The following is a 54,787-nucleotide window of genomic DNA, read 5'->3' as shown; positions in this document are numbered from 1 at the left end:
ATTGTTCAGTATCTGTTTGATTTGCAATACCAATTCTGCCGATGGCCATTCGTCTGCATCCAGGCACAACACCCAGTCATGGCTAGCAGCAGCAACGGCAAATTGCTTCTGCGGACCAAATCCCAGCCAGTCCTGGTGGATAACTTTTGCCTTATAGGCAGAAGCTATCGCCACGGTTTCATCCGTACTTCCCGAATCCACCACCACGATTTCATCTGCCCACTGCACGCTGGCCAGTGTTTTTTCCAGCTGGAGAGCAGCATTTTTGGTGATGAGCACAACGCTGAGCGGTTCTCGCATCTTTTCTTGTTATTCCCATATGTATATGGAAGAAACTGGTAGAAGAAGCCCACTTGCTGTGGATAAGTCCTTATTTACCAGTTTATTCAATGATTTATTGCTGACTGGAAGTTGTTGGTCAGCAGATGACTGAAGACATGATCCTTTGTGGATAACTTTGGCAGTGTGCAACAGACCGGGTTTATCCACATGCTGTCAGAGACTTGAGCAGACCGGTCTGTGCATACACATTTTTGTCGTGTCCAGATTAGTTATCTTAAGCCTAATTTTATTATGAAGAGACTAATGAGAGCAGTGCTTTTCTGTTGATAACCCTTAAAAAGCGTTATCTGTTCAGTCACTTGCCCTGTTGATGGCACTGGGATTAATCGGGTGGCGGGAGCGCTGGCAGATTGTGGATAAATATGGGCGGAATTATTCACAGCTGCTTATCCACAAATGCTGCCTGTGGATTTTACGTGGTTAACCACAGTGACGCTCGGTTACAATGCGCGCCATGATGAACGTACTGATCGTGCGTACCTCGTCGATGGGCGACCTTATCCACACCTGGCCTGCCATTACCGAGCTGAAAACGCACTACCCCAACCTTCGCATCAGCTGGCTGGCCGAAGAAAATTTCGCTGACATCGCCCGTTTGCACCCGGCGGTGGATGAAGTCATTACCCTGGCCTGGCGGCGCTGGCGCAAAAACCTGCTGTCCGCGGCCACCTGGGCAGAAATCAGGGCCATGCGCCGTGCCTTGCGTGCCACCCGCTGGGAGCTGGTGGTGGATTGCCAGGGCCTGTTGAAAAGTGCGCTGCCGGCCAAGCTCAGCTGCGCCCCGCTGACCGGTTACGACAGACAGAGCATTCGCGAACCGCTGGCCTGCCTGCTGTATGACAAGACCCACCGTGTCGACTGGTCGCTGTCTGCGGTCGAGCGCTGCCGCTTGCTGTTGTCCAAGGTATTTGGTTACCAGCCGGAGGGCAGCCCGCGTTTTGGCGTGCCGGCGGCAGCCCGGCCAGACTGGTTGCCGCCAGGCCAATACGCCGTGCTGCTGCATGCCACCAGCCGTGCATCCAAGGAATGGCCGGAATCGCACTGGATTGCACTGGGTGAACAGCTGTCTGCACGGCACGGCCTGCAACTGATCATTCCCTGGGGTAATGCCGCCGAACAGCAGCGGGCCAACCGTCTGGCGGCGGCCATGCCGCAGGCCATGGTGGCACCGCGCATCAACCTGATCGAAGCCTGCGGTTTGCTGGGCCATGCCCGCGCCGTCATTGGCGTGGATACCGGCCTGTGTCACCTGGCCAATGCGCTGAATGTGCCGCTGGTGGCCATTTATACCGATACCGACCCCAGCAAGACCGGCGTGGTGGAAACCGCCTGGGCCACCAATCTGGGAAATATCGGCCAGTGCCCAAGCGTCGATGTGGTGTATCAGGCCTTGCTGGCGCGCAAGGACATGCAATGAACTGGCGGCGCGGGCTGTACTCGCTATTGTGGTGGGTGGCCACGCCGCTGATCCGCCGCTATCTGAAAAAACGGGCGCGCAAGGCCCCGGCTTATCTGCAGCACTGGGACGAACGTTTCGGCCAGGCGACTCAGCCGCGGACGACCGGCGCCATCTGGATTCATGCGGTATCTGTCGGTGAAACCCGCGCCGCCCTGCCGCTGATCCAGGCGCTGCACCAGCAATGGCCGGATGCACCGCTGCTGCTGACGCAGATGACTCCCACCGGCCGCGATACCGCCTGCCAGCTTTACCCCGATGCCGAAGTACGTTATCTGCCCTATGACTATCCCGCTGCGGTGCGCGATTTTCTGGCGATCTGGCAACCACGCTTTGGCGTGCTGATGGAAACCGAGCTATGGCCCAATCTGCTGCATGCTGCCCAGCAGCAAGGCGTGCCGCTGTTTCTGGCCAATGCGCGGCTGTCGGAAAAATCGCTGCGCGGCTATCGCCGCATTCAGGGCCTGATTGGTCCGGCCCTGCGCAGTTTGACCGCCATTGCCGCACAAAGCCCGCAAGATGCCGAGCGTTTGCAGCAGTTGGGTGCAGTTTCTGCCGTGGTGTGTGGCAATACCAAATACGATTTCACCCCGCCCGCCGCCATGGCGGAACTGGCGGCACAGTTTCGCCAGCGCATCGGCAACCGGCCGGTATTCATTTGCGCCAGTACGCGTGAGGGCGAGGAACAACTGATCCTGCAAGCCTGGCAGCAGGCCGCGGTGGGCAATACCTTGCTATTGCTGGTGCCGCGTCATCCGGAACGTTTCGACAGCGTGGCCGCGCTGGCGCAGGACATGGGCCTTGCCGTACAGCGGCGCAGCGATAACACCCCCCTTGCCGCCGACACCAGCCTCTGGCTGGGCGACAGCATGGGCGAATTGTTTGCCTACTATGGTTGTGCCGATGTGGCATTTGTCGGGGGCAGCCTGCTGCCGCTGGGTGGGCAGAACCTGATCGAGCCGGCCAGCCTGGGCCTGCCGGTACTGTTTGGCCCGTCCATGTTCAATTTTGCCCAGGCCAGTGAATTGGCGCTGGAGGCAGGCGCCGCCATGCAGGTGGCCGATGCCGGACAACTGGTGGCACAGGCGCTCAGCCTGTTGCAGGATGCTGCGCGCAGGCAGCAGATGAGCAAGGCGGCGCAGGCCTTTACCGCCGCCCATCGCGGGGCCAGCCAGCGTATTGTGGCCCTGCTGCAGGCCCACCTTCCGCAGTGATATGCCCAGGCGGCAAGCGGGCAGCTGTTGCCCTCCCGCCACGCGGCGCTGGTTTTTTCCTGTTTTGCATCAATAAGCGCTGAATATTGTTTTGCCATTTTTATACACATGTATAAATTGGCAGCATGAACAGCGAACCAGCCTCTCATCCCACCCGTAGCCTGCTGCTGCAACACGGCTTGCAGCTGATGCGCCAGCATGGTCTGCGCCAGCTGACCGTGCGCGGTCTGTGCCAGCAGGCCGGGGTGAATCCCGGCAGCTTTGTCTATCACTTTGGCAGCCGCCAGCAATTTGCCGCCGAACTGCTGGAGTGCTGGTATGTGCCGCTCTACCAGCAATTGCAGGCGGTACAGCAGCAAGAAGGCGCAGCGCTCAGCCGCTTGTCCGCCATGCTGCTGCAACTGATGGATTTCCTGCGCGAGCAGCGCGGCCTGATCAGCCAGCTGCTGCTGGATGCCGGTTCCGGCGAGGCTGCCGTGCTGGCATTCATCCGTAATCTGGCGCCGCGTCATCCCCAGCTATTGCTGCAATGCCTGCAAGAGGCACAGCAAGCCGGACAGATCGGCCAGGCTCCACCCATGCACCAGCTGATGTTCCTGATGTCGGCACTGGGGTTTCCGGTCTTGCTGCAGCAAATGAGCAGCGGCAAGACCCTGTTGCCGGACATGCTGCAACAAGCGCTGGCCAGCTATGCGCTGGAACCGGCTCATCTGCAACAGCGATTGCACTGGGCGCTCAAGGGCCTCAGTAGCCAGGAGTGATTCACATGAACAAGCGTGTACTGTTCGGCTTTGTCCTTTTGCTGCTGGCAGGTGCTGCCTATCTGTGGTGGCAGCAGCAGCAGGCGGCGGATGAGCTGGTGCTGTCCGGCAATGTGGATATCCGCGAGGTAAACCTGTCATTCCGCGTGGGCGGGCGCTTGCAGCAACTGCAGGTGGACGAAGGAGCGCAGATCAAGGCCGGGCAGGTGCTGGGCCGGCTGGACGACGCACCGCAACGCAATGCCGTGGCCGATGCCGAAGCGGCACTGGCCGCACTCCAGGCCCGGCAATCGCTGATGCATCAGGGCTACCGGGCCGAAGACGTGGCCCAGGCCCGTGCCGCACTGGATGCCCGTCAGGCGGCGTTGACCGATGCCCGTGCCGCCTGGCAGCGCCAGCAGGAGCTGGCCGGTACCGGCGCCGCCGCAGTCAAGGCACTGGATGCCGCCCGCTCTGCCCATGATCAGGCGCAGGCGCAATACCAGGCAGCACAGCAGCAGTACCAGGCGCTGAGCAAGGGTTACCGGCCGCAGGAAGTGGCCGAGGTGGACGCCAATGTGAAACGGGCCCAGGCGCAGCTGGCCAGTGCGCGCCTGCAACTGGCCGATACCGTGCTCACCGCGCCGGCCGACGGCATCATCCTCACCCGGGCGGTGGAACCGGGCAGCATGCTGGCTGCCGGCAGCAGCGTGCTGACCCTGTCGCTGCGCCAGCCGGTATGGGTGCGTGCCTATGTGGCCGAGCCGCAGCTGGGCCAGGCCCAGCCGGGACGCAAGGTATGGATTTACCGCGATGGGCGCAGCCAGCCTTATGCCGCGGTGGTGGGCTTTGTCTCACCCACGGCGGAATTCACCCCCAAGAATGTGGAAACCGCCGACCTGCGCACCGCCCAGGTCTATCGTTTGCGGCTGATTGTCAGCCAGCCGGACGCCGCCCTGCGTCAGGGCATGCCGGTAACGGTGAAGCTGGCCCGGCCATGAATCCGTCCATGACGGCCAGCACGGACGCCATCGCCATCCGCCTGCAGGCGGTCAGCCACACCTTTGCCGGGCGGCCGGCGCTGTGCGAGCTGAGTGCCGACATCCGCCGCGGGGTGATCACCGGGCTGGTGGGGCCGGATGGTGCCGGCAAAACCACCCTGCTGCGGCTGATGGCCGGCCTGCTCAAGGCCAGCGCCGGCAGCATACGCGTAGAGGGGCTGGACCCGGTGATGGCCGGCGATGCACTACGCCTGCAACTGGGTTACATGCCGCAAAAATTCGGCCTGTACGAAGACCTGTCCGTGCTGGAAAACCTCACCCTGTATGCCGATCTGCGCGGTGTCACCGGCGCGGCGCGGGAGGAAAGTTTTCAGCGCCTGCTGGCCTTTACCGATCTGGCGCGCTTTACCGAACGGCTGGCCGGCAAGCTGTCCGGCGGCATGAAACAGAAACTGGGGCTGGCCTGCACCCTGCTGGGCTCGCCGCGCATCCTGTTGCTGGACGAACCCTGTGTCGGGGTGGACCCCATTTCGCGGCGTGAGCTGTGGCGCATGGTCAGCAGTCTGGCCGATGGCGGCATGGCGGTGCTGTGGAGTACCTCCTATCTGGACGAGGCCGAGCTGTGCGGCGAAGTGCTGCTGATGCACGAAGGCCGTCTGCAATACAGCGGCAGCCCGCAAGCGCTGATGGACAGCATGCAGGGGCGCAGCCTGCTGTTGCAGGATATTGCCGGCAACCGGCGGCAGGTGCTGCAGCGGGCGCTACGCAGCCCTGCGGTGATCGACGGCGCGCTGCAAGGCCATGCGGTGCGACTGGTGTTGCGTGAGGCCGGGGTATTGCCTGATCTGGCCAGCCTGCAGGCCGGGCCGGATGCCCGCCTGCAACAGGTAAAGCCGCGGCTGGAAGATGCCTTTATCGATTTGCTGGGCGGCGGGCCGGGTGGCGATTCGCCGCTGACCGAACACATGCCGCCCGCGCGACTGCCGGAAGGAGTGGATGCCGACGCCGTCATCGTGGCCGAGCAGCTTACCCGCCGCTTTGGTGATTTTGTCGCCACCGATCATGTGGATTTCCGCATCCGCCGTGGCGAAATCTTCGGCCTGCTCGGCCCCAATGGCGCGGGCAAATCCACCACCTTCAAGATGATGTGCGGCCTGCTGCCGGTCAGCAGCGGCGCGGCGCGGGTGATGGGGCTGGACCTGCAACAGTCCGCCAGCCAGGCACGCCAGCAAATCGGCTATATGGCGCAGAAATTTGCCCTGTACGGCAACCTCAGCGTGGCGCAGAACCTGGAATTCTTCTCCGGCATCTATGGCCTGTCTGGTGCGCGCCAGCGCGCGGCAGTGGCCGACATGGTGCGGGTGTTTGCGCTGCACCCTTTCCTGAGCATGAATGCCGGTGAACTGCCGCTGGGCTTCAAGCAGCGGCTGGCCTTGGCCTGCGCGCTGATGCACCAGCCACCGCTATTGTTTCTGGACGAGCCCACCTCCGGGGTGGACCCGGTCAGCCGCCGCGAATTCTGGAGCCATATCAATGGCCTGGTCGACAAGGGGGTGACGGTGATGGTGACCACCCATTTCATGGACGAAGCCGAATATTGCGACCGTATCGGCCTGGTGTATCGCGGGCGCATGATCGCCGCCGGCACGCCGGACGCACTCAAGGCCATGGTGGTCAGTGCTGAACTGCCCGACCCCAGCATGGAAGACGCCTTTATCGCGCTGGTGGAGCGCGATGACCGGCAGCGGGAGGCCACATGAGCCTCAGCCTGCGCCGCCTTGTCGCGCTGTGCCGCAAGGAAAGCTACCAGATCGTGCGTGATCCCAGCAGCATCCTGATTGCCTTTGTGCTGCCGGTGTTGCTGCTGTTCATCTACGGCTATGGCATCAATCTGGATGCCAACCGTGTGCGTCTGGGCATTGTGCAGCAGGATGGCGGGGTGGAAGCCAGCCGTCTGGTGCAGACCCTGCAAGCCTCGCCCTATATCGCCGCCAGCCTGTCGAGCTCCGAAGCCGCCATGCGCCAGCAATTGCAGCTGGGCAGCGTGCGCGGCGTGGTGATCCTGCGCAGCGATTTCTCGGCCAAGGTCAGGCAAGGTCAGGGCGCGGCCGCCATCCAGCTGCTGACCGATGGTGCCGAACCCAATACCGCCAATTTTGTCGCCAGCTATGTGCAGGGCGTATTCCAGCTGTGGCAGGCCCAGCGCCAGTCAGGCCAGGCAGAGCCCGCCGGGCTGACGCTAGAGGCGCGTTACTGGTTCAACCCGACTACGGTCAGCCGCAATTACCTGGTGCCCGGCTCCATCTCGGTGATCATGACCATCATCGGTGCGCTGCTTACCTCGCTGGTGGTGGCGCGCGAATGGGAGCGCGGCACCATGGAAGCCTTGCTGTCCACCCCGGTGACCCGGGCCGAGCTGCTGTTGTCCAAGATCATTCCCTACTACCTGCTGGGCATGGCCGCCATGAGCATGTGCGTGCTGGTGGCCACGCTGGTGATGGGGGTGCCGCTACGCGGTTCGTTGTGGGTATTGTTCCTGGTGACCAGCCTGTTTCTGGGCAGTGCGCTGGGGCTGGGCCTGCTGCTGTCCACCACCACGCGCAACCAGTTCATTGCCGCCCAGTTTGCGCTGACCGCGGCCTTTCTGCCGGCCATCATGCTGTCCGGTTTCGTGTTTGAAATCCGCAGCATGCCGCTGGCGGTACAGGCGGTGACTTACCTGATTCCGGCGCGCTATTTTGTCAGCGCCCTGCAGACGCTATTCCAGGCTGGTGAAATCTGGCCGGTGCTGCTGATCAACCTGCTGTTTCTGCTGCTGTCCGCCGCCTTCTGGCTGGGGCTGACCGCCTGGCGGACACCGCGCCGACTGGATGGCAATTAAATGTGGCAACGTCTGTTCACCCTGATCCGCAAGGAAATGCAGGCGCTGCTGCGCAGCCCGCAAAGCCGCCGCCTGCTGATCGCCCCGGTACTGTTGCAACTGCTGCTGTTTCCGTTTGCCGCCACGCTGGAAGTGAAAAACAGCACGCTGGCGGTGTTCAACCAGGATGGCGGCGCCGCTTCCATCGAACTGGTGCAGCGGCTGGCCGCCACCCAGGCCTTTCCCCATGTGCTGATGCTGCACAGCCAGCAAGCGATGCAGCAGGTGATCGACCGCCAGCAGGCGCTGCTGGCCATCAGCCTGCCGCAAGACCTGTCGCGCAAGCTGGCGGCTGGCCAGAGCGTGGCTGCCCAGGCCATCATCGATGGCCGGCGCAGCAATAGCGCGCAAATCGCCTATGGCTATGCCCTGCAGGTGATCCAGCAGTTTGCCGCCGAGCACAGCCATCAGGCTCCGGCGGCCAGGCTGGTGGTGCAGAACCTGTACAACCCCAATCTGGAATACCGCTGGTTCGTGCTGCCCAGCCTGGTGGCCATCATCACCACCATCGGCTGCCTGATGGTGACCGCGCTGTCGCTGGCCCGCGAACGCGAGGAAGGCACCTTCGAGCAACTGCTGGTGTCGCCGCTGACGCCGGGCTACATCATGGCCGGCAAGGCCCTGCCCGGCATGCTGGTGGCGCTGGTGCAGGGCTGCATCATCGCGGCGGCGGCAGTGTGGGTTTACCAGGTGCCATTCAGCGGTACGCTGGGGCTGCTGATCCTGTCCATGCTGTGCTACGGGCTGTCGCTGGTGGGTTTCGGCCTGCTGATTTCCGCCCTCAGCAGCAATCAGCAGCAGGCTTTCCTGGGCTCGTTTGCCTTTATGTCGCCAGCGGTGATTCTGTCCGGCTACATGGCCCCGGTGGAAAACATGCCCCTGCCACTGCGCATGGTCAGCGCGGTGGACCCGCTCAGCCACTTCATCATCATCGTCAAGGGCATCTTCCTGAAGGGTTATGGCCTGGCTGAAGCCTGGCCACAGCTGTGGCCGCTGCTGGCCATTGCCGCCAGCACGCTGGCACTGGCCTATCTGATGTTCTTGCGCAGGAGTCACTGATGTCATCTCGCCAGCGGATTTTCCTTTTCCTGAGCAGTGCTGCGCTAGGCGCCTGCGCGGTGGGGCCGGATTACCAGCCACCGGCCAGCAGCCTGCCCGCGCACTACCATTTCCAGCCAGCCAGTACGGCCAGCCAGACGGTACAGCCGCAGTGGTGGACGGTGTTTGACGATGCCGCCCTCAGCCAGCTGGTGGAGCAGGCATTGCAGGCCAATCTGGATCTGGCGCAGGCCGAGGCAAGGGTGCGTCAGGCCCGCGCCAGCCTGGGCCAGGTGGACAGCGCCTTGTGGCCGCAACTGAGTGCCGGCGCGCGTAGCGGCCGTGACCAGTTCAGCCGCAACAGCGAAAACTTTGCCAATATCCCGCTGGCCAATCCCAAAACCGCTTTCAATGACTACCGGCTGGGGCTGGATGCCAGCTGGGAAATCGACCTGTTCGGCCATACCGCGCGCAGCCGTGAGGCGGCCAGCGCCAGGCTGGACAGCCTGCAGCAGCAACAGGCGGATATCGCGCTGCGGGTGGCGGCCGAGGTGGCACGCAATGTGATCGACTATCGCGGCTGGGTGGCACGCCAGCACAATGCCCAAACCCAGCTGGCCGACGCAGCGGAAACCCTGCGCCTGACGCGCTTGTTGCGGCAGAGTGGCGAAGTGTCCGACAGCGAACTGAACCAGGCAGCCGCCAGCGTGGCCAGCCTGCAAGCCACGCTGCCCCCCTTGCAGACGGCACAGGGCGCGGCGCTGACCGCCTTGAGCGTATTGCTGGATCAGCCACTGGCGGAGGTGGCAGCGCGGCTGGCCGGCGAGCGGCCGATACCGGCCACCCTGGCACAGCCGCCTATCGGGCTGCCGGCAGATTTGCTGCGCCGCCGTGCCGACATCCGCCAGGCCGAGCGCGAGCTGGCGGCCGCCACCGCCGATATCGGTGTGGCGGTGGCCGAGCAATACCCGCGGCTGGTGCTGGTGGGCAGTGGCGGCTGGGATTCCATCCACGAAGGCAAGCTGACCGCGGCGGCCAGCCGTTTCTGGAATGTCGGCCCGCAACTGAGCCTGCCCCTGCTGAATGGAGGCCGGCTGAAAAACCAGGTCAGCGGCCGTGAAGCAGCCCGCGATGCCGCGCTGGCGGCCTATCGGCAAAAAGTGCTGGCTGCGCTGGCCGATACCGAAACCGCCTTGCTGCGCTATCAGCAAGAGGAGCAGCGCCAGCAAGCCTTGCACAGCAGCCTGCAACTGGCCGGCCGCCAGCTGGACATCGCGCGGCAGCGCCTGCGGGTGGGGGAAGCGGCACAGACTGAAGTGCTGGCACAAAGCCAGCAACTGGCGCTGGTAAAGGAACAATGGCTGGCATCGCAGCAGGCACAGGCAGAAAACCTGGTGGCGCTGTTCAAGGCGCTGGGCGGGGATGTGAAATGATTCTCCCGGCGTCGCGCCGGGAAAGCTGGCTGGTGCGGCCAGGCAGCCACACCAGCCAGACCGTTCAGGCCGCTACACAGGCAGCACGGCGATAGTAATTGTCATAAGGACCATCGGACTGCAGCACAAAGCCCTGCCGCTGGTAAAAGCCATTGGCGCGGCTGCCCTTGAGCACTTCCACCTGTACCGGCAGGCCCCGCTCGTCGGCCTCGGCCAGCAAGGCCTGCAATACCTGGCTGCCCAGCCCCCGGCCATGCCAGGCCGGTTGCAGGTAGAACTGGTCGATCAGCAGGCCGTCCTCGGCCGGCTTGAGCGAAACACAGCCCACGCGGCGTCCTTCCACCACGATGTGGCGACAGTATGCCGGCTGGAATTGCTCGGTAAAGCGCTGGCGTGCCCGCACCGGGTCGTAGCGCCCCAGTGCCTCCAGACTGACCCGCAAGGCGCGCAGGCGCAGCGCCAGCAATTCGTCAAAATCAGCGGCACAGGCCGGCGCAAAGTGAAAGGCTGTCATGCTCACTCCTGGCTGCCGGACGCGCCGGCGTAGTCTGCAAGGTTGGGGAAATCGCGGGGTGCTAGTCGAACAGCGCCGCCATCTGCCGGGCAGCGGCGGCGGGATCGGGAGCATCGAACAGGCCACCGATGACGGCGATGGCGCTGGCGCCGGCCGCCACCACCTCGGCCGCATTGTCCGGGGTGATGCCGCCAATGGCGACCGAAGGCAGGCCCAGCCTTTTCGCCTCGGCAAACAGCGACAGCGGCGCTGCCACCGCATTGGGCTTGGTGCGCGAGGGGTAGACGGCCCCAAAGGCGATATAGCTGGCACCATCACGCGCAGCCTGCTCGGCCAGCGCGATGTCGTTATAGCAGGACACACCGATGATGGCGTTTTTTCCCAGGATGGCGCGGGCATCGGCCACCGAGCCGTCGGTCTTGCCCAGATGCACGCCATCGGCTTCCACGGCGCGGGCCAGGGTGACATCGTCGTTGATCAGGAACAGCACCCGGCGGCTTTTGCACAGGCTGGCCAGCAGGCTGGCCTGGCGCAGGCGGCGCACGGTATTGGCGCTCTTGTTGCGGTATTGCAGGATGGCCACGCCGTTGTCCAGCACGCGGCTGACCTTGGCCAGCAGTTGCTCACTGTCCTCCGCCTCTGGCGATACCGCATACAAGCCCTTAATCACTGTCACCCTCTGCTCCTTCGTCTTCGCGGGCCCAGAACATCCGGTCCGGAATGCTTTGTCCCATGCCGGGGCGGAAACCCGCCACCAGGCTCTGATAGGTATATTCCTGCGCTTCACGTACTGCCTCGGGCAGCATCAGGCCGGTGGCCAGCATGCCGGCAATGGCCGAGGCCAGGGTGCAGCCGGAGCCATGATAGCTGCCGGGCAGCCGCTCCCAGCGGTCGGCGCGTACTATGCCGTTGGGACTGTACAGACTATTTATGACTTCTTTGGTATTTTCGTGGGTGCCGGTAATCAACACATGCGGGCAGCCCAGCGCCAGCAGCCGCTTGGCTGCTTCGTCCAGGCTCAGTTCCTCGTCTTCGTCCGGGTCGTTCATCGCCAGCCGGCGGGCTTCCATGCTGTTGGGGGTGATGATGGACACCTGCGGAATCAGCAAATCGCGCATGGCGGCAATCAGGTCGTCATCGGCCAGTTCGTGGCCGCCGCCGCTGCGCAGCACCGGGTCCAGCACCACCGGCACGTCCGGGTAGTCGGCAATCAGCTGCGCCACCACCGCCACGTTTTCCACGCTGCCCAGCATGCCGATCTTGAACACCAGCACCGGAATGTCTTCCAGCAGAAAGCGCGCCTGGTCGTTGACCAGGTCGGAATCCAGCACCATGAAGTCATCCACCCCCACGGTATCCTGCACGGTGATGGCGGTAATGACCGACAAGGGATGGCAACCCAGGCTGGCCAGGGTGAGGATGTCGGCCTGGATGCCGGCGCCGCCGGAGGGATCGGAGCCGGCCAGGGTCAGTACGGCGGGCGGAGGGGGCAATGTGGACAAGGCGGTAACCTCTTTGGTCAGATCGTGCAGCAGCAATTAGAATGACTATTTTAACCGAGCTTGGGATAAACGTATGCGCACCTGGATGTGTCTGATCTGCGGTTTCATCTACGACGAGGAAGCCGGGCGACCGGAAGATGGCATCGCGCCGGGAACTCCGTGGGAAGATGTGCCGCCCAACTGGACCTGTCCCGATTGCGATGCCCGCAAGGACGATTTCGAAATGGTGGAAATCTGATCGCTTGCCGGCACGCATGCACTCACGGCACGCATGCCGTGGCAAGGAATGTGGCATGAATTGTCACGGCCGAAAAGGTGCCTGACAGACATTTATGCGCAAATACCGGGTCAGCTGCCTGCCGGCAGGCTGTTTCACGTGAAACATGGCAGTGCAGCAGCACTGCCCCCATGGAGTCTGAATTGGCTTACCTGTATCTCAAGGCTTTTCACATCATTTTTGTCACCTCGTGGTTTGCCGGTCTGTTTTACCTGCCGCGCATCTTCGTCAACCTGGCCATGGCCGCGCCGGGTGCCGAGTACGACCGCCTGCTGTTGATGGCGCGCAAGCTGTATCGCTTCATGACGCCGCTGGCGGTGCTGGCTCTGGCTCTGGGTATGTGGCTGTGGCAGGGCTTTGGCATTGGTGGTGGCTGGCTGCATGCCAAGCTCACCCTGGTGGCGCTGCTGATTGCCTATCACCTGTACTGCGGCAAGCTGTACCGCGACTTTGTTGCCGGGGCCAATCGCCACAGCCATGTGTGGTACCGCTATTTCAATGAAATCCCGGTGCTGGCGCTGTGCGCGGTGGTGATTCTGGTGGTGGTCAAACCCTTCTGAATGTAGTGGGCTCACAATGAGCTGGGCCATGGGCCCGCAACAGGAAAACAAGCATGGGACTGGAAATCGAACGCCGTTTTGTCATTGCCAACGATGGCTGGCGCGGCCTGGCCGCAGGCGTGCAATACCGCCAGGGTTATCTGTCGGTAGAAAAGGAACGCACCGTGCGCGTGCGTATCGTGGGTGATCAGGCCTGGCTCACCCTCAAGGGCAATATCAGCGACATCAGCCGCCACGAATTCGAATACGCCATCCCGCTGGCCGATGCCCAGACCATCATGGATGCCATGTGCCCGATGGTGGTGGACAAGCTGCGCCACCGCATCGAGTTTGGCGGCTACGTCTGGGAGGTGGACGAATTCTTCGGAGAAAACGCCGGGCTGGTGCTGGCAGAAATCGAACTGCCGGCCGAGGACACCCCGTTTGCCAAGCCGGACTGGGTGGGCGCAGAAGTCACCACAGACGGGCGTTATACCAATGCCTATCTGTCCAAGAAGCCCTATACCAGCTGGACGCAGCGCTGAAATGCCAACACTGCCCCGCCCGGCTGTGGAAAAATAACGCTTTCGCCAGCATGGATACCGTATGGCGCACGGCACATGCTCTGCGCCACTGGCAAACCAGATTCAGCGGCAGCAAACCACACGGTTTGCGCCCTACCCGTCATAAGGAAACCGCATGTCCCGCAATCTCGAACTGTTTGAACGTGGCAAGAAAACCATTCCCGGTGGCGTCAATTCGCCGGTACGCGCCTTTGGCTCGGTAGGCGGCACGCCGCGTTTTGTGAAAAAGGCGCTGGGCGCACATTTCTGGGATGCCGACGACAAGCAGTACATCGACTACATCGGCTCCTGGGGCCCGGCCATCGTCGGCCACGCCCACCCCACCGTGATCAAGGCAGTGCAGGATGTGGCGGTGGATGGCCTGTCCTTTGGCGCGCCCACCGAAGCGGAAATCGAGATTGCCGAGGAAATCTGCAAGCTGCTGCCCTCGGTAGAGCAAGTACGCCTGGTGTCTTCCGGTACCGAAGCCACCATGAGCGCGATTCGTCTGGCGCGTGGCTTTACCGGCCGTGACGCCATCGTCAAGTTTGAAGGCTGCTACCACGGCCACTCCGACAGCCTGCTGGTGAAGGCCGGTTCCGGCCTGCTGACTTTTGGCAACCCCTCTTCCGGTGGTGTTCCGGCGGATTTCACCAAGCACACCCTGGTGCTGGAGTACAACAATGTCGAGCAGCTGGAACGTACTTTCCGGGAAATCGGCGAGCAGATTGCCTGCGTCATCCTGGAGCCGATTGCCGGCAACATGAACCTGATCAAGCCGTCGGCAGAATTCGTGCACGCCCTGCGCGCGCTGACCGAAAAGCACGGCACGGTGCTGATCTACGACGAAGTGATGACCGGTTTCCGTGTTGATCTGGGCTGCGCCCAGGCGCTGCACGGCGTCAAGCCGGACCTCACCACGCTGGGCAAGGTGATTGGCGGTGGCATGCCGCTGGCGGCTTTTGGTGGCCGCGCCGACATCATGGGCTGCATCTCGCCGCTGGGTAATGTGTATCAGGCCGGCACCCTGTCCGGTAACCCGGTGGCCGTGGCTGCCGGCCTCACCACGCTGAAGCTGATCCAGGAACCGGGCTTCCATGCCACCCTCAGCCGCCGCACCGCGCGTCTGGCACAGGGCCTGGCCGAAGCCGCCAAGGAGGCCGGTGTCTCCATGGTGACCGACAGCGTGGGCGGCATGTTCGGCATCTACTTCTGCGATGCCGTACCCACCAGCTATGCCCAGGTGACCGCCTCGGACCGCGAACGCTTCAACCGCTTCTTCCACGCCATGCTGGACGAAGGCGTATACCTGGCCCCGTCGGCCTACGAAGCCGGTTTTGTCTCCATCGCTCATACCGACGAGATCATCGAACAGACCATCGCTGCCGCCCGTCGCGCCCTGGCGCGTATCTGAGCCCACGGCTCACCAATGGCTGCTGTTTTGTAGCCGCCTGGCAGATCAACCGTCCACCTTGGTGGGCGGTTTTTGTTTGCTGTTGCCGCCCGGCAGATCTGCCATCAACAGCGGGCTTAAGGCACAATAGTCCGCTGAATTTTCCTGTTCCTGCCGATGCCTACCACCACCTCGCAGCGCCTGGCCTGGCGCATTCTGGCCAATGAAGCCGGTATCCGCCTCACCCCCTGCATCCAGCAACGGGAGGACGCTGGCTGGAGCCGTGGCCGCGTGCTGCCCTTGGGGCGCTTGCTCGATCAGGCCGCGCAGTGGGACTGGCTGAGCGCGCAGGACCGGCTGGTGATCAGCCAGCTTGAGCGCACCCATCAGTTGAGCGATGGCAGCAGTCTGGCCGAGCTGGAGGGCGAAGCCGCCCTGCCCTTGCTGTTGGGTCATCCGGCCTTGTTCTGGGAAGAACAGCCGGAACAGCCGGTCACGCTGGAAGCAGGCCAGATCAGCCTGTTACTACAACGCCAGCAACAGCAGATGGTGCTGCAACTGAGCCCGCCCGGCATTGCCGCCTGTCAGCATTGCCTGTGGCAGCGCAGCGGCCCGAACAGCCTGCTGCTGTACTGGCCGGGGCCGGAAATCCGCCAGCTGGCCGCGCTGCTGGGCCATCGCCTGAGCGTGCCTGTGGCCGCACGCAAAAAGCTGCTGGAGGCCATCGGCGACATGGTGCCGTGGCTGCCGGTGGAGCTGGTGGATGCGGACGATGGCGCCGACCTGCCCGCCATGCCGGCCGACCCGCGTTTGTTTGCTGTCCTCACGCCATTGCCGGAAGGCTTACGCCTGCAACTGCGCTGCCGGGTGGCGGAACAGGCCGCCTGGTATCCGCCGGGGCGCGGGCCATGGCAGCAAGTAGCCTTGTCTCAGGGCCAGGCCATCCGCTTTCAGCGCCAGTTGAGCGAGGAAAAACAGGCGCTGGCCGCCTTGCTGGAAGATTGCCCGGCGCTGGCGAGCGCCCGGCCCGACCCAGATGGCGTGCTGCAATGGCTGCTGGCCGACCAGCAACAGGCCCTGCAAGTCGTACAGCAGTTGCAGCAATTACAGGCCATCGCCCCGCAGAGGCTGGAGTGCGTCTGGCCGCAGGGACAGCGCATGCGTATCCAGGCGCAGGCTGGGCTGCCGCAGCTGCGGTTGAAAACCAGACGCAAGAACGGCTGGCTGGAAGTGACGGGTGAAGTGCAGGTGGATGAGGACCGGGTACTGCAACTGCGTCAGTTGCTGGAAGCCTTGGCCAATCAGCCCGGGCAGTATCTGCGCCTGTCCGAGCAGGACTGGCTGGTACTCTCCGACAGTCTGCAAGCCAGGTTGCAGCAATTGGCCCGGCTGGCCGATCACGCGGTGGCTGATGGCTTGCGTCTCAGCCTGCTGGCCGCCCCGCTGCTGGCCGGGCTGGGTGAGGACATCGGCCAGTTTGACGGCGACGCCGGCTGGCAGCAGCTGCAACAAGGCTGGGACAGCCTGGCTACCTTTCAACCTGAGGTCCCTGCCACCCTGCAAGCCAGCTTGCGGCCCTATCAGCTGCAAGGCTTTGCCTGGCTGTCGCGGCTGGCGCATATCGGTGCCGGGGCCTGTCTGGCCGACGATATGGGGCTGGGCAAGACGGTGCAAACGCTGGCGCTATTGCTGGCCCGCGCGCATCTGGGCCCGCAACTGGTGGTGGCGCCTACCTCGGTGGCGCTCAACTGGCTGGCCGAAGCCGCCCGCTTTGCCCCCAGCCTGCGCTTGCGCCCTTATCAACAGCAGCGCGACTTATCCACAGTCGGGCCGCAGGACCTGGTGATTGCCAGTTACGGCCTGCTGCAATTGCAGGCGGACGATTTTGCCGAGGTGCACTGGGCCAGCGTGGTGCTGGACGAGGCGCAGGCCATCAAGAATGCGGGTACCAAGCGCGCGCAGGCGGCACAAAGCCTGCGGGCGGATTTTCGCCTGGCGGCCAGTGGCACGCCGGTGGAAAACCATCTGGGCGAGTTGTGGAGCCTGTTCCGCTTTATCACGCCCGGTTTGCTGGGTAATGAGGAGCGCTTCCAGCAGCGCTTTGCCCAGCCCATCGCCGAGGGCGACGAAGAAGCCCGCGCCACGCTCAAGGCGCTGATCCAGCCTTATCTGTTACGCCGCACCAAGGCCGAGGTGCTGACCGAGCTGCCACCGCGCACCGACATCACCCGCCGTATTGCCCTGTCCGAGCAGGAGCTGCATGTGTACGAGGCCATGCGCCAGCAGGCGCTGCAAAAGCTGGCCGAGGTGGACAGCCAGGACAAGAAGACCATGCAGGTGCTGGCCGAGCTGACCCGCTTGCGCCGCTTCTGCTGCCACCCGGCCTTGTTACAGCCGGATACCGCCCTGCCCGCCAGCAAGTTTGCCTTCTTTCGTCAGCTGATGACCGAGCTGTTGGACAACGGCCACAAGGCGCTGGTGTTCAGCCAGTTTGTCGACCATCTGGCGCTGGCGCGCGCATGGCTGGATGAACAAGGCATTGCCTACCAGTATCTGGACGGTGCCACACCGGGCAAGCAGCGCAAGGCACGCATGGATGCCTTCCAGGCTGGTGTGGGCGAGGTCTTCCTGATCAGCCTGAAAGCCGGTGGCACCGGGCTGAACCTCACCGCAGCGGACTATGTGATTCATCTGGACCCGTGGTGGAACCCGGCGGTGGAAGACCAGGCCAGCGACCGTGCCTACCGCATGGGCCAGCAGCGGCCGGTGACGGTGTACCGGCTGGTGGCGGAAAACACTATCGAAGAGAAAATCGTCGCCCTGCATGCGGAAAAACGCGCGCTGGCCGACAGCTTGCTGGCAGGGGGGGATCTGGCAGCCAGACTGGATGGCGCGGCGCTACTGACCTTGTTGCAAGGTGGCTAGCCGCTGAATTGCTGGAACAGCCGCTTGCGCAGCTCGGCAATGCCGCTGCCCACGGCAGAGGACAGCTGGCTGTAGCGCGATGGCCCCACCGCCAGTGCCTCGCGGGCGGCATCGAACTGGCCCTGGTTGATCAGCTCGGCCACCCGCGCCGCTTCCAGATGGAATTCGCGGTGGTTTTCCAGCAGTTGCTGATAGGCCGGATAGCGCGCGCAGCTGATCCTGCCTTCATCCTGCAACCAGCGACCCAGCTCGCAGCCACAACAGTCGCCAATCTGCGCGGCATCCAGCTGCCTGCCCTCCAGCATGGCCGTGCGCAGTTCCAGCTTTAATTCGAAATGGAGCAGCAGGGCATCTTCTAGATTCATGCCTATTTCCCCGGCAACACTTCTCCCGAGTTCTTACTATAGCCAGCCATTATGCTGTTGTGATGGTAATTGTCATGCGCAGGCCACTAGACACGGTGCCAGGACTGATGGGTGGTTTGCGCCAGTTGCTGGCGATTGGCCGCGCCGGCCTGTGCGGCCTGCAAAAAACCATCCAGCGAAATGTGTGGCGGCCAGCTGGCGGTGACCGGCTGCCAGTGCTGCAGGCGGTCGACGCGAAAATGACGATAATCCTGGCGCAGCTGACACCAGGCCGCCAGCGTCCAGCGATCCCCCCAGAAAAACAGGCCCAGTGGCAAGACGCAGCGCTGGCTGGCATGGCCTGCTTCATCCTGATAATCGATGTCCAATGCCTGGCCGGCCAGTATGGCCGTGCGCAAGGCCGCCAGCCGCTCGCAGGGATAGTCGTGGTGCTGCGGCACAAACAGTGGTGCCGGCGTCAGTCCGGCCGAGCCCAGCACCGCGTGAATCTTGGCCAGTGCGCTGGCGGCTGCCGTGGCCGTGGCGGCATCAGTCCAGCCGGCCAACATGCGTGCGCCCACTTCCAGCGCCGCCAGCTCTTCGGCAGAAAAGCTCAGTGGCGGCGGACTGAAGCCTGCTTCCAGCCAGTAGCCCGTGCCGGCTTCGCCATTGAGCGGCGCGCCGCTGGCGAGCAGGTCGGCCATGTCGCGGTAGACGGTGCGTACCGACACTTCCAGCCAGGCGGCCAGCTGTGCTGCCGTGGTGCGCCGGCGGCCACGCAGCAGGTGCAGGATTTGCAGCAGACGGTCGGCACGGCGCATGGTGTGGGTCCGGTTTTAGTGCGGCAGCGGGCTGCACAGCTCCAGCAGCATGCCGTCCGGGCAGCGCAGGAAAGACACGGTCTGCCCCCAGGGTTTGAGCTGCGGTGCAGCCAGCTCGTGGGCGCCGGCAGCCAGTGCCGCCTGATGTGCGGCGGCGACATCCTCGGTGGCCAGGGCAATCTCTACGCCTAGTGGCAGTGCGCCATCATCGGCAAAGCGAAAGCCCGCGGGGTGATTGCTGAGGGCCAGTGACTTGCTGGCAAAGGACAGCGTGGTGTCGCCGGTGTCCAGCTCGCCATAGTCGCCTTCCGGGGTGAGCAAGCGCCGGGCAAAGCCGAATGCCTCTTCAAAAAAGGCCAGCGAGCCGGCGACATCCGCCACGTAAACAATGGTGTAGGCAAACTTCATCCTGCTTCCTTTCCTGATGTGCAGCGGGGTGCTTGTTCCCGTGCCAGTGCGATGACGCTGGTGATGGCCTGCCGCGCCTGCGGGCTGTTATGCCAGCAACTGGAGCCAAGGGCTTGTGCCACTTGCCAGGTGATGGCGGCGGCTTCCTGGTCGGCCAGTTGGCTCAGGCGGTCAAAGCCCAGCTGCTCCAGCCTGGCGATGACGGTTGGCCCAACGCCCTTGAGCGCCAGCAATTGCTGGCGTTCCTCTGTGGAAAACGGCATGGATCTGCTCCTGGTATGCCGGCTGGCAAGCGGCAGCGGACGACTGCCAGCCTGGCGGGAAAGGACATGATATCCGCTAGCGGACTTGCCTGCTTCAGGGTTCCACATGCAGGCCGATGCAATTGCCCTCGCTGTCTTCCATCAGCGCGATATCGCCATTGCCGTCTGCCAGCGTGGTGATGGGCAGCAATACCTTGCCGCCGGCCCGCTCCACCCGCTGCAGCGTGGCGGCCAGATCCGGCCCGCCATCCAGATAAATGCGGCAACCCTGGCCGCCGGCCGGCAGGCGCGGGCTGGCCATGATGCAGCCGGAGCTGTCGGGAAACACGGCAATGCGATCAGCCATGCAGTCTTCCTGCTTCAGTTGCAACTGCAAGACCTGCTGGTAAAAGGCAACGGCACGGTCAAAATTGGCGGCGGGGATTTCAAACCAGTGAATCAGCGACATGGTGTGGCTCCAAAAGGGGGACGGCGGGATGCCGTGTTCACAGCATGCACGCCCCCTGCTGACAGCCTGTTGTCAGTAGCCGCTGGCGGGGCGCAAAAAAGCCACCGGCTGGCAGGCACGGTGGCTGATGGCGTTGCCCGGAAGCGGTCTGGCCCGGCGCTCAGTCCAGCTGGCCGGCCAGCGCCGCCAGCACGCGCGCGCTGGTGGCCTGCGGGTGGGCGGTGATGCGCAGCATGTGGCGTACCGCCGGGTGTTGCGGACGGTGAATGGCGATGCCGCATTGCAAGAGATGGCGCTGGATGGCCTCGGCCTGCAGCGCATCCGGGTAGGCCACGCAGACGAAATTGGTGTGCGAGGGCAGCGGTGTCAGGCCCTGGTCGTACAGCGCATGGCTCAGGTGATGGCGCAGGGTGATGGTCTGGGCCACCAGCTTGCGCGAGTAGTCCGGGTCATCCAGCACGATTTGTGCTGCCGCCTGGGCAATGCTGGACAGGGCGTATTGCGGCCGGATCTGGTCGGCCTTGGCGATGATGTCGGCGCTGGCGATGGCATAGCCCACGCGCAGCCCGGCCAGGGCATAGGCTTTGGACAGGGTGCGCAGGCGCAAGGTGTGCGGCAGGATGCCCGCCGGCGGCGCATCGGCGCCCTCGGTACAGAAATCGACATAGGCCTCGTCCAGCAGCAACAGGGTGTGCGGCGGCAGCGCGGCGCGCAGGGTGAGGATGTCTTCGGCCTGCCAGTAATGGCCGGTGGGATTGTCCGGATTGGCCAGATACAGCACCGAGGCATGTTCGGCACGGGCCACTTCGGCCAGCCGTGCCAGATCAGGCCGCATGTGCTGGCCGCGCTGGCAATAGGGCACTTCCAGCACGCGGGCCCCCACGCCTTCGGCAAAGTAGCGGAAGCTGGGATAGCTGCCGGCGGTGGTGACCACGGCATCGCCCGGATTACAGGTCAGCCGCAGCGCCAGCAGGATCAGGCTGTCGGCCCCGGTGTCGAACAGCACCTCGGTCGGACTTACGCCATTGAGCCGGGCCGCCCGTTCACGCAGCGCATGGGCATAGGGATCGGGATACAGCCTGGCCATTTCCGCCAGTGCCTTGCCCAGTTCGCCGGCCAGTGGCGACACCGGATCAGGCAGGCTCTCGTTGGAGCCGATGCGGGTCTTGATGCGGTGGCCCAGCGCCGTTTCCAGCTTCACGATGCCGGGAAAGGGATTGACGATGGTGTGGTGTTCGAGATGGCGGGCAAAACGGGTCATGGCGGCTTTCGTCCTTGCAGCAGAACATTCTAGATGGCGACGGGGCGGCGACAAATCACCAGATCAGCTAACGATAGCATCCTGCAGGATAAGGCAGCCAAGACCGACGGCACGCCAGTGTAAGCTTGGCACGGGTCGGCGCTGCGCTGTCAGGGGTGGTAAAAACCGGTAAAGGGAGCCGCTCAGGGGGCCGGTCTGGCCTCGGCCGCCGGTGCCGAGGCATGGCTGCGGGTCTGGTCCGGCTTGGGAAGATACAGGTTGCCTTTATAGCCACAGGCAGTCACGACAAGGCTCAGGGCAAGGCAGGTCAGCATGGTTCGCAGCATAAAAAGCAGTCCGGTGTGGCAAAATCGGCAGTCTAGCACACGCTATTCAAGGAAGAGACGACATGAACGAGAGCGAATTTCTGGATATGACCGACCACATTTTCAGCCGTATCGAAGATGCCATCGACGATGCCGGTCTGGATGCCGACTTTGTCAGCAATGGCAATGTGCTGGAAATCGAATTCGACGACGGCGGCAAGATCGTGGTCAACCGCCATGCCGCCAATCAGGAGCTGTGGATCGCCGCCAAGAGCGGCGGCTACCACTTTGCCTTCAAGGATGGCCAGTGGTTGGCCGCCCGTGACGGTGCGGAATTTTTCAGCACGCTGAAAACCGCCATCGCCCAGGCTTGCGGCGAGCCGGACCTGGAGCTGGACATCTGATGCAGGCCGTGTGGCTGGCGCTGGGCGGGCTGGTGCTGTCGGCCTTTACTTCATCCACCATCCTGCCCGGCAATTCCGAAGTGGTGCTGGCGGCCTTTCTGTACAAGTGGCCGGACTGGCTGTGGCCGGCCCTGCTGCTGGCCACCGTGGCCAATAGCGCCGGCAGCGCCACCAGCCTGTGGCTGGGACGGGTGGCGCCGAAAAAGGAAGTGTCACCCCGCATCCAGCGCTGGTTTGAACGCTATGGCCCGGCCGTGCTCTTGCTCAGCTGGGTGCCGCTGATCGGTGATGCCCTGCCGCTGGCCGCCGGCTGGCTGCGCCTGCCCTGGCTGCCCAGCCTGTTGTGGCTGACCGTGGGCAAGGCGGCACGCTATCTGGTACTGGCCTGGGGCGTGCTGGCCGCGCTGCATGCCTGAATAATGCGACAGCGGGTTGGCATGGGCCGCCGCTGAGGGTTTACAATTCAGGCAATTCTTATTTCGAGCTTCCATGAGCCAACATATTCCCCGCAAACGCTTTGGCCAGAATTTTCTGCAAGATGCCAGCGTGATTGAAAACATCGTGCATGCGGTCAATCCGCAGCCGGACGATGTGGTCATCGAAATCGGTCCCGGTCTGGGCGCCATCACCAAACCGCTGCTGGAGCGCCTGCCGCATCTGCATGTGGCGGAAATCGACCGCGACATCATCGCCCGGCTGAAAAAGGAATTTCCGCCGGAACGCCTGACCATCCATGAAGGCGATGCCCTCAAGTTCGACTTCGGCTCCATTAGCGAGGGTGCGTTCAAGATTGTCGGCAACCTGCCCTATAACATCTCCACCCCGCTGCTGTTCCACCTGGCCAGCTTTGGCCAGCGCGTGACCGACATGCACTTCATGTTGCAAAAGGAAGTGGTGGACCGCATGCTGGCCGAGCCGTCCACCACCGATTTCGGCCGCCTCACGGTGATGTTGCAGTACCGCTTTGAAATGGAGCTGGTGCTGAATGTGCCGCCGGATGCCTTCTGGCCGCCACCGAAGGTGGATTCGGCCGTGGTGCGCATGATTCCGGCGCCGGGCCGCTGCGGCGTGGCCAAGGACGAAAAAGCCCTGGAAGAGCTGGTGACCAAGGCTTTCTCGCAGCGCCGCAAGACCCTGCGCAACAATCTGAAAGGCGTGCTGGAACTGGCCGATTTCGAGGCGCTGGGCATAGACCCCGGCCTGCGTCCGGAAAACCTGGCGGTGGAAGACTTCGTGCGCATGGCGAACCACCTGTCCGCCTGAACTGTCGCAAGCAATTGACAAGTGCGGTCCATATGGCCGCACTTGTTGCAGTGCCACTTGCATACTGTCGCCACTGGCCGCAGAATCGCAAACCTTTCACCCCGGCCTGGTCGGGGTGTGCAGTCATACAGGGAGAGCCGCCCGCATAAAGAGGCGGTGACTGTAAGCAGGATGCCGGTATTTGGCTGGGGGCAGGCAAACGGGGGTTTGCCGCATTGCTCCAGGGTCAAAGCCCATCCTGTTGCTGGAGTATCCAGCCTATAACAGCAGTGTCCGCGGTCTTCGGGCCAAGGGCAGTGATCGATCAAGGACCCCAGGAGAAACTTATATGAAGCTTTGCACCCGTCTTATCTCTGCAGCAACCCTGGCCGCTCTGGCCAGCACCCCGGCCATGGCCGCCGAACTGACCGGCACCCTGAAAAAGATCAAGGATTCCGGCGTCATCGTACTGGGCAACCGCGATGCCTCCATTCCTTTCTCCTACTACGACAATAACCAGAAGCCCATTGGCTACTCGGTAGACCTGGCCAACAAGGTTGTCGAAGGCGTGAAGAAAGAGCTGAAGATGCCCAATCTGCAGGTCAAGTACAATCTGGTGACCTCGCAGACCCGTATTCCGCTGGTACAGAACGGTACTGTCGATCTGGAATGTGGCTCCACCACCAATAATGCCGAGCGCCAGAAACAAGTGGCCTTCTCGGTGGGCATCTTTGAAATCGGCACCCGTCTGCTGACCGCCAAGACTTCCGGCGTGAAAGACTTTGCCGACCTCAAGGGCAAGAACGTGGTGACCACCGCCGGCACCACCTCCGAGCGCCTGCTCAAGTCCATGAATGCCGACAAGCAAATGGGCATGAACATCATCTCCGCCAAGGATCATGGCGAATCCTTCCTGATGCTGGAATCCGGCCGTGCTGTTGCCTTCATGATGGACGACGCCCTGCTGTACGGTGAAATGGCCAAGGCCAAGAACCCTGCCAACTGGGTGGTGACCGGCAAGCCGCAGTCCTTCGAAATCTACGGCTGCATGCTGCGCAAGGACGACGCTGCCTTCAAGAAGGTGGTGGACGATGCCATCAAGGCCACCTACAAGTCTGGCGAAGTGAACAAGATCTACGCCAAGTGGTTCACCAGCCCGGTTCCGCCCAAGGGCCTGAACCTGAATTTCCCGATGTCCGATGTGGTGAAGGAACTGATCGCCAAGCCGACCGACAAGGCCGCCGAATAAGCGATTCCTTCCTGTAGTGCAGATGCTGAGCCGGCCGATGCCGGCTCAATTGCTGCCTGTTTTCCCCTCGTGCTACCAGCTATAACGGCAGCACGGGAGGCGGCGTTGCGTCTGCCCTGGCTGCCTGCTCAAGCTCATTGCAGGCAGGGACTTCATCCGGCCTTCATGTCTTCCCGTTGGCGGGAGGCATGCTGCTGTCGGCAGCAGACCCCTGCGTCTGCTTGCATCTGGAGAAAAACATGAATTACCACTGGGACTGGGGCATCTTCTTCAAGTCCACCGGTGTCGGCAGCGAAATCTACCTGAACTGGTTTGTGTCCGGTCTGGGCTGGACCATCGCCGTGGCGCTGGCCGGCTGGATCATCGCCCTCGCACTCGGCTCGGTGCTGGGCGTGATGCGCACCTTGCCGGGCAAGCTGTTGCCCGCCATTGCCACCGCCTATGTCGAACTGTTCCGCAACGTACCGCTGCTGGTGCAGCTGTTCATCTGGTACTTCCTGGTACCGGACTTGCTGCCCACGCCGCTGGAAATGTGGTTCAAGCAGGGCATCAGCCCGGCAACTTCGGCTTATCTGTCGGTGGTGGTGTGCCTGGGGCTGTTTACCGCAGCCCGGGTGTGCGAGCAGGTGCGTACCGGCATCCAGGCGCTGCCGCGCGGACAGAACAATGCGGCACTGGCCATGGGCTTTTCCACGGCGCAGACCTACCGCTTCGTACTGCTGCCACAGGCTTTCCGCATCATCATTCCGCCACTGACCAGCGAGTTCCTGAACATTTTCAAGAACTCCTCGGTCGCGTCCCTGATCGGCCTGATGGAGCTGCTGGCGCAAACCAAGCAAGTTGCCGAGTTTTCCGCCAATATTTTCGAAGCCTTCACCCTGGCCACGCTGATCTACTTTGTGCTCAACATGAGCCTGATGGGTTTCATGTCCTGGGTGGAAAAGCGGGTGCGTATTCCCGGCATGATGGGAGGTAGCAAATAATGGCCCTCGATTTCAGTCAGATCATCCCCGCCCTGCCCGGCCTGGCCGACGGCATGGCGCTGACGCTCAAACTGCTGGTGATGGCCGTGGGCGGCGGCGTGGTACTGGGTACCCTGCTGGCCCTGGCGCGGCTGTCGGACAACGCGCTGCTGTCGCGGCTGGCCAAGTGGTATGTCAATTATTTCCGCTCGATACCGCTGCTGCTGGTCATCTCCTGGTTCTATCTGGTGGTGCCCATGGTGCTGAGCTGGATCACCGGCGATTTGACCCCGGTGGGCGCCTTCACCTCCTGCCTGGTGGCCTTCGTGATGTTCGAGGCGGCGTATTTCTCCGAGATCGTCCGCGCCGGCATCCAGTCCATTTCGCGTGGGCAGATCAATGCCGCTTACGCCCTGGGCATGACCTACAGCCAGGCCATGCGGCTGGTGATCCTGCCGCAGGCCTTTCGCAAAATGATGCCGCTGTTGTTGCAGCAAAGTATCATCCTGTTCCAGGACACCTCGCTGGTGTATGCGGTCGGTCTGATGGACTTCCTCAATACGGCCCGTTCCAAGGGCGATGTCGTGGGTTTGCCGCATGAATTCCTGCTGTTTGCCGGTGCGGTATACTTCGTGATCAGTTTTGGCGCGTCGCAATGCGTGAAGCGTCTGCAAAAAAGGTTGGCGGTATGAGCGCGATGATTAGCATCAACAATGTAAGCAAGTGGTATGGCGATTTCCAGGTGCTGACCGACTGCACCACTGGCGTGAAAAAAGGCGAAGTGGTGGTGGTATGCGGGCCGTCCGGTTCCGGCAAGTCCACCCTGATCAAGTGCGTCAATGCGCTGGAACCCTTCCAGAAGGGCGAGATCATTGTCGACGGCATCTCGGTGGGCGACCCGAAAACCGATCTGCCCAAGCTGCGCAGCCGGGTCGGCATGGTGTTCCAGCATTTCGAGCTGTTCCCGCATCTGTCCATCACCGAAAACCTAGCCATTGCCCAGGTCAAGGTACTGGGCCGCAGTCAGGAAGAAGCACGCGACAAGGGCCTGAAGCTGCTGGATCGGGTTGGCCTGAAAGCCCATGCCCACAAATTCCCCGGCCAGCTGTCCGGTGGTCAGCAGCAGCGCGTGGCTATTGCCCGTGCGCTGGCGATGGACCCGATTGCCATGCTGTTTGACGAACCGACCAGCGCGCTGGACCCGGAAATGATCAACGAAGTGCTGGACGTGATGACCGAGCTGGCCCAGGAAGGCATGACCATGATGTGCGTCACCCACGAAATGGGCTTTGCCCGGCGTGTGGCACACCGGGTCATCTTCATGGACAAGGGTGCCATCGTGGAAGACTGCGACAAGGATGCCTTTTTTGGCGACATCAATGCCCGCTCCGAGCGGGCACGGCAGTTCCTGTCGAAGATTCTGCAACACTGAGCAGTCTGACCACGCACAAACCCGGCAACGCCGGGTTTTTTTATGCCGGGCCGCTGGCCTGCCTGATCGTGGTGGTGCCGGCTATTTCCGCCAGCTTGCTGTGAGCGGCTGACAAAAGCCCTGCTGCTGCGTTGCGCCGTCTTGCCTTACGCTGAGTACTGTCTGCGCCGGCGCGCCTTGTCCCAGGGCCGCTACGCTATTTTGTTAGCCGCTCTGACAAAAGCGCGGCAATAATGACATTGTTATTGTTATTAATTGATAATACTTACAAATGATGTAAACGTTGTTGTATTATCATCAGAGAAAAAACCCTGCTAACCTCTCTGCACCGCGCCTACACTGACGATAGCGCCAACCCTTTCCAGCCAGACCAGTCCATGTATTCAACCCGTTATCTCGGGCGACAGCCCATCGTCGATGCCAACCAGCAGCTGGTGGCTTACGAACTGTTGTTCCGCTCCAGCCAGGCCAATGTCGCCAGGGTCGACGACGATGTGATGGCCACCACGGCGGTGATCCGCCATGCCTTTGTCGATCTGGGTGTGGGCGAGGTGCTGGGTGACCGCCTGGGTTTCATCAATGTCAGCGAAACCTTGCTGATGGATGATCTGCTGGATGTGTTGCCGTGCGACAAGGTGGTGCTGGAAATACTGGAAACGGTGCAGGTGACCCCACCCTTGTTGGCACGGCTGGCCGAGCTGCGGCAAAAGGGCTTCCGCCTGGCCATGGACGATGTGGTGGAGCTGGATGCCGACCGCCGTGCGCTATTGCCGCTGGTGGACATCGTCAAGATCGATCTGGTGGCGCTCAGCCTGCTGCAATTGCGGCAGCTGGTGGCTGATCTGGCCAGCTTCCCCGGCATATTGCTGGCGGAGAAGGTCGACACGGTGGAACAGTTCGAACTGTGTCGCGAGCTGGGCATCCAGTGGTTCCAGGGCTATTTCTTTGCCCGTCCCACCGTGCTGTCCACCCGCCAGGCCAATGCCAGCCAGCATGCCATGCTCAGCCTGCTGGGCTTGCTGATGAGTGATGCCGACAATGAAGAACTGGCGCAGGCGCTGAAAATGGCACCGGACGTGGTGCTGATGCTGATGAAACTCAGCTCGACTGCCTCGGTCGCCACGCGCCGGCCGGTGGCTTCGGTCAGCGAGGCCATCATGTTGCTGGGGCGGGCCAAGATCAAGCGTTGGTCGATGCTGCTGCTGTTTGCCAGCCATGCCACGGATGTCCAGCCGCAGCGCAACCCGCTGCTGGAGCTGGCGGCCACCCGCGGCCGCATCATGGAACTGCTGGCGGAAGCCTGCTATCCGCAGCGGCCTGATGTCCGGGACAGTGCCTTCATGATCGGCATGCTGTCGCTGGTGGATGTGCTGGTACAGCAGCCCATGGCCGAGGTGATTGCCAGCCTGCCCATCGAGGACAGCCTGAAAGAGGCGGTGCTGGAAGGCCGCCATGTGCTGGGCGAATTGCTGCGCGTGACGCTGAGCCTGGAGGACGATGCCGTGCCGCATCCGGCCGGCTATGACCCGGAAGTGTTGCTGCGGGTGGAAACCCAGGCGCTGGACTGGGTCAACGGCATGTGGCAGTAAAGAAGGCCGGCGCGCTCAGCCCGAGCGGGCTTCTGCCCCGTCCTGTTCGTGCAGCCGGCTGAGCAGGCCCTGCACCCGTTCATTGTCTCTGGGCAGCCAGTCCAGCATCTCGCGCAGCATCTGGTCGTATTCGCCGGTTGGCTGGTTTTTCTTGCGCATTTGTTCGCGCACCCGTAACAGAATGGCGCAGGCATTCATGCCGGTACGCTCGTTGTACAGGCGCATGGCCATTTCATGCAGCATGCGCCCGGCTTCGACGGCCCGGCCTTCCGTGGTCAGTTCCACCGCACGGTTGCTTTGTTCCTGCAGTTCGGCATAAGCGTGTTCGATCAGCTCGCTGCACTGGGCATGCTTGCGAGCGATTTCCAGCAGCGTGGCCAGCTCGTGCCGGCTATAGGCAAAGCGCATGGTGATGGTGCGGGCCCAGCTTGTCAGCAGCTCTGGTTCGAGCAGTGTTTCCGGCAGCCGCACCACCGCGCCCAGAAAACGCTGGGCCGATTCGAAATTGACAAAGGACTTGAGCAGGTCGTTGGCGGCCAGCTTCAGCTGCGCCAGCCCTTCTTCGGCTCTTTGCTGCGCCAGTGCGGTCAGCGCCTTGCAGGTCAGCAGGGTGAATTGCGCTTCCGGGCGCTCGGCCAGGCTGGCGTTGATATCGGCCTGCAAGCGGTCGATATACTGGGTATTGCCGGTTTCGGAATAGGCCTGCAACAGGTCGACCAGCACTTCCGGGCCAAAGAAATTATTGTTGCGGCCGATTTCCACTGCGCGTTGCAGGTATTGCGCCCCTTTTTCCGGATCGCCGGAGCGCAGGGCCGCCGTGCCACAGCTTTTCAGCCGGTGGAAATTGCGCGGCGAGATATTGACTGCTTTCTCCAGCACATCCACCGCCTGGGCGTACTGGCCCTCGTCGATCAGGTTCTGAGCCAGCAGGTCGTAGGCATCGGTATACAGCGGTGCATCCTGGATGATTTCGCGCAGCAGCTCACAGGACTCGCCCTGCATGCCCTGGTCGGCCTGAATGCGCGCCACCCCCATCTTGGCCCAGGGAATCACCTTGCTTTCCAGCAGCGCCTGGTAGATATGCAGCGCTTCACCCTGTCGCCCTTCGCTGACCAGCAGTTCGGCGCACAGGCGGTTGGCATCGATGCGATTCATCGGACCGGGGGCTGCTGCCGCCAGCTGTTGCAGCGTGTTGATGGCGGCACTGCGATTGCCCTTTTCCAGCAGCTCGTGCGCCGGCGCCAGAAAGGTTTTGCGCCGGTGCGCGCTGTTCATGCGCGTCAGCAGCAGATTGGAGTTGAAGGGCTTGAGGATGTAGTCATCCGGGGCCATTTCCGCCGCCGCCACCACCCGCTCGTATTTGCGCTCGCCGGTAATCATGATCCAGATGGTGGACAGCGGCAGGGTGCCGGTCTTGCGCAGGGCCTCCAGCAGCTCCTGGCCATCCATGCCGTCACCCAGGTTGTAGTCGCACAGCACCACATCAAAGCGGCGTCCCTTCAGGCGTGCGCGCCCTTCTGCCGCGCTGCTGACGGCATCGGAACGGGTGATGCCGGCCATGGACAGCATGGTGCGCAGCCCCTGGCGGACGGTGAGGGAGTCCTCGATGATGAGGACGGTGGTGTTTTCGTCAAGGTACATCAGTTATTTTCCAGCCGGCGCGTCCGTCACCCTGCAGGTGCTGACGGGCACGGTTTGTACGGCATATCTCAGACGATATCCAGGTGATCGATGCCTTCCAGTGGATCGCGGCCCTTGGAGCTTTCACTGTACAACTTGATTTTCAGACGCAGGTCGTTGATCGAGTCGGCATTGCGCAGCGCATCCTCGTAACTGATATAGCCCGCTTCGAACAGGTCGAACAGCGACTGGTCGAAGGTTTGCATGCCCGACTCGCGTGAACGGCCCATGACTTCCTTCAGCCCGGCAATTTCACCCTTGAACACCATGTCGGAAATCAACGGCGTGTTCAGTAGGATTTCCACCGCCGCCACCCGGCCGCGGCCGGTCTTGATCGGCAGCAAGCGCTGCGAAATGATGGCGCGCATGTTCAGCGACAAATCCATCAGCACCTGCTGGTGACGCTCTTCCGGGAAGAAGTTCAGAATGCGGTCCAGCGCCTGGTTGGCATTGTTGGCGTGCAGCGTGGCCAGGCACAGGTGGCCGGTTTCGGCAAATTGCAGCGCGTAGCCCATGGTTTCGCGGTCGCGGATTTCCCCCATCAGAATCACGTCCGGCGCCTGGCGCAGGGTGTTTTTCAGCGCGATTTCCCAGTCTTCGGTATCCACGCCCACCTCGCGCTGGGTGACGATGCACTTCTTGTGCTGATGCACGTATTCGATGGGGTCTTCGATGGTGATGATGTGATCCTGGTTGTGGCTGTTGCGCCAGTCAACCAGTGCCGCCAGCGAGGTGGATTTGCCCGAGCCGGTACCGCCGACGAAAATCACCAGGCCGCGCTTGATCAGCGCAATATCCTGCAATACATCCGGCAGGTTCAGCTTGTCGAAAGTGGGAATCTCGGTATTGATCTTGCGCATCACCATGCCGGCACAGCCCTGCTGGATAAAGGCGCTGACCCGGAAACGGCCCAGTCCCGGCGGGTTGATGGCGAAGTTGGCCTCTTTTTTCGATTCGAACTCTTCGGTCTGGCGGTCGTTCATCACCGAGCGCACCAGTTCCTTGGTGTGCTGCGCCGACAGCGGCTGCGGGGCCACCGGGGTGATCTTGCCGTCTATCTTCATGGCCGGGGGAAATTCGGCGGAAATGAAGATATCGGAGGCATTCTTGCCCACCGCATGCTTGAGCAGATCGTGAATGAATTTTGATGCCTGGTCTTTTTCCATGATGGCCATCCGGGCTGGCTAGCTTGCCTGCTGAAGTTTAGAACGCATCCTTGGATGCCGCCTTCTGGCGCGCCTCGTTCGGGGTCACGATATTGCGCCGCACCAGCTCCTGCAGGCACTGGTCCAGCGTCTGCATGCCGTGTTGCTGGCCGGTCTGGATCATCGAATTGATCTGGGCGATCTTGTTTTCGCGGATCAGGTTACGGATGGCTGCCGTGCCGATCATGATTTCATGGGCCGCCACCCGGCCATTGCCGTCCTTGGTTTTCAGCAGGGTTTGCGAAATCACCGCCCGCACCGATTCCGACAGCATGGAGCGCACCATCTCCTTTTCACCGGCCGGAAACACGTCAACGATACGGTCAATGGTCTTGGCGGCCGAACTGGTATGCAGCGTGCCAAACACCAGGTGGCCGGTTTCCGCCGCGGTCAGTGCCAGCCGGATGGTTTCCAGATCACGCAATTCGCCCACCAGGATCACATCCGGGTCCTCACGCAGCGCCGAGCGCAAGGCATTGGAAAAACTGTGGGTCTGCAAGCCGACTTCCCGCTGGTTGATCAGCGACTTCTTGCTGTCATGCACGAATTCGATCGGGTCTTCCACCGTCAGGATGTGCGAATAATTGTTCTCGTTGACGAAATCCACCATCGCCGCCAGCGTGGTGGACTTGCCCGAGCCGGTCGGGCCGGTCACCAGCACCAGGCCGCGCGGATAGCTGGCGATGTCCTGGAAGATTTTCGGCGCACCCAGCTGTTCCAGCGTCAGCACCTTGGACGGAATCACCCGGAACACCGCACCCATGCCGCGGTTCTGTACAAAGGCATTCACCCGGAAACGGGCAATGCCCGGCAGCTCGAAGGAGAAGTCACACTCGAACTCGTCCTCGAAAATCTTGCGCTGGTAGTCGTTCATGATGTCGTACACCATATCGTGCACATCATGATGATCCAGCGGCGGCAGATTGATGCGCCGCACGTCGCCATGGACCCGGATCATGGGTGGCAGACCGGCGGACAGGTGCAGGTCCGATGCCTTGTTCTTGACGGTAAAGGCCAAGAGCTCGGAAATTTCCATTTATAATTTCTCCACGATTACCCGGCGGTGGGCATGACGCTAAGGTTTTTTGCGATTGTAAGCGCAAGCTGTTGCAAAAGGATATGTGGACAGCAATCTAAGCATCAGGTCCCGCTGTTTTCTTTGTAGAGACAGCCCGCCATCGCCACAAGGAACACCATGAGCGATTCCGTCGCACACGCCATCGAACACGTCCGTCAGCAGATCCACGCCGCCGAAGCCGCCGCCGGGCGTGAGGCCGGCAGCGTCCGCCTGCTGGCCGTGAGCAAGACCTTCCCCGCCAGTGCCGTGCAGCAGGCTTATGCCGCCGGACAGCGGGCTTTTGGTGAAAATTATGTGCAAGAGCTGCAGGCCAAGGCGAGCGAGCTGGCCGCGCTGGATATAGAGTGGCACTTCATCGGGCCGCTGCAATCCAACAAGACCCGCATCGTGGCGGAAACCGCGCACTGGGTGCATTCCATCGAACGGCTGAAGATTGCCCAGCGCCTGTCCGAGCAACGCCCGGACAGCCTGCCGCCGCTGCAGGTATGCGTGCAGGTGAATGTATCCGGTGAAGCCAGCAAGAGCGGCTGTGCCCCGCAGGAGGCTAAAGAGCTGGCACTGGCGGTGGCGGCGCTGCCACGGCTGCAACTGCGCGGGCTGATGTGCATTCCCGAGCCTACCGAAGATGCGCAAAAGCTGGCTGGCCAGTTTGCCTTGCTGCAGCAATTGCAACAGGAATTGCGCACGGCCGGTCTTGCATTGGATACTGTATCCATGGGGATGTCCGCTGACATGGCACAAGCCATTGCCGCGGGCAGCACCATGGTGCGCGTTGGTACTGCCATTTTCGGGGCGCGCCACTATCATTCATAAATTGGCATTCATCAGCTGGTATTCATCAGCGGACAAGCGGCCTGCAGCTCGGCCGGCCCGCCTACAAGAGTCAAAGAGGAAAAACAGGCAATGCAGATTACCTTCATCGGCGGCGGCAATATGGCCACGGCCATCATTGGCGGACTTCACCAGCAGGGCGGCCACCAGATCCATGTGGTGGACCCGAATGACGCCAAGCTGGCCGAGCTGGCCCGTGATTTTGGCGTGAGCACATCCGCCAGCCTGCCCGAACAGCTGTCGGCAGACGATATCGTGCTGCTGGCGGTCAAGCCGCAGCAGCTCAAGGAAGTGTGCCAGGCACTGGCCCCGCGCCTGAATGGCGGCATGGTGTTGTCCATCGCTGCCGGCATCCGTTGCGATGCCATGGCGCGCTGGCTGGGTAGCGAGCGCATCGTGCGCGTGATGCCCAATACCCCGGCCATGGTGGGCAAGGGGGTTTCCGGCCTGTATGCCGCCCCTGGTACCAGCGCCGCCGACCGCGAGCATGCCGACACCATCATGCAGGCTGCCGGCATCACGGTATGGCTGGACAAGGAAGAAGGCATCGACGACATTACCTGCGTTTCCGGTAGTGGCCCGGCCTATGTCTTCTACTTTATCGAAAGCATGATCGAAGCGGCGGAACAGGCCGGCTTTGCTGCCGACGAAGCCCGCCGCCTGGTGCTGGCCACCTTTGACGGTGCGGTGGAGCTGGCGCGCCAGAGTCCGCTGCCGGTGGCTACCTTGCGCACCAATGTCATGTCCAAGGGCGGTACCACCGAGCGCGCCATCAGCCGCTTCGAGGCCGAAGGCGTCAAGGCGGCCATCATCGCCGGTGCCATGGACTGCCGTGACCGCTCCATCGAAATGGGCCAACAACTCAGTCAGGATTAAAGCTTCATGTTTCTGGAAACCGTGCAATTTCTGATCAAGACCATCGCCGACCTGTTCGTGCTGGTATTGCTGCTGCGTTTTTACCTGCAAGTGGCACGGGCGCCGTTCAAGCACCCCCTGTGCCAGTTTGTCATGGCGGCCACCAATTTTGCCGTGCTGCCGCTGCGCAAGCTGGTGCCATCGCTGCGCGGTTACGACAGTGCCACCATGCTGCTGGCCTGGCTGGTCAGCATGGTTTCCAGCGTGATCATCCTGGCATTCAACCCCATGTACACCCTGGCGGCACCGGAAACCTGGCTGGCGCTGTCCTTGCTGGCCGTGCTGGATGTGTTCAAGCAGTCGCTGACCTTGCTGATGGGCGCGGTCATCGTACAGGCCGTGCTCAGCTGGGTGAACCCTTATAACCCGCTCACTCCCATCCTGGATGCGCTTACCCGGCCGTTTCTCAAACCCTTCCGTCGCGCCACTGTAGGCGGGGTCGATCTGTCGCCGCTGATTCTCTTCCTGATCATCCAGGTGGTGCTGATGCTGCCGGTGCAGTACCTGGAAAACAGCTTCTTGATGCAACTCAAGGTGGCGATGTAGTAAATATGTTTATTTGTCATGCTCAGTCACATCTGAAAAGATGTAGAGACATTTCCTAAATGATCTGGAGAATCGTGATGAAGAAAATGCTGCTTGCTGCCCTGTTGCTGGGTACTGCTGCTGCGCCTGCCATGGCCAATCTGGCGCTGGCACAAAAGAACAACTGCCTGTCCTGTCATGCAGTTGACCACAAGGTGGTCGGCCCGGCCTACAAGGACGTAGCCAAGAAATACGCTGGCGACAAGGGTGCGGAAGCCAAGCTGATCGCCAAGGTGAAGGCCGGTGGTTCCGGCGTTTGGGGCCCGATTCCGATGCCGCCGAACTCCCAGGTCAGCGATGCCGACATCAAGACCCTGGTCAAGTGGGTTCTGTCGCAAAAATAAGCATCATGCAGTAGCACCAGGCGGCCCCAGGCCGCCTTTTTCATGTGACAGGCTTGTTACCGGCCTGGAATGGCGCTATACCGATTGTCAGCAGCAGGTGATGACGAAGAAGGTGAATTGTCGTTGGCAGTTGCACAAATCCGATACCGTGGGTAATCTTCTTCGCCTGTCTGCCAACTCTCATGCTGGAAGCACCAAAATTATGGCCAAGCTGACCGAACAAGATATTCTCAACTGGGAAGGCGATGATTACATGAACGCCGACCATCTTGAGTTCTTCAAAGACCGGTTGTTGCAGATGCAGCAGGAGTTGTTGATCAACGCCAATGCCACTGCCAACCATTTGCAAGAGCAGGAAGCAACCCCGGACCCTGCGGACCGGGCCACGCTGGAAGAAGAGTATGCACTGGAGCTGCGCACCCGCGACCGCGAGCGCAAGCTGCTGCAGAAGATCCAGGCCTCCATCCGTCAGATTGACGATGGTTCCTACGGTTTCTGCGAAGACACCGGTGAGCCCATCGGCCTGCGCCGCCTGATGGCCCGTCCCACCGCCACCCTGTCGGTGGAAGCCCAGGAACGCCGCGAACGCATGAAGCGTCAGTACGCAGACTGATACTCTGCGGCGTTCTGCCCAACAAAGCGTCATCGCCTTGCGATGGCGCTTTTTGTTTTTTTGCCGGAGCTTGTCAAGTACATAAGGGCTTGTCGGCCTTGGCTGGTACGGGTATCTTGCTGCTATGCAAGGTAAAAACGATATCAGCTAGGGACAAACATGCAACGCCAGACCGACGACGTAAGAATCAGCGAAATCAAAGAGTTACTGCCGCCCATCGCCCATCTGTACGAACTGCCGATTACCGAAACCGCTTCCGAAGTCATCTACACCACGCGCAAGGACATCGCGGCCCTGCTGCGCGGCGAGGATGACCGTCTGCTGGTGGTCATCGGCCCCTGTTCCATCCACGATCCGGAAGCGGCCATCGAATACGCGCGCAAACTCTCCACCCTGCGCAACAGCCTGGCGGGCGAGCTGGTGGTGGTGATGCGTGTCTACTTTGAAAAACCGCGTACCACGGTGGGCTGGAAGGGTCTGATCAATGACCCGCACCTGAACGAATCCTACGATATCAATACCGGCCTGCGCCTGGCGCGCCGCCTGCTGCTGACGCTCAACGACATGGGCATTCCGGCAGCCACCGAATTCCTCGACATGATCACCCCGCAATACTTTGCCGACCTGATCAGCTGGGGTGCCATCGGTGCCCGTACCACCGAAAGCCAGGTACACCGCGAGCTGGCCTCCGGCCTGTCCTGCCCGGTGGGCTTCAAGAATGGTACCGACGGCAACCTGAAAATTGCCGTGGATGCCATCCGCTCGGCCAGCGTGTCGCACCACTTCCTGTCGGTGACCAAGACCGGTCACTCCGCCATTGTGTCCACCGGCGGCAATCCGGATTGCCATGTCATCCTGCGTGGTGGCAAGGAACCCAATTATTCCGCCGAGCACGTGCGCGCCGCTGCGGCCGAACTGGCGGCCGTGGGCCTGCCGCAAAAGCTGATGGTGGATTTCAGCCATGCCAACAGCCGCAAGGACTATCGTCGCCAGATGGAAGTGGCCGACGATGTGGCCGCCCAGATGGCCGCCGGCGATCAGCACATCTTCGGGGTGATGGTGGAAAGCCACCTGGTGGAAGGCCGTCAGGATCTGAAGCCCGGCTGTGAGCTGAATTATGGCCAGAGCATCACCGATGCCTGCATCGGTTGGGATGATACCGAGAAGCTGCTCACCACCCTGGCCGATGCGGTCAAGGCCCGTCGCGCCAAGCTGGGTACGGCCGGCGGCAAGTAAGCTGCTGTTTCTCTCAGTAAAAAACGCTGCCTTGGCAGCGTTTTTCAGGCTGCTAATAAAGTGATTTGGTGCGATTGCACTGGGCCCGGCAAAGCCGGGCCTTTCGACTAAGATATTGCTTTCGCAGCCTTCCCATCTATTCCCAATCCCCCCGCCCTTGCCCTGCCAATTTGAAGAAAGGAGCCTCGCTTTCCTTCCGGAAAGCGAGAGGGGGTTTGTCTCTGTGCGGCACTCGCCGGAATCAACTCCCCTGCCAGGCCGGCATGGCTTGCTCTTCTGCTGGCGTGGCATGCCGCCTTACCGCCCAGCACACGCCGCCCAGCAACAACAGCATGGCAGCCAGCTCCAGCGGCCGTGGCCAGCGTTGCAGCCAGACAAAGCCATACAGCAAGGCAAAGACGGTTTCAAACACGATCAGCTGGCCGGACAGCGTGGGCGGCAGACGGCGGGCGGCGGCATACCACAAGGCATTGGCCAGCCAGGAGCCACCCAGTGCGCAGCCGGCAGCGGCCAGCCAGAACAGCTGCCAGTGCTGGGCCGTAGTGGCATGGCTGACCATGGGCAGGCCCAGCCAGTGGCAAGCCAGCCACAGCAGCAGCCCCATCACCCCGGTGACCATGCCCAGCAGGCAGGACCATTCATGGCTATCGAAGCAAGGCCGCCGGCGCAGATAGCGGGCGTTGCTGGCGGCAAACCAGCTCCAGCTGGCCAGCGCACCCAGTGCGGCCAGCACCCCGCTCAGCCGCGCCCAGCTGCTCTCACCGCCATGGCTGCCGCCAAAGGTATCGATATTGATGCAGACAATGCCGGCCAGCACCAGCGCCAGCGGCCAGCGTAACTGGCGCAGCGACAAGGCGCCTTCATCCTTCAGCCCCAGCAGGGTGATGGTGACCGGCAGCACGCCGACAATCAGCGAAGCCGGGGCGATGCCCACCAGCTGGATGGCGGCGGCCAGCAGGATGAAATACAGCAGATTGCCCACCAGCGACAGCCGCGCCAGCATCAGCACATCCTCGCGCTGCAGCCGCGCACGCAGCCGGCTGGCCAGCGGTAGCGCCAGCAGCAGGGAAATCAAGCCATACAGGCTGAAGCGCACCGCGCACAGCAGCCAGGGGCTGAATTCCGGCAATACCTGCGGCACCATCAGCACCAGTCCCCACACGGCCCCGGCCATGGCGGCATATCCCACACCTTGTTTCATCTGCTTGTTTCCTGTCTGCCCGTCACCAGCACAAGACTAAGCGGCAGCCCGCTGGCAGACAAAGGATATCTCGGCATTGACGCATTCCCTGCAGGAATGGCTTGCCAGTAATTGCCGCATCTGGATTAATGCGATGGCAATGACAGGATGCGGATCGGGAATGCCACCATGCGGTGGTCACAATGGGGAGGAGCTGGCATGAGTCGTTATCTGAAAAACCTGCCACCGCTGGAAAGCCTGATTCATTTCGAGGCGGTACTGCGCAATGGCAGCTTTACCAAGGCGGCCACCGAGCTGTGCGTGACGCAGAGCGCAGTCAGCAAGCAGATCCGTACGCTGGAGGACTGGCTCAAGCTGCCGCTGTTCGAGCGGCTGGTGCGCGGCATCCAGCCCACGCCGGCCGGGCTGGCGCTGCAGCGCGAGGTGTCTCCCATGCTGCAATCGCTGTTGCACAGCGTGGCACGGCTGCAGGCCGAGCATAACCGCCACACGCTCACCGTGAACTGCACCCATGCCGTGGCGCAGTTCTGGCTGTTCCCGCGCCTGGTGGCCTTCAGCCAGCAGCATCCCGACATTACCGTCAATATCCACGCCAGCAACAGCATGGACGAGGCCAGCGTGGCGGAGTACGACTTTGCCATTTTCTATGGTGACGGGCGCTGGAGTTCGCTGGCGGCCGAGCCCTTGTTTCCCGAGATTGTTTACCCGGTGTACAGCGCCCAGCTCGACTACCCGGCGGTTACCCAGGTGGAGCAGCTGGCCGCCCTGCCGCTGATCCAGCTGGACTCCTCGGCCTGGAACTGCATCAACTGGCATGACTGGTTCGGCCATTTCGGTCTGGCCTATACCCCGCCGGCACGGGTGCCGATGTTCAATCAGGTGACGCTGGCCTTCAATGCGGTGCTGCAAGGCATGGGCATAGGGCTGGGCTGGGAATTCATGGCGCATGACCTGCTGCAGCAGGGGGTGCTCAAGCGCCTGGGGCCGTTTGCCTTTGTCAGCGGCAAGGTGGACTTTCTCGCCCATCCCCGCCACAAATCACTGAGCGACAATGCCCGGCTGTTCAAGCACTGGCTGCTGGACAGTGTCAGCCAGCCGGCCACTGCCGTTCCAGCTGACGGACGTCATCCAGGGTATTGAGATTGGCAAAGGGCTGAGCGAACGGCACGGTATCGTGTTGCAGCCCGGCCAGCCAGCCACGGATGGAGCGGCTACCTTGTTGCAGGTAGTCCAGCAGCGAGGGTTGCAGCCCGGCTTGCAGCGCCAGCAGGCTGGGATGCCATTGGGCCGGGTCGCTGGCGCTGACCACCTGTTGCCCCGGCAGGGCCGCCAGCAGGCGGGCAGCAAAATCTACCGGCAGCACAAGCGCATCGCAGGGCAGCAGCAGCAGGGTGGCGTCCGGTGCCGCCTGCATGCCCGCCAGCAAGCCAGCCAGCGGGCCAGGGTAATCAGGCAGGCTGTCCGGCAATACCGCATGCCCGTACGCCGCGTATTCATCCAGATGGCGATTGGCAGAAATCAGGATGTGTTGTGGCGGCTGGCTTTGTTGCGCCAGTGCTTGCAAGGTATGCGCGATCAGCGGCCGGCCGGCCAGCTTCACCAGCCCCTTGTCCACCCCGCCCATGCGGCGGGCCTGCCCGCCGGCCAGAATCAATGCGGTGTAGCTCATTGCCAGCGGCCGCTGGCAGCCTGATCGCTGTGTTTGGCTTCCACCCAGTGGGCGCTGCCATCCTGCAGGATTTCCTTCTTCCAGAAGGGGGCGGCGGTCTTGAGAAAGTCCATCAGGAATTCCGCCGCGGCAAAGGCATCCTTGCGATGGCTGCAGGCGGTGACCACCAGCACGATGGGCTCGCCCAGCGCGAGATAACCGATGCGATGGATGATGGTGGCGGCTTGCAGCTGCCAGCGCTCCCGCGCCTGTCCGATGATGGCGTGCAGGGCTTTTTCCGTCATGCCCGGATAGTGCTCCAGCTCCAGTGCAGCCACATCCTGCCGGTCGCCATAATCGCGCACCAGGCCGCTGAAACTCACCACTGCGCCGCAGGCCGGATTGCGCGACAGCCGGTCGATTTCCGCTCCGGCATCAAAGCGCCCGCTTTGCACGCTTACAGTAAAGGGCGACATCTCAGCCCCCGGTCACGGGTGGGAAGATGGCAACTTCATCGCCATCACGCAGTGCACTGTCCGGGCCGGCCAGCTCCTGATTGCAGGCCACGCGGAATGTCTTGCCATGGCCCAGTTCCGTGGCCCAGCTGCCACCACGCTGGCGCAGCTCCACCAATAGTTCGGCCACGCTTGTCGCGTCGGTTTCCAGACTTTCCTGGCTGGTGCCAAAGCTGTCTTTCAGCCGGGCAAAATACACCATGTTCAGTTTCATGACTTGTCTTCCGCTTGTGTGCTGGCCTTGCCATGTCCCAGCAACATGATCCACAGATGAAAACCCAGTCCCAGCAATGGCACCACGGCCAGCAGGACGACGAAAAACCATTCCAGGGGAGATAAGAGATCGGCCATGGCTGCAGTGTAAGCAATGGCGTGGCCTGCGCCAATGCTGCTGATGGGGGAGATGGTCATGCTGCGGTCGGCCAGTATGGCGCGGCCAAGAAAAAACCCGCTGCAGGCAGCGGGTTGGTCGATTCAGCGGTGGCAGCTTATTTGACGATCTGCGCCAGCTGGCCCTTCAGATACAGATTGGCCATGGTGTCCAGATTGATGGCCTTGATCTTGCTGGCCTGACCGCAGGCACCGAAGGCTTCGTAGCGGGCGATACAGATATCGCGCATGGCCTCGGTGGAGGCTTTCAGGTATTTGCGCGGGTCGAATTCCTTCGGGTTTTGCGCCAGGAAGCGGCGGATGGCACCGGTGGAGGCCAGGCGCAGGTCGGTGTCGATATTCACCTTGCGCACGCCGTGCTTGATGCCTTCGACGATTTCTTCCACCGGCACGCCATAGGTTTCGCCCAGCTCACCACCGAATTCATTGATGATCTGCAGCCATTCCTGCGGTACCGAGGAGGAGCCGTGCATCACCAGGTGGGTATTGGGGATGCGGGCGTGGATTTCCTTGATGCGGTCGATGCGCAGCACGTCGCCGGTGGGCTTCTTGCTGAACTTGTACGCGCCGTGGCTGGTGCCGATGGCAATGGCCAGGGCATCCACGCCGGTGTCCTTGACGAAGCGGGCGGCTTCTTCCGGGTCGGTCAGCAGCTGGCTGTGGTCCAGCACGCCTTCGGCGCCCACGCCGTCTTCTTCGCCGGCCATGCCGGTTTCCAGGCTGCCCAGGCAGCCGATTTCACCTTCCACCGACACGCCGCAGGCATGGGCGAAGTTGACCACGGTGCGGGTCACTTCCACGTTGTAGTCGTAGTTGGCCGGGGTCTTGCCATCGCTTTTCAGCGAGCCGTCCATCATCACGGAAGAGAAGCCCAGCTGGATGGAGCGCTGGCATACGTCCGGGCTGGTGCCGTGGTCCTGGTGCATCACCACCGGGATATGCGGGAATTCTTCCACCGCGGCCAGGATCATGTGGCGCAGGAAGGGTGCGCCGGCGTATTTGCGGGCACCGGCCGAGGCTTGCACGATCACCGGTGCATCGCACTTGTCGGCGGCTTCCATGATGGCGCGCATCTGTTCCAGGTTGTTGACGTTGAAAGCCGGCAGGCCGTAGCTGAATTCGGCTGCATGGTCCAGCAGCTGACGCATGGAAACGAGTGCCATGAAAATCTCCTCAGATCATGCCGCGGTTTGGCGGCATGGGTTTCAAATCGGGGACTGCCTGCCGGGATACAGCGGCAATCCAATCAGGAATACGGGTAATGCAAGCCGCCTAATGGCGGGACACACCGGACAACAACAGGCCGGCACCGACAAAGGCCCCGCCGGATACCTGGTTCACCAGTTTCAGACGGCGGGCGCTATTGAGCCAGCCGGCCAGGCGGGCTCCGCCACTGGCATAGGCAAACTGCCAGGATGCCTCGATCACGTAAAACGTGGCCGCCAGCACCGCCAGCTGCGGACCCTGTGGCAGGCGCGCATCCATGAACTGCGGAAACAGCGCGGTGAAAAAGATAAAGGCCTTGGGATTGCTCATCGACACCAGAAAACCGGTGCGGAACATCATCCAGGGCGTGTGGCGGATGCTTTCGTCGTCGGCCACTTCCGTTACCGGTTGCGGTATCGCGCGCCAGGTCTTGATGCCCAGGTAAATCAAATAAGCGGCACCGGCGTATTTTACGATAGAAAACAGTTGTTCCGATGCGGCCAGCAAGGCACCCAGGCCAGCAGCCGAACCCAGCATGATGATGCCCAGGCCACTCATCAGCCCCAGGCAGGTCACGGCGGTGCGACGCACGCCATGGTGAATGCCGTGGGTCATGGCCAGCAGCATGTTGGGGCCGGGGGTGGCGGAAACAAAAAATACGGTGGTGACAAACAGCAACCAGGTATTCAAGGGCATGGCAGTACTCCGGCAAGGGTGGGGAGAATGGCACGATAGCCGCGCCATTCACTTGCATGTGGTGATGACTGCGATCAGGCGGCGCGTTCGCTCAGAATGGCTACCGCCGGCAGGGTCTTGCCCTCCAGGAATTCCAGGAAAGCGCCACCACCGGTGGAGATATAGCTGATGTCATCGGTGATGCCGTACTTGGCAATCGCCGCCAGGGTGTCACCACCACCGGCAATGGAGAAGGCCGGCGACTGGGCGATGGCCTGGGCCAGGGTCTTGGTGCCATTGCCGAACTGGTCGAACTCGAAGACACCGACCGGGCCGTTCCATACCACGGTGCCAGCCTTGGCAATGATGCCCGCCAGTTCGGCGGCGGAGTCGGGGCCGATGTCCAGAATCATGTCGTCAGCGCCAACTTCGGCCACCGGCTTGGTGGTGGCAGCGGCGGTTTCGGCAAATTCGGTGGCGCACACCACGTCGCTGGGCAGCGGTACATCGCCGCCACGGGCGCGGATCTTGGCAATCACCTTCTTCGCTTCGTCGACCAGGTCGGCCTCGGCCAGCGATTTGCCGATGTTCTTGCCTTCGGCCAGCAGGAAGGTGTTGGCAATGCCGCCACCGACGATCAGCTGGTCCACCTTGTCGGCCAGGGCTTCCAGAATGGTCAGCTTGGTGGAAACCTTGGAGCCGGCCACAATGGCCACCAGCGGACGCGCCGGGGCCAGCAGGGCCTTGCCCAGCGCATCCAGTTCGGCCGCCAGCAGGATGCCGGCGCAAGCGGTGGGGGCAAACTGGGCCACGGCGTGGGTGGAGGCCTCGGCGCGGTGCGCGGTGCCAAAGGCATCGTTGACGAATACGTCGCACAGGCTGGCGTAAGCCTTGCCCAGATCGGCATTGTTCTTCTTCTCGCCCTTGTTCAGGCGTACGTTTTCCAGCATCACCACTTCACCAGGGGCCACGCTCAGGCCGGCTTGCCAGTCGGCAACCAGCCGTACCGGCTTGCCCAGCAGGGTGGACAGGCGCTCGACCACCGGAGCCAGGCTGTCTTCCGGCTTGGGTTCGCCTTCGGTAGGACGGCCCAGATGGGTCATCAGGATGACGCCGGCACCGGCGTTCAGGCTGTGTTCGATGGACGGCAGGCTGGCGCGGATACGGGTGTCGTCGCCGATCACGCCATTTTTCACCGGCACGTTCATGTCAACACGGATCAGCACACGTTTGCCGGCCAGATCCAGCTCGGTCAGTTTGTTGAATTTCATCGGTGGCTCGCTTTTATCTGTTGAATGCAATTGGCGACCGCCTTCGTGGGGAAGGCCGTACTACCGTTGTTCAGGGCGGCGACAGCGTGAGCGCCAAGCTCATTCCCGGTGGGATGGCCTGCTGCGGTGCTGTTGCTGTCAGCTACTGTACCGGGCTGCCCGCAGGCTTAACAGATACCAGATCAAGTAGTGTATTTATTACAGCAGTATGGGCTTGCACGGCTGGCGGCAGGCTGCTAGCTGCAGCGCGAATACGGGCCGCCACCATGGCGGAGGCTGGGCGGGAGCGAGGCTCTACCGGGGCGCCAGCGGGTCGTTCATGGTAGCCGGCAGGCAGGGACGGTGATGACCGGCCTGCCGGTTTCCAGCAGCACGGCCCTGTCGGGCCGGCGGATTACTTGGCTTCGAACATGGCGCGTGCGGTTTTCAGCATCTGGTTGCTGAAGCCCCACTCGTTGTCGTACCAGGCCAGTACCTTCACCATATTGCCGCCAGTCACCTTGGTCAGGGTGGCGTCAAAGGTGGAGGCTTCGGTGCTGTGGTTGAAGTCGGACGAAACCAGCGGCAGGGTGTTGAAGCCCAGCACGCCCTTCATCGGGCCTTCGGCAGCAGCCTGCAGGATTGCGTTGACCTCGTCCTTGGTGGTGTCACGGCCAGACTTGAAGGTCAGGTCCACCAGCGACACATTGATGGTGGGAACGCGTACGGCGAAGCCATCCAGCTTGCCCTTGAGTTCCGGCAGCACCAGACCCACGGCCTTGGCAGCACCGGTCTTGGTCGGGATCATGTTTTCGGTGGCGGAGCGGGCACGGCGCAGGTCTTTGTGACGCACGTCGGTCAGTACCTGGTCGTTGGTAAAGGCGTGGATGGTGGTCATCAGGCCCTTGGTCACGCCAATGGTGTCGTTCAGTGCCTTGGCCACCGGTGCCAGGCAGTTGGTGGTGCAGGAGGCGTTGGACACCACGGTCATGGCGCTGGTCAGCACATCGTGGTTCACACCGTAGACGATGGTGGCGTCAACGTCGTCGCCGCCCGGTGCGGAAATCAGCACCTTCTTGGCACCGGCGTCCAGGTGGACCTGGCACTTTTCCTTGCTGGTGAAGGCACCGGTACATTCCAGTACCAGGTCCACATCCAGCGCTTTCCACGGCAGTTCGGCCGGGTTGCGGGTGGAGAAGAAGGGAATCTTCTCGCCGTTGATCAGCAGGTTTTCTTCGTCATGAGCGATGTCTGCCGGAAAGCGGCCGTGCACGGTGTCGAACTTGGTCAGGTGGGCGTTGGTGGCCAGATCGCCAGTAGCGTTGACGGCAACCACCTTGAAGTCGTTGTGCAGATCGTATTCGTAAATGGCGCGCAGTACCTGTCGGCCAATGCGGCCGTAGCCATTGATCGCGATGCGAATGGTCATGCTATTACTCTCCCGGAAAGTCTGGTGCCTCCCCGCGGGTGCGGGTCAGAATGGAGACACCATGAAAATAAGGCCACCCCTGCTTTGTTTTTGGATGGGGTGGCCTGTGCTTTATTTATTGGATGATGTTCTTGGTCTTGGCGACGACATTGTCGACGGTGAAGCCGAATTCCTTGAACAGCACGCCTGCCGGTGCGGATTCGCCGAAGTGGGCTATGCCGACCACATCGCCTTCCAGACCGACATACTTGCGCCAGAAGTCCGGCACACCGGCTTCAATGGCCAGACGCGGCAGGCCGGCCGGCAGCACGCTTTGCTGCCAGGCCTTGTCCTGCTGGTCGAACACATTGGTGCAGGGCATGGACACCACGCGCACGGCAATGCCTTCGGCTGCCAGTGCTTCCTGTGCCTTCAGCGCCAGTTCGATTTCCGAACCGGTGGCAATCAGCACGGCCTTGGCATCGGCTGCATCGCGCAGCACGTAGCCGCCACGGGCGATGTCCTGCACCTGCTGCGCATCACGCTGCACGAAAGGCAGGTTCTGGCGGCTGAGGATCAGGCTGCTCGGCGTGGTTTTCTGTTCGATGGCATGGGCCCAGGCCACCGCGGCTTCGGTGGTGTCACACGGACGCCAGGTGTGGTGATTCGGGATCATGCGCAGCGTGGCCACTTGCTCGACCGGCTGGTGGGTCGGGCCATCTTCACCCAGACCGATGGAATCGTGAGTGAACACGAATACCGGGTTGATCTTCATCAGCGAGGCCATGCGCAGCGCATTGCGGGCGTATTCGCTGAACATCAGGAAGGTGCCGCCGTAGGGGCGCAGGCCACCGTGCAGCGTCATGCCGTTCATGATGGCGGCCATGCCGAACTCGCGTACGCCATAGCTGATGTAGTTGCCGTTACCGGCCGCGTCTATCCACTTGGAACCAGACCAGTTGGTCAGGTTGGAGCCGGTCAGGTCGGCTGAACCGCCGACAAATTCCGGCAGGCTGGGCGAGAAGGCTTCCAGCGCAATCTGGCTGGCCTTGCGGGTGGCCACGGTCTGCGCAGCATCGACGATCTTGGCGATGGCGGCATCGCGGGCTTCGGCCCAGGCCGCCGGCAGTTCGCCCTGCATGCGGCGTTCGAATTCGGCAGCCAGTTCCGGGTAGGCGGCGCGATAGGCGTCAAACTGCTTGTTCCATGCGATCTCGGCCAGTGCGCCCTTGTCGCGTGCGCTCCAGGCCGCGTAGATCTCGGCCGGAATTTCAAACGGCGCGTGCGGCCAGTTCAGCGTTTCGCGCGCGGCGGCAATTTCCGCAGCGCCCAGCGGTGCGCCGTGTACGTCGTGGGTGCCTTGCTTGTTGGGCGAGCCAAAGCCGATGGTGGTCTTGCAGCAGATCAGCGTCGGGCGGTCGCCCTTCTTGGCGGTTTCGATGGCGGTGGCGATTTCCACCGGATCGTGGCCGTTGACGTTCTTGATCACCTGCCAGCCGTAGGCTTCGAAGCGGGCCGGGGTATTGTCGGTGAACCAGCCTTCGACGTGACCGTCGATGGAGATGCCGTTGTCGTCCCAGAAGGCGATCAGCTTGTTGAGGCCCCAGGTGCCGGCCAGCGAGCAGGCTTCGTGGCTGATGCCTTCCATCAGGCAACCATCACCCAGGAAGACCCAGGTGTTGTGGTCAACAATGGTGTGGCCGTCGCGGTTGAACTGGGCGGCCAGCATCTTTTCCGCCAGCGCCATGCCCACCGCATTGGTGATGCCCTGGCCTAGCGGGCCAGTGGTGGTTTCCACGCCCGGTGCATAACCGTATTCCGGGTGACCCGGCGTCTTGGAATGCAGTTGGCGGAAGTTCTTGAGGTCATCGATGGACAGATCGTAGCCGGTGAGGTGCAGCAGGCTGTAGATGAGCATGGAGCCGTGCCCGTTGGAGAGCACGAAGCGGTCACGGTTGGACCAGGAAGGATTGGCGGGATTGTGCTTCAGGTGATCGCGCCACAGCACTTCGGCGATATCAGCCATGCCCATCGGGGCGCCGGGGTGACCGGATTTGGCCTTTTCCACTGCATCCATAGACAGGAAACGAATGGCGTTGGCTAGCTCGGTTCGGGTGACCATTTCGGGAAAACCTCAAAAACAGTAAAGGGGGCGGGACAGAACCGGTACGACAGTGATTTTCTGCCGGCGCATGGCGCTGGCATGGATTAACCGTCGCTAAATCATGGAATTATCCCTGATTTTGCCGCATTGCGGCAACCTTCACGGCGCAGGTAGTGCGCCAGTTTCATGCAATTTCAATGCCCCGTGCCGGTGTGACGGCATGGTGGCAGACCCACCCTGCCACTGTGCCGCCGGTGTGCGGGCTTGACGCCACCCCCTCGCCTCATTGACAGTCGGCGGATGTTTTCCACATTTCACCACCAGCCATTCAGACAGGGACAAGCATGCAGACTGATTTCTCGGCACGCGTCGATGCACGCAAAGTGGGCTACACACAGGGCTGGCGCTGGATCGTGCAGGCTTTTTACCTGGTGCGGCAGCAGCCGCTGACCTGGATGCTGCTGGCCGGCAGCTATTTGCTCATCCACTTTGCCGTGGCGGCCATTCCGCTGCTGGGCGCCCCGCTCACCTTTTTTCTGGCGCCCATTTTTGCCGCTGCTTTTGTGCTGGCGGCGCAACAGGCCGAGCAGGGCGTGGAGCTGAAAATGGCAGCGCTGTTTGCCGGATTTCGTCTGGCACTGCGGCCCTTGCTGAATGTGGGAATGTTGTATCTGGCACTACTGCTGCTGGCGATGATGCTGCTCAGTGCGCTGATGCCCATGCTGGGCATCCATATGGCGGCGCCGCAGGCCGGGCAGGAGCTGCCACAGCTCAGCGGCCCCGTGGCGCCCTTCATGCTGCTCACTTCCGCGCTGATGTTTCTGCTCAGCCTGTGTTACTGGTTTGCCCCGGCGCTGGTGGTGCTGAACGGGCTGGGGCCGTGGCAGGCCTTGCGTGACAGCTTCCGCGCCGGCCTCGCCAACTGGCCGGCGGTGTTGCTGTCGGCCTTCATGCTGGCGCTGCTGCTGTTTCTGGCACTGCTGCCGCTGGGCCTGGGCCTGCTGCTGTGGTTTCCGGTGCTGTATGTCACCGCCTATACCGGCTGGAAAGACCTGTTCGCCGTACGGCAAGCCTGAGCTGGCTTAGGCGGCCAGGGTGCTGCGGCGCATGTCCACATGCAGGATGCCGCCATCGTCATAGGGCGCGGAGACGGCGACAAAGCCAAAGCGTTCGTACAAACCCTGGGCGGCGGTCTGGGCCGACAGCATGATGGGTGCCGCTGGCCATCGCTGCAGGCAGTGGTTCACCGCCTCGGCCAGCAGCTGGTTGCCCAGGCCCTTGCCACGCGCGGCCGGTTCCAGCACCACACGGCCAATGGCGGCGGCATCCGGGTATTTGCTGCCAGGGGCAATCAGCCGGGCATAGCCCAGCAAGCGGCCCTGGTCGTCGCGCCCCAGCAGGTGGTGACAATGCAGGTCGACACCGTCGACATCGCCGTAGATGGATTGTTGTTCCAGTACGAAAACCCGGTCGCGCAACTGCAGCATTTCATACAGTGCGTGCGGGGTAAAACCCTCAAACGGGTGGCATTGCCACTGCAACAGGCTGGCCATAGTAGAATTGCCCTCGATAATGAATGGCGCAGTGCCCTGCCCTCCCCGGCTGATGGCCGGTGTGCAGCTGGGCGGCACTGCAGATGAACAAGCTGAAACCCTATCACACAAGCAAGCCCTGCCCCATGAACAGTAACGATCTCTTTGACGAAGCGCTGCCCGCTGCCGGCATGCTGGTTCCCCCTGCGCCACCGGCTCCGCCGGTCGACGCGCTGACGGGCGACTGGATCCCGCTGGATGTCTATGCCGAACGCGCCTATCTCGAGTACGCCATGAGCGTGGTCAAGGGCCGCGCGCTGCCGGAAGTGGCCGACGGCCAGAAGCCGGTGCAGCGGCGCATTCTGTATGCCATGCGCGACATGGGACTGGCGCACGGTGCCAAGCCGGTGAAATCAGCGCGGGTGGTGGGTGAAATCCTGGGTAAATACCACCCGCATGGCGACAGCTCGGCCTACGAGGCGCTGGTGCGCATGGCGCAGGACTTCACCCTGCGCTATCCGCTGATCGACGGCCAGGGTAACTTCGGCAGCCGCGATGGCGACGGTGCCGCCGCCATGCGTTACACCGAAGCACGCCTCACCCCCATTGCCGAACTGCTGCTGGGCGAAATCGACATGGGCACGGTGGATTTCGTACCGAATTACGATGGCGCCTTCGAAGAACCCGCCCTGCTGCCGGCGCGCCTGCCCATGGTGCTGCTCAACGGCGCTTCCGGCATTGCCGTCGGCATGGCCACGGAAATCCCGCCGCATAATCTGACCGAAGTGGCACGCGGCTGCCTGGCCTTGCTGGCCAATCCGGAGCTGACGACGCGCGAGCTGATGGACTACATTCCCGGCCCGGACTTCCCCGGTGGCGGCCAGATCATCACCCCCTTCGACGACATCCTGGCTGCCTATGAAGGTGGCCGTGGCAGCGTGCGCGTGCGCGCCAAGTGGGAAGTGGAAAAGCTGGCGCGTGGCCAGTGGCGCGTCATCGTCTCCGAGCTGCCGCCCGGCTCGTCGGCGCAGAAGGTGCTGGCCGAAATCGAAGAAGCCACCAATCCCAAGCTCAAGACCGGCAAGAAGGCGCTGACGCAGGAGCAACAAAACCTCAAGAGCCTGATGCTGTCGCTGCTGGACCGCGTGCGCGACGAATCGGACAGCCAGTGCCCGGTGCGGCTGGTGTTCGAACCCAAGTCCAGCCGCCAGGACCCGGACGAGTTCATCAACATCCTGCTGGCGCAAACCAGCCTGGAAGGCAATGCCTCGATGAACCTGGTGATGATCGGTCTGGATGGCCGCCCGGCGCAGAAGGGACTCAAGGCCATTCTGTCCGAGTGGATCGATTTCCGCCGCAGCACCGTCACCCGCCGCCTCAAGCATCGCCTGGGCCAGGTGGAAAAGCGCATTCATATTCTCGAAGGCCGCATGATTGCCTTCATCCATATCGATGAAGTCATCCGCGTCATCCGTGAATCGGACGAACCCAAGCCCGACCTGATGAAAGCCTTCGGCCTGTCCGAAGCGCAGGCTGAGGACATTCTGGAAATCCGTCTGCGCCAATTGGCGCGGCTGGAAGGTTTCAAGCTGGAGAAGGAGCTGTCCGAGCTGCGCGAAGAGCGCGAAGGTCTGCGCCATGTGCTGGATACCCCGGACGCCCTCACCCGGCTGATCCGCGACGAAATCATGGCCGACACCGCCAAGTACGGCGACAAGCGGCGCAGTGAAATCAAGGCGGCCGAGCGCGCCGTGCTGACCCAGACCATCGCCGACGAGCCGGTCACCATCATCCTGTCGCAAAAGGGCTGGATCCGCGCCCGCGTCGGCCACAATGTCGATCTGTCGGCGCTGGCCTTCAAGGATGGCGATGGCCTGCACACCGTGGTGGAAACCCGCACCGTGTGGTCGGTCATCGTGCTGGACAACAAGGGCCGCGCCTACACCATCGACCCGGCGGATGTGCCCACCGGGCGTGGCGACGGCGTGCCGGTGGCCTCGCTGGTGGACCTGCAGGACAACGCCAAGCCGGCGCAGATGATTTCCGGCAAGGACGACGCCCGCTTCGTGGTGGCCGGTTCCGGTGGTTATGGCTTTGTGGCCAGGCTGTCCGACATGGCGGGCCGGGTCAAGGCAGGCAAGGCCTTCATGACGCTGGACGAGGGGGAAAGCGTGCTGACCCCGGTGGCGGTGGCCGCCCATGCCGATCTGGCTGCGCTGCGGCTGGTGGCGGCGGCGGACAATGGCCGTCTGCTGGCCTTCCCCGCCGGCGAACTCAAGGAAATGGCCAAGGGTCGTGGCCTGATGCTGATGGGGCTGGAGGCCGGTGAATCGGTCACCGCCATCGGTCTGGTCAAGGGCGACAAGGCGCTGCTGGCCACGGTATCGGTGCGCGGCAAGGTGGCCGACGAAAAACTGGCACTGGCCGAGTTCGACGCCAAGCGTGGCAAAAAAGGCAAGCTGATGCCGAAGAAATGGGCCGTGTCCGCCATTACTGACCTGCCCTCGGTCGAGACCGCCTGATGCTGGACCGCTCGCTGCCGCTGACCCCGCGCAAGGCACTGGCTTTCGTCAACGGCTTCCGCGCCCTGATGCTGCTGGTGCTGCTGTTCATGTCCCTGCTGCAAGGCACGGAAGGACAGCCGCTGGTCGACGGTGGTGCGCGTTTCTATCTGTGGTCGGCGGTGTATGCCGGGCTGATCCTCTGCTGGTTTGCCCTGCGCACCGGCAAGATCGCCCACACCCTGCAACTGTCGCTGGCCATTGCGGCGGACATCCTGATGATCGTGCTGCTGATGGGCATGAACGGCGGGGTGAAAAGCGGCTATGGCATGCTGCTGCTGCCCTATCTGGCGGTGGCCGGCCTGCTGTCCTCCGGCCGCTATGCCCTGTTCTATGCCTCCATTGCCACCGCCAGCCTGTTCGGCTACGTGGGCTACGAGCATTACCGTCACGAGGTGCTGTTTGGCAGTACCGCCGACCTGTTCCAGACCGGCTTGCTGTCGCTGGCCGGCTTCGTGACCTCGATGGTCACCTACCAGCTGGCGCGCGTGGCACGCGAGTCGGAAGAACTGGCCTCGCGCCGTGGCGGGGAAATTGCCAACCTTAACCGGCTGAATGAGCTGGTGCTGCAAAGCCAGCGCGACGCCGTCATCGTGCTGGATGAAACCGGCACCGTCCGCCAGTTCAATGCCCAGGCGGTACGCTATTTCCCCGGCATGCAGCGCGGCATCCTGCTGCCGGAACTGGCCCCGATTGTCGAACGCTGGCGCCTGAACAGCCATTCGCCCATGCCGGTATTTGTCGAGCGCAATGTGCGCGGCCGCCAGCTGGCCGGGCGCATGGTGCCGATTCTGGCCGGTGATCTGCGTGGCGTGGTGATGTTCCTGCGCGACATGGCCGACATGGCCGAAGAAGCCAAACGCATCAAGCTGGCGGCGCTGGGCCGGCTCACCGCCAATATCGCCCATGAAATCCGCAACCCGCTGGCCGCCATCTCCCACGCCGGCGACCTGCTGGCCGAAGGCGCGGAAGATGCCGCCACACAAAGGCTGACCCGTATCGTGCGCGACAACGCCCGCCGCATCAACGGACTGGTGGAAGAAGTGCTGATGCTGGGCCGGCGCGACCGGGTCAAGACCGAAACCATCAAGCTGTCGCAATTCCTGGCCGACTTTCTCGAACAGTTCGGCATGGCCCAGCCGGAAGCGGCCGGGCGCATCCTCACCACCTTTCACTGCAGCAGCAGCGTGTATTTCGACCGTGGCCACCTGGGACAGATCCTGTCCAATCTGGTGGCCAATGCCTGGCGCCACTCCTCGCGCGTGCATGGGGCGGTGCAGATCGAAATCAGCCAGCAGGAGTCGCAAGTGCTGATCCGCGTCATCGACGATGGCCCCGGCATGAACGACGAGGCCCAGTCACACCTGTTCGAGCCCTTCTTTACCACGGAAAGCAGCGGTACCGGCCTGGGCTTGTATATCGCCCGCGAACTGGCCGAGGCCAATGATGCCCGGCTCGACTACATCCCACCGGGCGGCGTTTTCCGTTTAAGCTGTCATCATGCCTATGAATAAGAAAGCCTTGCGCGTGCTGGTCGTCGACGACGAACCGGATATCCGCGAACTGCTGGAGCTCACCCTGATCAAGATGGGCCTGGAAGTGGTCACCGCCGGCAATGTCGGCGAAGCCACCGCCCGTCTGGCACGCGAGCCCTTCGACCTGGTCCTCACCGACATGCGCATGCCGGATGGCGAAGGTATCGAGGTGGTGCAATTCATTGCCGACCAGTCGCTGGATATTCCCAGTGCCATCATCACCGCCTATGGCAGCACCGAAAGTGCCGTCCGTGCCATGAAAGCCGGAGCCTTCGACTATCTGTCCAAGCCCATCAGCCTGGCGCAGCTGCGCACCCTGGTGAAATCCGTATTAAAGGTCGAAGGCAATGGCAAGCCGCTCAGCGTCGAGCGGCTGGTGGGCGACTCGGCGGCCATGCTGGAAGTACGCCGCATGGTGGACAAGCTGGCGCGCAGTCAGGCCGCCGTCTACATCAGTGGCGAATCCGGCACCGGCAAGGAGCAAGCCGCCCGGCTGATTCACGAACAAAGCGCACGCGCCGAGCGCCCCTTCGTACCGGTCAATTGCGGCGCCATTCCGGAAAACCTGATGGAAAGCGAGTTCTTCGGCTATCGCAAGGGCGCTTTTACCGGCGCCGACAGCGAGCGCGACGGTTTTTTCCAGCAGGCCAATGGCGGCACGCTGTTTCTCGATGAAGTCGCCGACCTGCCGCTGGCCATGCAGGTCAAGCTGCTGCGTGCCATTCAGGAAAAGAAAGTACGCAAGCTGGGCAGCCCGCAAGAAGAAGCCGTTGATGTCCGCATCATCTGCGCCACCCACAAAGACCTGGCCACGCTGGTCGAGGCCGGCCAGTTCCGCCAGGACTTGTATTACCGGCTGAATGTACTGCCACTGCGCATGCCGCCGCTGCGCGAACTGCGCGACGACATTCCCCGCTTCATCGGCGCACTGCTCGACCGCTTCGCCACAGCCGACAGCCGGCCCCGGCTGACCCCGGACGCCGTCAAGGCCATGCTGGCGTATAACTACCCCGGCAATTTCCGCGAGCTGGAAAACATCCTGGAGCGTGCCATCGCCCTGGCCGGCGATGACAAGGTCGACGTACTCGACCTGCAACTGACACCCTGCCCGCCACCAGACGATGAACAGAATGCCGAATACGCCGGCAGCGAACCATTGCAGGACTTTCTCGACCGCGTCGAGCGCGAGGCCATTCTCAAGGCACTGGATGCCACCCGCTTCAACCGCACCCAGGCGGCCAAGCTGCTGGGTCTCACCTTCCGCTCCATGCGCTATCGCATGGACAGGTTGGGTATCAAATAAACCCGCAGCAGAAGCGCATTGCCTCTATATAGAGTTCCGCATGCAAAAAGCCCGGCCCAGCCGGGCTTTTTGCTGCCTGTGTGCCGGATGAGGCCGGCTTTTTGCGTCAGATCGCCCGGTTTTCATGGCGGGCGCAGGCTGTTATCCGTCCGCTGCTATGTACTTGCAGCAAAGCCGTAATAAAACCCCCACGGCATAGTTGCTTGCTGCTCAGTCACTTAGCGCGCGGCGGGCCGGGATTTCAGCAAAATCTGCACTTTTCTTCACACAAAGTGTTGACGAGGGTGGGGCAGGGCGGTATAGTTCGCCTCCTCAGCAGACAACGCAGCGACGGAAACGAAACGCAGCGACCTGCACCGCTCTTTAAAAAACAGAATAACCGATAGG

57 protein-coding genes (1 of these 57 cut by a window edge) are annotated in these 54,787 nt (G+C 62.3%); 32 read left to right on the top strand and 25 right to left on the bottom strand.

The genetic code is table 11. From position 1 onward, the window contains the following. Nucleotides 1–300 carry the 5' portion of a glycosyltransferase family 2 protein gene (locus DFR38_RS11005; protein WP_059284376.1) on the bottom strand. 459 nt of this gene lie to the left of the window's left edge, so the window shows 300 of its 759 coding nt (coding positions 1–300); its start codon is at nt 298–300; its stop codon lies off the left edge, out of view. 496 nt (nt 301–796) lie between these two features. On the opposite strand from DFR38_RS11005, the gene waaC reads away from it, so the two are divergent. From waaC to DFR38_RS10965, 8 genes are all read left to right on the top strand, one after another. Further along, nucleotides 797–1,759 (top strand): lipopolysaccharide heptosyltransferase I, encoded by a 963-nt coding sequence (gene waaC, locus DFR38_RS11000; RefSeq protein ID WP_059284375.1) that lies wholly within the window; start codon nt 797–799, stop codon nt 1,757–1,759. Continuing rightward, nucleotides 1,756–3,012: a lipid IV(A) 3-deoxy-D-manno-octulosonic acid transferase gene (gene waaA / locus DFR38_RS10995; protein ID WP_059284374.1), complete on the top strand. Its 1,257-nt coding sequence runs from the start codon at nt 1,756–1,758 to the stop codon at nt 3,010–3,012. The genes waaC and waaA overlap by 4 nt, the downstream gene beginning before the upstream one ends. 125 nt (nt 3,013–3,137) lie before the next feature. Beyond that, the gene (locus tag DFR38_RS10990) at nt 3,138–3,773 is read left to right on the top strand and encodes a TetR/AcrR family transcriptional regulator (RefSeq protein ID WP_059284373.1); all 636 of its coding nucleotides are present in this window, start codon (nt 3,138–3,140) and stop codon (nt 3,771–3,773) included. Between the two features lie 5 nt (nt 3,774–3,778). Beyond that, nucleotides 3,779–4,753: a secretion protein HlyD gene (gene hlyD / locus DFR38_RS10985; protein WP_059284372.1), complete on the top strand. Its 975-nt coding sequence runs from the start codon at nt 3,779–3,781 to the stop codon at nt 4,751–4,753. 8 nt (nt 4,754–4,761) lie between these two features. Beyond that, a complete protein-coding gene (locus DFR38_RS10980) occupies nt 4,762–6,513 on the top strand; it encodes an ATP-binding cassette domain-containing protein (RefSeq protein ID WP_059284407.1) in 1,752 nt (583 codons plus the stop codon). Then, the gene (locus DFR38_RS10975; protein ID WP_059284371.1) at nt 6,510–7,634 is read left to right on the top strand and encodes an ABC transporter permease; all 1,125 of its coding nucleotides are present in this window, start codon (nt 6,510–6,512) and stop codon (nt 7,632–7,634) included. The genes DFR38_RS10980 and DFR38_RS10975 overlap by 4 nt, the downstream gene beginning before the upstream one ends. After that, entirely contained in the window at nt 7,635–8,732 is a 1,098-nt protein-coding gene (locus DFR38_RS10970) for an ABC transporter permease (protein WP_059284370.1), read from the top strand. Then, the gene (locus DFR38_RS10965; protein WP_110313392.1) at nt 8,732–10,144 is read left to right on the top strand and encodes an efflux transporter outer membrane subunit; all 1,413 of its coding nucleotides are present in this window, start codon (nt 8,732–8,734) and stop codon (nt 10,142–10,144) included. Before DFR38_RS10970 ends, DFR38_RS10965 begins: the two co-directional genes overlap by 1 nt. A gap of 64 nt (nt 10,145–10,208) precedes the next feature. Here DFR38_RS10965 and DFR38_RS10960 read toward each other — a convergent pair whose 3' ends face one another. From DFR38_RS10960 to thiD, 3 genes are all read right to left on the bottom strand, one after another. Beyond that, nucleotides 10,209–10,658, bottom strand: coding sequence for a GNAT family N-acetyltransferase (locus DFR38_RS10960; RefSeq protein ID WP_059285099.1), 450 nt, complete (start codon nt 10,656–10,658; stop codon nt 10,209–10,211). Nucleotides 10,659–10,719: 61 nt separating this feature from the next. Further along, the gene (gene thiE, locus DFR38_RS10955) at nt 10,720–11,334 is read right to left on the bottom strand and encodes a thiamine phosphate synthase (RefSeq protein WP_059285100.1); all 615 of its coding nucleotides are present in this window, start codon (nt 11,332–11,334) and stop codon (nt 10,720–10,722) included. After that, nucleotides 11,321–12,160, bottom strand: a complete 840-nt coding sequence (gene thiD, locus DFR38_RS10950; protein ID WP_110313435.1) for a bifunctional hydroxymethylpyrimidine kinase/phosphomethylpyrimidine kinase — start codon at nt 12,158–12,160, stop codon at nt 11,321–11,323. Before thiD ends, thiE begins: the two co-directional genes overlap by 14 nt. A gap of 73 nt (nt 12,161–12,233) precedes the next feature. On the opposite strand from thiD, the gene DFR38_RS10945 reads away from it, so the two are divergent. From DFR38_RS10945 to DFR38_RS10925, 5 genes are all read left to right on the top strand, one after another. Beyond that, a complete protein-coding gene (locus DFR38_RS10945; RefSeq protein ID WP_045845915.1) occupies nt 12,234–12,398 on the top strand; it encodes a rubredoxin in 165 nt (54 codons plus the stop codon). 170 nt (nt 12,399–12,568) lie between these two features. Next, on the top strand, nt 12,569–12,997 hold the full coding sequence (locus tag DFR38_RS10940; RefSeq protein WP_059285101.1) for a CopD family protein: 429 nt from the start codon (nt 12,569–12,571) through the stop codon (nt 12,995–12,997). A 53-nt stretch (nt 12,998–13,050) separates the two neighbouring features. After that, nucleotides 13,051–13,521, top strand: coding sequence for a CYTH domain-containing protein (locus DFR38_RS10935; protein WP_059285102.1), 471 nt, complete (start codon nt 13,051–13,053; stop codon nt 13,519–13,521). 154 nt (nt 13,522–13,675) lie between these two features. Then, entirely contained in the window at nt 13,676–14,953 is a 1,278-nt protein-coding gene (hemL, locus tag DFR38_RS10930) for a glutamate-1-semialdehyde 2,1-aminomutase (protein WP_059285103.1), read from the top strand. Between the two features lie 156 nt (nt 14,954–15,109). Next, a complete protein-coding gene (locus DFR38_RS10925; RefSeq protein ID WP_059285104.1) occupies nt 15,110–17,857 on the top strand; it encodes a DEAD/DEAH box helicase in 2,748 nt (915 codons plus the stop codon). On the opposite strand, the gene DFR38_RS10920 is transcribed toward DFR38_RS10925, so the two are convergent. The 7 genes from DFR38_RS10920 to lptM all read right to left on the bottom strand — a co-directional run bounded on the left by DFR38_RS10920 (nt 17,854) and on the right by lptM (nt 21,728). After that, nucleotides 17,854–18,222, bottom strand: a complete 369-nt coding sequence (locus tag DFR38_RS10920; RefSeq protein ID WP_059285105.1) for a CZB domain-containing protein — start codon at nt 18,220–18,222, stop codon at nt 17,854–17,856. The two genes, DFR38_RS10925 and DFR38_RS10920, sit on opposite strands and share 4 nt — an antisense overlap. Before the next feature lie 86 nt (nt 18,223–18,308). Continuing rightward, nucleotides 18,309–19,022, bottom strand: coding sequence for a helix-turn-helix transcriptional regulator (locus tag DFR38_RS10915; protein WP_082693313.1), 714 nt, complete (start codon nt 19,020–19,022; stop codon nt 18,309–18,311). Between the two features lie 15 nt (nt 19,023–19,037). Next, the gene (locus DFR38_RS10910) at nt 19,038–19,430 is read right to left on the bottom strand and encodes a VOC family protein (protein ID WP_059285106.1); all 393 of its coding nucleotides are present in this window, start codon (nt 19,428–19,430) and stop codon (nt 19,038–19,040) included. After that, entirely contained in the window at nt 19,427–19,693 is a 267-nt protein-coding gene (locus DFR38_RS10905) for a hypothetical protein (RefSeq protein ID WP_059285107.1), read from the bottom strand. Before DFR38_RS10905 ends, DFR38_RS10910 begins: the two co-directional genes overlap by 4 nt. 94 nt (nt 19,694–19,787) lie before the next feature. Then, the gene (locus DFR38_RS10900; RefSeq protein WP_110313391.1) at nt 19,788–20,141 is read right to left on the bottom strand and encodes a VOC family protein; all 354 of its coding nucleotides are present in this window, start codon (nt 20,139–20,141) and stop codon (nt 19,788–19,790) included. Between the two features lie 160 nt (nt 20,142–20,301). Next, the gene (locus DFR38_RS10895; protein ID WP_059285109.1) at nt 20,302–21,402 is read right to left on the bottom strand and encodes a pyridoxal phosphate-dependent aminotransferase; all 1,101 of its coding nucleotides are present in this window, start codon (nt 21,400–21,402) and stop codon (nt 20,302–20,304) included. A 182-nt stretch (nt 21,403–21,584) separates the two neighbouring features. Further along, nucleotides 21,585–21,728, bottom strand: coding sequence for an LPS translocon maturation chaperone LptM (gene lptM, locus DFR38_RS21365; RefSeq protein WP_170124158.1), 144 nt, complete (start codon nt 21,726–21,728; stop codon nt 21,585–21,587). Between the two features lie 62 nt (nt 21,729–21,790). Here lptM and cyaY point away from each other — a divergent pair, with 62 nt between their 5' ends. The 8 genes from cyaY to DFR38_RS10855 all read left to right on the top strand — a co-directional run bounded on the left by cyaY (nt 21,791) and on the right by DFR38_RS10855 (nt 28,585). Beyond that, nucleotides 21,791–22,111, top strand: coding sequence for an iron donor protein CyaY (cyaY, locus tag DFR38_RS10890; protein ID WP_110313390.1), 321 nt, complete (start codon nt 21,791–21,793; stop codon nt 22,109–22,111). After that, complete coding sequence (locus DFR38_RS10885) at nt 22,111–22,527, top strand: YqaA family protein (RefSeq protein WP_059285110.1); 417 nt, start codon at nt 22,111–22,113, stop codon at nt 22,525–22,527. The genes cyaY and DFR38_RS10885 overlap by 1 nt, the downstream gene beginning before the upstream one ends. 73 nt (nt 22,528–22,600) lie before the next feature. Further along, nucleotides 22,601–23,374, top strand: a complete 774-nt coding sequence (rsmA, locus tag DFR38_RS10880) for a 16S rRNA (adenine(1518)-N(6)/adenine(1519)-N(6))-dimethyltransferase RsmA (RefSeq protein ID WP_059285111.1) — start codon at nt 22,601–22,603, stop codon at nt 23,372–23,374. Nucleotides 23,375–23,702: 328 nt separating this feature from the next. Next, nucleotides 23,703–24,602 (top strand): glutamate/aspartate ABC transporter substrate-binding protein, encoded by a 900-nt coding sequence (locus DFR38_RS10875; protein ID WP_059285112.1) that lies wholly within the window; start codon nt 23,703–23,705, stop codon nt 24,600–24,602. A 239-nt stretch (nt 24,603–24,841) separates the two neighbouring features. Beyond that, complete coding sequence (locus tag DFR38_RS10870; RefSeq protein ID WP_059285135.1) at nt 24,842–25,585, top strand: amino acid ABC transporter permease; 744 nt, start codon at nt 24,842–24,844, stop codon at nt 25,583–25,585. Further along, nucleotides 25,585–26,256 carry an ABC transporter permease subunit gene (locus DFR38_RS10865; protein ID WP_059285113.1) on the top strand — a complete coding sequence of 224 codons (672 nt, stop codon included), beginning with the start codon at nt 25,585–25,587 and terminating at the stop codon, nt 26,254–26,256. Before DFR38_RS10870 ends, DFR38_RS10865 begins: the two co-directional genes overlap by 1 nt. A gap of 5 nt (nt 26,257–26,261) precedes the next feature. Beyond that, nucleotides 26,262–26,996 carry an amino acid ABC transporter ATP-binding protein gene (locus tag DFR38_RS10860; RefSeq protein WP_110313389.1) on the top strand — a complete coding sequence of 245 codons (735 nt, stop codon included), beginning with the start codon at nt 26,262–26,264 and terminating at the stop codon, nt 26,994–26,996. Nucleotides 26,997–27,373: 377 nt separating this feature from the next. After that, nucleotides 27,374–28,585, top strand: a complete 1,212-nt coding sequence (locus DFR38_RS10855) for an EAL and HDOD domain-containing protein (protein ID WP_059285114.1) — start codon at nt 27,374–27,376, stop codon at nt 28,583–28,585. 15 nt (nt 28,586–28,600) lie between these two features. Here the strand turns inward: DFR38_RS10855 and DFR38_RS10850 are convergent, their stop codons facing one another. The 3 genes from DFR38_RS10850 to DFR38_RS10840 all read right to left on the bottom strand — a co-directional run bounded on the left by DFR38_RS10850 (nt 28,601) and on the right by DFR38_RS10840 (nt 32,506). Then, nucleotides 28,601–30,226 (bottom strand): response regulator, encoded by a 1,626-nt coding sequence (locus DFR38_RS10850; RefSeq protein WP_059285115.1) that lies wholly within the window; start codon nt 30,224–30,226, stop codon nt 28,601–28,603. A gap of 68 nt (nt 30,227–30,294) precedes the next feature. Further along, on the bottom strand, nt 30,295–31,431 hold the full coding sequence (locus DFR38_RS10845) for a PilT/PilU family type 4a pilus ATPase (RefSeq protein WP_059285136.1): 1,137 nt from the start codon (nt 31,429–31,431) through the stop codon (nt 30,295–30,297). Between the two features lie 37 nt (nt 31,432–31,468). After that, entirely contained in the window at nt 31,469–32,506 is a 1,038-nt protein-coding gene (locus DFR38_RS10840; protein WP_059285116.1) for a type IV pilus twitching motility protein PilT, read from the bottom strand. Nucleotides 32,507–32,665: 159 nt separating this feature from the next. Between DFR38_RS10840 and DFR38_RS10835 the strand changes: the two genes are divergently transcribed. The 6 genes from DFR38_RS10835 (at nt 32,666) to aroG (ending at nt 37,072) form a co-directional block, all read left to right on the top strand. Then, complete coding sequence (locus tag DFR38_RS10835) at nt 32,666–33,361, top strand: YggS family pyridoxal phosphate-dependent enzyme (protein WP_059285117.1); 696 nt, start codon at nt 32,666–32,668, stop codon at nt 33,359–33,361. A gap of 90 nt (nt 33,362–33,451) precedes the next feature. Next, on the top strand, nt 33,452–34,255 hold the full coding sequence (proC, locus tag DFR38_RS10830) for a pyrroline-5-carboxylate reductase (protein WP_059285118.1): 804 nt from the start codon (nt 33,452–33,454) through the stop codon (nt 34,253–34,255). A gap of 6 nt (nt 34,256–34,261) precedes the next feature. Next, nucleotides 34,262–34,840: a YggT family protein gene (locus DFR38_RS10825; RefSeq protein WP_059285119.1), complete on the top strand. Its 579-nt coding sequence runs from the start codon at nt 34,262–34,264 to the stop codon at nt 34,838–34,840. Nucleotides 34,841–34,917: 77 nt separating this feature from the next. Beyond that, nucleotides 34,918–35,223: a c-type cytochrome gene (locus DFR38_RS10820; protein WP_059285120.1), complete on the top strand. Its 306-nt coding sequence runs from the start codon at nt 34,918–34,920 to the stop codon at nt 35,221–35,223. A 202-nt stretch (nt 35,224–35,425) separates the two neighbouring features. Beyond that, nucleotides 35,426–35,836 carry an RNA polymerase-binding protein DksA gene (dksA, locus tag DFR38_RS10815; RefSeq protein WP_045845893.1) on the top strand — a complete coding sequence of 137 codons (411 nt, stop codon included), beginning with the start codon at nt 35,426–35,428 and terminating at the stop codon, nt 35,834–35,836. Between the two features lie 159 nt (nt 35,837–35,995). Then, on the top strand, nt 35,996–37,072 hold the full coding sequence (aroG, locus tag DFR38_RS10810; protein ID WP_059285121.1) for a 3-deoxy-7-phosphoheptulonate synthase AroG: 1,077 nt from the start codon (nt 35,996–35,998) through the stop codon (nt 37,070–37,072). 241 nt (nt 37,073–37,313) lie between these two features. On the opposite strand, the gene DFR38_RS10805 is transcribed toward aroG, so the two are convergent. Then, complete coding sequence (locus DFR38_RS10805) at nt 37,314–38,273, bottom strand: DMT family transporter (RefSeq protein WP_059285122.1); 960 nt, start codon at nt 38,271–38,273, stop codon at nt 37,314–37,316. 198 nt (nt 38,274–38,471) lie between these two features. Here DFR38_RS10805 and DFR38_RS10800 point away from each other — a divergent pair, with 198 nt between their 5' ends. Continuing rightward, nucleotides 38,472–39,413 carry a LysR substrate-binding domain-containing protein gene (locus DFR38_RS10800; RefSeq protein ID WP_059285123.1) on the top strand — a complete coding sequence of 314 codons (942 nt, stop codon included), beginning with the start codon at nt 38,472–38,474 and terminating at the stop codon, nt 39,411–39,413. Here DFR38_RS10800 and mobA read toward each other — a convergent pair. The 9 genes from mobA to tkt all read right to left on the bottom strand — a co-directional run bounded on the left by mobA (nt 39,361) and on the right by tkt (nt 47,487). Beyond that, the gene (gene mobA / locus DFR38_RS10795; protein WP_059285124.1) at nt 39,361–39,942 is read right to left on the bottom strand and encodes a molybdenum cofactor guanylyltransferase MobA; all 582 of its coding nucleotides are present in this window, start codon (nt 39,940–39,942) and stop codon (nt 39,361–39,363) included. The two genes, DFR38_RS10800 and mobA, sit on opposite strands and share 53 nt — an antisense overlap. Further along, nucleotides 39,939–40,397, bottom strand: coding sequence for a molybdenum cofactor biosynthesis protein MoaE (locus DFR38_RS10790; protein ID WP_059285125.1), 459 nt, complete (start codon nt 40,395–40,397; stop codon nt 39,939–39,941). The genes mobA and DFR38_RS10790 overlap by 4 nt, the downstream gene beginning before the upstream one ends. 1 nt (nt 40,398) lies before the next feature. Next, nucleotides 40,399–40,650 (bottom strand): MoaD/ThiS family protein, encoded by a 252-nt coding sequence (locus tag DFR38_RS10785; RefSeq protein WP_059285126.1) that lies wholly within the window; start codon nt 40,648–40,650, stop codon nt 40,399–40,401. Next, nucleotides 40,647–40,847, bottom strand: a complete 201-nt coding sequence (locus tag DFR38_RS10780; protein WP_059285127.1) for a hypothetical protein — start codon at nt 40,845–40,847, stop codon at nt 40,647–40,649. Before DFR38_RS10780 ends, DFR38_RS10785 begins: the two co-directional genes overlap by 4 nt. A gap of 77 nt (nt 40,848–40,924) precedes the next feature. Then, a complete protein-coding gene (gene fba / locus DFR38_RS10775) occupies nt 40,925–41,989 on the bottom strand; it encodes a class II fructose-bisphosphate aldolase (protein ID WP_059285128.1) in 1,065 nt (354 codons plus the stop codon). 109 nt (nt 41,990–42,098) lie between these two features. Beyond that, a complete protein-coding gene (locus DFR38_RS10770; RefSeq protein ID WP_059285129.1) occupies nt 42,099–42,728 on the bottom strand; it encodes a LysE family translocator in 630 nt (209 codons plus the stop codon). Between the two features lie 74 nt (nt 42,729–42,802). Then, nucleotides 42,803–43,978, bottom strand: coding sequence for a phosphoglycerate kinase (locus DFR38_RS10765; protein ID WP_110313388.1), 1,176 nt, complete (start codon nt 43,976–43,978; stop codon nt 42,803–42,805). A 394-nt stretch (nt 43,979–44,372) separates the two neighbouring features. Then, on the bottom strand, nt 44,373–45,386 hold the full coding sequence (gene gap / locus DFR38_RS10760) for a type I glyceraldehyde-3-phosphate dehydrogenase (RefSeq protein WP_059285130.1): 1,014 nt from the start codon (nt 45,384–45,386) through the stop codon (nt 44,373–44,375). 115 nt (nt 45,387–45,501) lie between these two features. Next, nucleotides 45,502–47,487 (bottom strand): transketolase, encoded by a 1,986-nt coding sequence (tkt, locus tag DFR38_RS10755; RefSeq protein WP_110313387.1) that lies wholly within the window; start codon nt 47,485–47,487, stop codon nt 45,502–45,504. Nucleotides 47,488–47,813: 326 nt separating this feature from the next. Between tkt and DFR38_RS10750 the strand changes: the two genes are divergently transcribed. Then, nucleotides 47,814–48,545, top strand: coding sequence for a BPSS1780 family membrane protein (locus DFR38_RS10750; protein WP_059285131.1), 732 nt, complete (start codon nt 47,814–47,816; stop codon nt 48,543–48,545). A 6-nt stretch (nt 48,546–48,551) separates the two neighbouring features. Here the strand turns inward: DFR38_RS10750 and DFR38_RS10745 are convergent, their stop codons facing one another. Further along, nucleotides 48,552–49,022, bottom strand: a complete 471-nt coding sequence (locus DFR38_RS10745; protein WP_059285132.1) for a GNAT family N-acetyltransferase — start codon at nt 49,020–49,022, stop codon at nt 48,552–48,554. Between the two features lie 170 nt (nt 49,023–49,192). Between DFR38_RS10745 and parC the strand changes: the two genes are divergently transcribed. The 3 genes from parC to DFR38_RS10730 are packed head-to-tail and all read left to right on the top strand — an operon-like array spanning nt 49,193 to nt 54,400. Beyond that, nucleotides 49,193–51,523, top strand: coding sequence for a DNA topoisomerase IV subunit A (gene parC, locus DFR38_RS10740; RefSeq protein WP_420865211.1), 2,331 nt, complete (start codon nt 49,193–49,195; stop codon nt 51,521–51,523). Then, nucleotides 51,523–53,076 (top strand): two-component system sensor histidine kinase NtrB, encoded by a 1,554-nt coding sequence (locus tag DFR38_RS10735; protein WP_059285133.1) that lies wholly within the window; start codon nt 51,523–51,525, stop codon nt 53,074–53,076. The genes parC and DFR38_RS10735 overlap by 1 nt, the downstream gene beginning before the upstream one ends. After that, nucleotides 53,069–54,400 carry a sigma-54-dependent transcriptional regulator gene (locus DFR38_RS10730; RefSeq protein ID WP_211310754.1) on the top strand — a complete coding sequence of 444 codons (1,332 nt, stop codon included), beginning with the start codon at nt 53,069–53,071 and terminating at the stop codon, nt 54,398–54,400. Before DFR38_RS10735 ends, DFR38_RS10730 begins: the two co-directional genes overlap by 8 nt. Nucleotides 54,401–54,787 lie beyond the last annotated feature (387 nt).

The sequence above is a fragment of the Aquitalea magnusonii genome (assembly GCF_003202035.1).
Classification (GTDB): domain Bacteria; phylum Pseudomonadota; class Gammaproteobacteria; order Burkholderiales; family Chromobacteriaceae; genus Aquitalea; species Aquitalea magnusonii.
Note: the sequence above shows the minus strand (reverse complement) of the source record. Positions and strands in the feature narration are given on the sequence as shown.

Bases quoted from the DNA above. Each gene is read 5' to 3' on its own strand.
- rsmA (WP_059285111.1), top strand. From the start codon at position 22,601: ATGAGCCAACATATTCCCCGCAAACGCTTTGGCCAGAATTTTCTGCAA.
- DFR38_RS10800 (WP_059285123.1), top strand. From the start codon at position 38,472: ATGAGTCGTTATCTGAAAAACCTGCCACCGCTGGAAAGCCTGATTCAT.
- DFR38_RS10770 (WP_059285129.1), bottom strand. From the start codon at position 42,728: ATGCCCTTGAATACCTGGTTGCTGTTTGTCACCACCGTATTTTTTGTT.
- DFR38_RS10765 (WP_110313388.1), bottom strand. From the start codon at position 43,978: ATGAAATTCAACAAACTGACCGAGCTGGATCTGGCCGGCAAACGTGTG.
- proC (WP_059285118.1), top strand. From the start codon at position 33,452: ATGCAGATTACCTTCATCGGCGGCGGCAATATGGCCACGGCCATCATT.
- tkt (WP_110313387.1), bottom strand. From the start codon at position 47,487: ATGGTCACCCGAACCGAGCTAGCCAACGCCATTCGTTTCCTGTCTATG.
- parC (WP_420865211.1), top strand. From the start codon at position 49,193: ATGCTGGTTCCCCCTGCGCCACCGGCTCCGCCGGTCGACGCGCTGACG.
- DFR38_RS10925 (WP_059285104.1), top strand. From the start codon at position 15,110: ATGCCTACCACCACCTCGCAGCGCCTGGCCTGGCGCATTCTGGCCAAT.
- waaA (WP_059284374.1), top strand. From the start codon at position 1,756: ATGAACTGGCGGCGCGGGCTGTACTCGCTATTGTGGTGGGTGGCCACG.
- DFR38_RS10735 (WP_059285133.1), top strand. From the start codon at position 51,523: ATGCTGGACCGCTCGCTGCCGCTGACCCCGCGCAAGGCACTGGCTTTC.
- DFR38_RS10905 (WP_059285107.1), bottom strand. From the start codon at position 19,693: ATGCCGTTTTCCACAGAGGAACGCCAGCAATTGCTGGCGCTCAAGGGC.
- hemL (WP_059285103.1), top strand. From the start codon at position 13,676: ATGTCCCGCAATCTCGAACTGTTTGAACGTGGCAAGAAAACCATTCCC.
- DFR38_RS10900 (WP_110313391.1), bottom strand. From the start codon at position 20,141: ATGTCGCTGATTCACTGGTTTGAAATCCCCGCCGCCAATTTTGACCGT.
- DFR38_RS10920 (WP_059285105.1), bottom strand. From the start codon at position 18,222: ATGAATCTAGAAGATGCCCTGCTGCTCCATTTCGAATTAAAGCTGGAA.
- DFR38_RS10805 (WP_059285122.1), bottom strand. From the start codon at position 38,273: ATGAAACAAGGTGTGGGATATGCCGCCATGGCCGGGGCCGTGTGGGGA.
- DFR38_RS10820 (WP_059285120.1), top strand. From the start codon at position 34,918: ATGAAGAAAATGCTGCTTGCTGCCCTGTTGCTGGGTACTGCTGCTGCG.
- mobA (WP_059285124.1), bottom strand. From the start codon at position 39,942: ATGAGCTACACCGCATTGATTCTGGCCGGCGGGCAGGCCCGCCGCATG.
- dksA (WP_045845893.1), top strand. From the start codon at position 35,426: ATGGCCAAGCTGACCGAACAAGATATTCTCAACTGGGAAGGCGATGAT.
- DFR38_RS10730 (WP_211310754.1), top strand. From the start codon at position 53,069: ATGAATAAGAAAGCCTTGCGCGTGCTGGTCGTCGACGACGAACCGGAT.
- DFR38_RS10965 (WP_110313392.1), top strand. From the start codon at position 8,732: ATGTCATCTCGCCAGCGGATTTTCCTTTTCCTGAGCAGTGCTGCGCTA.
- DFR38_RS10945 (WP_045845915.1), top strand. From the start codon at position 12,234: ATGCGCACCTGGATGTGTCTGATCTGCGGTTTCATCTACGACGAGGAA.
- DFR38_RS10960 (WP_059285099.1), bottom strand. From the start codon at position 10,658: ATGACAGCCTTTCACTTTGCGCCGGCCTGTGCCGCTGATTTTGACGAA.
- DFR38_RS10745 (WP_059285132.1), bottom strand. From the start codon at position 49,022: ATGGCCAGCCTGTTGCAGTGGCAATGCCACCCGTTTGAGGGTTTTACC.
- DFR38_RS10935 (WP_059285102.1), top strand. From the start codon at position 13,051: ATGGGACTGGAAATCGAACGCCGTTTTGTCATTGCCAACGATGGCTGG.
- DFR38_RS10855 (WP_059285114.1), top strand. From the start codon at position 27,374: ATGTATTCAACCCGTTATCTCGGGCGACAGCCCATCGTCGATGCCAAC.
- gap (WP_059285130.1), bottom strand. From the start codon at position 45,386: ATGACCATTCGCATCGCGATCAATGGCTACGGCCGCATTGGCCGACAG.
- DFR38_RS10895 (WP_059285109.1), bottom strand. From the start codon at position 21,402: ATGACCCGTTTTGCCCGCCATCTCGAACACCACACCATCGTCAATCCC.
- DFR38_RS10970 (WP_059284370.1), top strand. From the start codon at position 7,635: ATGTGGCAACGTCTGTTCACCCTGATCCGCAAGGAAATGCAGGCGCTG.
- DFR38_RS10865 (WP_059285113.1), top strand. From the start codon at position 25,585: ATGGCCCTCGATTTCAGTCAGATCATCCCCGCCCTGCCCGGCCTGGCC.
- DFR38_RS10975 (WP_059284371.1), top strand. From the start codon at position 6,510: ATGAGCCTCAGCCTGCGCCGCCTTGTCGCGCTGTGCCGCAAGGAAAGC.
- DFR38_RS10875 (WP_059285112.1), top strand. From the start codon at position 23,703: ATGAAGCTTTGCACCCGTCTTATCTCTGCAGCAACCCTGGCCGCTCTG.
- DFR38_RS10780 (WP_059285127.1), bottom strand. From the start codon at position 40,847: ATGACCATCTCCCCCATCAGCAGCATTGGCGCAGGCCACGCCATTGCT.
- DFR38_RS10750 (WP_059285131.1), top strand. From the start codon at position 47,814: ATGCAGACTGATTTCTCGGCACGCGTCGATGCACGCAAAGTGGGCTAC.
- DFR38_RS10915 (WP_082693313.1), bottom strand. From the start codon at position 19,022: ATGCGCCGTGCCGACCGTCTGCTGCAAATCCTGCACCTGCTGCGTGGC.
- waaC (WP_059284375.1), top strand. From the start codon at position 797: ATGATGAACGTACTGATCGTGCGTACCTCGTCGATGGGCGACCTTATC.
- aroG (WP_059285121.1), top strand. From the start codon at position 35,996: ATGCAACGCCAGACCGACGACGTAAGAATCAGCGAAATCAAAGAGTTA.
- DFR38_RS10990 (WP_059284373.1), top strand. From the start codon at position 3,138: ATGAACAGCGAACCAGCCTCTCATCCCACCCGTAGCCTGCTGCTGCAA.
- DFR38_RS10845 (WP_059285136.1), bottom strand. From the start codon at position 31,431: ATGGAAAAAGACCAGGCATCAAAATTCATTCACGATCTGCTCAAGCAT.
- DFR38_RS10910 (WP_059285106.1), bottom strand. From the start codon at position 19,430: ATGAAGTTTGCCTACACCATTGTTTACGTGGCGGATGTCGCCGGCTCG.
- cyaY (WP_110313390.1), top strand. From the start codon at position 21,791: ATGAACGAGAGCGAATTTCTGGATATGACCGACCACATTTTCAGCCGT.
- DFR38_RS10835 (WP_059285117.1), top strand. From the start codon at position 32,666: ATGAGCGATTCCGTCGCACACGCCATCGAACACGTCCGTCAGCAGATC.
- DFR38_RS10870 (WP_059285135.1), top strand. From the start codon at position 24,842: ATGAATTACCACTGGGACTGGGGCATCTTCTTCAAGTCCACCGGTGTC.
- DFR38_RS10825 (WP_059285119.1), top strand. From the start codon at position 34,262: ATGTTTCTGGAAACCGTGCAATTTCTGATCAAGACCATCGCCGACCTG.
- DFR38_RS10840 (WP_059285116.1), bottom strand. From the start codon at position 32,506: ATGGAAATTTCCGAGCTCTTGGCCTTTACCGTCAAGAACAAGGCATCG.
- fba (WP_059285128.1), bottom strand. From the start codon at position 41,989: ATGGCACTCGTTTCCATGCGTCAGCTGCTGGACCATGCAGCCGAATTC.
- DFR38_RS10980 (WP_059284407.1), top strand. From the start codon at position 4,762: ATGACGGCCAGCACGGACGCCATCGCCATCCGCCTGCAGGCGGTCAGC.
- lptM (WP_170124158.1), bottom strand. From the start codon at position 21,728: ATGCTGCGAACCATGCTGACCTGCCTTGCCCTGAGCCTTGTCGTGACT.
- DFR38_RS10790 (WP_059285125.1), bottom strand. From the start codon at position 40,397: ATGTCGCCCTTTACTGTAAGCGTGCAAAGCGGGCGCTTTGATGCCGGA.
- DFR38_RS10940 (WP_059285101.1), top strand. From the start codon at position 12,569: ATGGAGTCTGAATTGGCTTACCTGTATCTCAAGGCTTTTCACATCATT.
- hlyD (WP_059284372.1), top strand. From the start codon at position 3,779: ATGAACAAGCGTGTACTGTTCGGCTTTGTCCTTTTGCTGCTGGCAGGT.
- DFR38_RS10860 (WP_110313389.1), top strand. From the start codon at position 26,262: ATGATTAGCATCAACAATGTAAGCAAGTGGTATGGCGATTTCCAGGTG.
- DFR38_RS10885 (WP_059285110.1), top strand. From the start codon at position 22,111: ATGCAGGCCGTGTGGCTGGCGCTGGGCGGGCTGGTGCTGTCGGCCTTT.
- DFR38_RS10785 (WP_059285126.1), bottom strand. From the start codon at position 40,650: ATGAAACTGAACATGGTGTATTTTGCCCGGCTGAAAGACAGCTTTGGC.
- DFR38_RS10850 (WP_059285115.1), bottom strand. From the start codon at position 30,226: ATGTACCTTGACGAAAACACCACCGTCCTCATCATCGAGGACTCCCTC.